The sequence below is a fragment of the Thermovenabulum sp. genome (genome assembly GCF_049723235.1).
Taxonomy (GTDB): Bacteria; Bacillota; Thermosediminibacteria; order Thermosediminibacterales; family Thermosediminibacteraceae; genus Thermovenabulum.
In genome coordinates this window covers 1-57,671 of record NZ_JBNARB010000013.1, presented here as the reverse complement: position 1 = coordinate 57,671, position 57,671 = coordinate 1, and the positions used below count along the sequence as shown (strand labels likewise).

42 protein-coding genes, 1 pseudogene and 3 riboswitches (1 of these 46 running past the window's edge) are annotated in these 57,671 nt (G+C 42.6%); of the genes and pseudogenes, 4 read left to right on the top strand and 39 right to left on the bottom strand.

All coding sequences use genetic code 11. The annotated features are described in order from the left end of the window. Window positions 1-334 carry the 3' portion of an MFS transporter gene (locus ACPLOV_RS07735; protein ID WP_424910967.1) on the top strand. The gene continues 857 nt to the left of window position 1, outside the view, so the window shows 334 of its 1,191 coding nt (coding positions 858-1,191); its start codon lies beyond the left edge, outside the window; it ends in the stop codon at window positions 332-334. Here the strand turns inward: ACPLOV_RS07735 and ACPLOV_RS07730 are convergent. Continuing rightward, window positions 331-1,611 (bottom strand): hypothetical protein, encoded by a 1,281-nt coding sequence (locus ACPLOV_RS07730; RefSeq protein WP_424910966.1) that lies wholly within the window; start codon window positions 1,609-1,611, stop codon window positions 331-333. The genes ACPLOV_RS07735 and ACPLOV_RS07730 overlap by 4 nt on opposite strands. A 43-nt stretch (window positions 1,612-1,654) precedes the next feature. On the opposite strand from ACPLOV_RS07730, the gene ACPLOV_RS07725 reads away from it, so the two are divergent. Next, window positions 1,655-1,942, top strand: coding sequence for a DUF503 domain-containing protein (locus ACPLOV_RS07725; RefSeq protein ID WP_424910965.1), 288 nt, complete (start codon window positions 1,655-1,657; stop codon window positions 1,940-1,942). Here the strand turns inward: ACPLOV_RS07725 and ACPLOV_RS07720 are convergent. Together ACPLOV_RS07720 and ACPLOV_RS07715 are read right to left on the bottom strand one after the other, a co-directional pair. Beyond that, window positions 1,939-2,550, bottom strand: a complete 612-nt coding sequence (locus ACPLOV_RS07720; RefSeq protein ID WP_424910964.1) for an N-acetyltransferase family protein — start codon at window positions 2,548-2,550, stop codon at window positions 1,939-1,941. The genes ACPLOV_RS07725 and ACPLOV_RS07720 overlap by 4 nt on opposite strands. Next, a complete protein-coding gene (locus ACPLOV_RS07715; RefSeq protein ID WP_424910963.1) occupies window positions 2,516-3,775 on the bottom strand; it encodes a glycerol-3-phosphate acyltransferase in 1,260 nt (419 codons plus the stop codon). The genes ACPLOV_RS07720 and ACPLOV_RS07715 overlap by 35 nt, the downstream gene beginning before the upstream one ends. Before the next feature lie 232 nt (window positions 3,776-4,007). Here ACPLOV_RS07715 and ACPLOV_RS07710 point away from each other — a divergent pair, with 232 nt between their 5' ends. Both ACPLOV_RS07710 and hepT read left to right on the top strand, forming a co-directional pair. Continuing rightward, entirely contained in the window at window positions 4,008-4,433 is a 426-nt protein-coding gene (locus ACPLOV_RS07710) for a nucleotidyltransferase domain-containing protein (RefSeq protein ID WP_424910962.1), read from the top strand. After that, window positions 4,430-4,858 carry a type VII toxin-antitoxin system HepT family RNase toxin gene (hepT, locus tag ACPLOV_RS07705; protein WP_424910961.1) on the top strand — a complete coding sequence of 143 codons (429 nt, stop codon included), beginning with the start codon at window positions 4,430-4,432 and terminating at the stop codon, window positions 4,856-4,858. The genes ACPLOV_RS07710 and hepT overlap by 4 nt, the downstream gene beginning before the upstream one ends. A gap of 28 nt (window positions 4,859-4,886) precedes the next feature. Here the strand turns inward: hepT and ACPLOV_RS07700 are convergent, their stop codons facing one another. From ACPLOV_RS07700 to ilvN, 36 genes and pseudogenes are all read right to left on the bottom strand, one after another. Then, the gene (locus ACPLOV_RS07700; protein ID WP_424910973.1) at window positions 4,887-6,224 is read right to left on the bottom strand and encodes an ABC transporter permease; all 1,338 of its coding nucleotides are present in this window, start codon (window positions 6,222-6,224) and stop codon (window positions 4,887-4,889) included. Window positions 6,225-6,234: 10 nt separating this feature from the next. Continuing rightward, window positions 6,235-7,944, bottom strand: a complete 1,710-nt coding sequence (locus tag ACPLOV_RS07695; protein ID WP_424910960.1) for an efflux RND transporter periplasmic adaptor subunit — start codon at window positions 7,942-7,944, stop codon at window positions 6,235-6,237. After that, complete coding sequence (locus tag ACPLOV_RS07690) at window positions 7,941-8,621, bottom strand: ABC transporter ATP-binding protein (RefSeq protein WP_424909943.1); 681 nt, start codon at window positions 8,619-8,621, stop codon at window positions 7,941-7,943. Before ACPLOV_RS07690 ends, ACPLOV_RS07695 begins: the two co-directional genes overlap by 4 nt. A 112-nt stretch (window positions 8,622-8,733) precedes the next feature. Beyond that, window positions 8,734-9,909: an ABC transporter permease gene (locus ACPLOV_RS07685; protein WP_424910959.1), complete on the bottom strand. Its 1,176-nt coding sequence runs from the start codon at window positions 9,907-9,909 to the stop codon at window positions 8,734-8,736. Next, window positions 9,900-10,592 (bottom strand): ABC transporter ATP-binding protein, encoded by a 693-nt coding sequence (locus ACPLOV_RS07680; RefSeq protein WP_424910958.1) that lies wholly within the window; start codon window positions 10,590-10,592, stop codon window positions 9,900-9,902. The genes ACPLOV_RS07685 and ACPLOV_RS07680 overlap by 10 nt, the downstream gene beginning before the upstream one ends. Before the next feature lie 18 nt (window positions 10,593-10,610). Further along, window positions 10,611-12,221: an efflux RND transporter periplasmic adaptor subunit gene (locus ACPLOV_RS07675; protein ID WP_424910957.1), complete on the bottom strand. Its 1,611-nt coding sequence runs from the start codon at window positions 12,219-12,221 to the stop codon at window positions 10,611-10,613. 350 nt (window positions 12,222-12,571) lie between these two features. Further along, window positions 12,572-13,879 (bottom strand): annotated as a pseudogene (gene ltrA, locus ACPLOV_RS07670) (group II intron reverse transcriptase/maturase); the annotation flags it as partial. 556 nt (window positions 13,880-14,435) lie between these two features. Beyond that, window positions 14,436-16,769 carry an S-layer homology domain-containing protein gene (locus ACPLOV_RS07665; protein ID WP_424910956.1) on the bottom strand — a complete coding sequence of 778 codons (2,334 nt, stop codon included), beginning with the start codon at window positions 16,767-16,769 and terminating at the stop codon, window positions 14,436-14,438. 282 nt (window positions 16,770-17,051) lie between these two features. Further along, entirely contained in the window at window positions 17,052-19,427 is a 2,376-nt protein-coding gene (locus ACPLOV_RS07660; protein ID WP_424910955.1) for a Lon protease family protein, read from the bottom strand. A 142-nt stretch (window positions 19,428-19,569) separates the two neighbouring features. Further along, window positions 19,570-21,195 carry a CTP synthase gene (locus ACPLOV_RS07655; protein ID WP_424909517.1) on the bottom strand — a complete coding sequence of 542 codons (1,626 nt, stop codon included), beginning with the start codon at window positions 21,193-21,195 and terminating at the stop codon, window positions 19,570-19,572. 83 nt (window positions 21,196-21,278) lie between these two features. After that, window positions 21,279-21,911 (bottom strand): nucleotidyl transferase AbiEii/AbiGii toxin family protein, encoded by a 633-nt coding sequence (locus ACPLOV_RS07650; protein WP_424909516.1) that lies wholly within the window; start codon window positions 21,909-21,911, stop codon window positions 21,279-21,281. Window positions 21,912-22,089: 178 nt separating this feature from the next. Continuing rightward, window positions 22,090-22,356, bottom strand: coding sequence for a hypothetical protein (locus ACPLOV_RS07645; RefSeq protein WP_424910954.1), 267 nt, complete (start codon window positions 22,354-22,356; stop codon window positions 22,090-22,092). A gap of 297 nt (window positions 22,357-22,653) precedes the next feature. Continuing rightward, entirely contained in the window at window positions 22,654-24,039 is a 1,386-nt protein-coding gene (locus ACPLOV_RS07640) for a hypothetical protein (protein ID WP_424910953.1), read from the bottom strand. Window positions 24,040-24,054: 15 nt separating this feature from the next. Then, window positions 24,055-25,251, bottom strand: coding sequence for an S-layer homology domain-containing protein (locus ACPLOV_RS07635; RefSeq protein WP_424910952.1), 1,197 nt, complete (start codon window positions 25,249-25,251; stop codon window positions 24,055-24,057). 116 nt (window positions 25,252-25,367) lie between these two features. Continuing rightward, window positions 25,368-26,570, bottom strand: a complete 1,203-nt coding sequence (locus tag ACPLOV_RS07630) for a TasA family protein (protein ID WP_424909512.1) — start codon at window positions 26,568-26,570, stop codon at window positions 25,368-25,370. Window positions 26,571-26,646: 76 nt separating this feature from the next. Beyond that, a complete protein-coding gene (locus ACPLOV_RS07625; protein WP_424909511.1) occupies window positions 26,647-27,402 on the bottom strand; it encodes a TasA family protein in 756 nt (251 codons plus the stop codon). Between the two features lie 203 nt (window positions 27,403-27,605). Further along, on the bottom strand, window positions 27,606-28,148 hold the full coding sequence (locus tag ACPLOV_RS07620; RefSeq protein WP_424910951.1) for a signal peptidase I: 543 nt from the start codon (window positions 28,146-28,148) through the stop codon (window positions 27,606-27,608). 115 nt (window positions 28,149-28,263) lie between these two features. Then, window positions 28,264-28,351: riboswitch (cyclic di-GMP riboswitch) on the bottom strand. A 352-nt stretch (window positions 28,352-28,703) separates the two neighbouring features. Then, a complete protein-coding gene (locus ACPLOV_RS07615; RefSeq protein ID WP_424910950.1) occupies window positions 28,704-29,546 on the bottom strand; it encodes a transglutaminase domain-containing protein in 843 nt (280 codons plus the stop codon). Between the two features lie 17 nt (window positions 29,547-29,563). Beyond that, window positions 29,564-29,647, bottom strand: a riboswitch (cyclic di-GMP riboswitch). Between the two features lie 73 nt (window positions 29,648-29,720). Further along, window positions 29,721-29,805, bottom strand: a riboswitch (cyclic di-GMP riboswitch). Window positions 29,806-30,255: 450 nt separating this feature from the next. After that, complete coding sequence (locus ACPLOV_RS07610; RefSeq protein ID WP_424908886.1) at window positions 30,256-30,897, bottom strand: MBL fold metallo-hydrolase; 642 nt, start codon at window positions 30,895-30,897, stop codon at window positions 30,256-30,258. A gap of 134 nt (window positions 30,898-31,031) precedes the next feature. Continuing rightward, the gene (locus ACPLOV_RS07605; RefSeq protein ID WP_424910949.1) at window positions 31,032-32,474 is read right to left on the bottom strand and encodes a sigma-54 interaction domain-containing protein; all 1,443 of its coding nucleotides are present in this window, start codon (window positions 32,472-32,474) and stop codon (window positions 31,032-31,034) included. A 27-nt stretch (window positions 32,475-32,501) separates the two neighbouring features. Continuing rightward, on the bottom strand, window positions 32,502-34,253 hold the full coding sequence (argS, locus tag ACPLOV_RS07600) for an arginine--tRNA ligase (protein WP_424910948.1): 1,752 nt from the start codon (window positions 34,251-34,253) through the stop codon (window positions 32,502-32,504). Window positions 34,254-34,291: 38 nt separating this feature from the next. Then, window positions 34,292-34,684, bottom strand: a complete 393-nt coding sequence (locus tag ACPLOV_RS07595; protein WP_424908889.1) for a hypothetical protein — start codon at window positions 34,682-34,684, stop codon at window positions 34,292-34,294. Window positions 34,685-34,789: 105 nt separating this feature from the next. Then, a complete protein-coding gene (gene murI, locus ACPLOV_RS07590) occupies window positions 34,790-35,593 on the bottom strand; it encodes a glutamate racemase (protein ID WP_424910947.1) in 804 nt (267 codons plus the stop codon). A gap of 12 nt (window positions 35,594-35,605) precedes the next feature. Next, entirely contained in the window at window positions 35,606-36,841 is a 1,236-nt protein-coding gene (locus ACPLOV_RS07585; protein ID WP_424910946.1) for a PQQ-binding-like beta-propeller repeat protein, read from the bottom strand. 131 nt (window positions 36,842-36,972) lie between these two features. After that, window positions 36,973-37,173, bottom strand: coding sequence for a small, acid-soluble spore protein, alpha/beta type (locus ACPLOV_RS07580; RefSeq protein WP_068748442.1), 201 nt, complete (start codon window positions 37,171-37,173; stop codon window positions 36,973-36,975). Between the two features lie 67 nt (window positions 37,174-37,240). Beyond that, the gene (locus tag ACPLOV_RS07575) at window positions 37,241-38,755 is read right to left on the bottom strand and encodes an aminotransferase class I/II-fold pyridoxal phosphate-dependent enzyme (protein ID WP_424908892.1); all 1,515 of its coding nucleotides are present in this window, start codon (window positions 38,753-38,755) and stop codon (window positions 37,241-37,243) included. A gap of 245 nt (window positions 38,756-39,000) precedes the next feature. After that, on the bottom strand, window positions 39,001-39,648 hold the full coding sequence (gene spoIIR / locus ACPLOV_RS07570; protein WP_424910944.1) for a stage II sporulation protein R: 648 nt from the start codon (window positions 39,646-39,648) through the stop codon (window positions 39,001-39,003). A 62-nt stretch (window positions 39,649-39,710) separates the two neighbouring features. Beyond that, window positions 39,711-40,832, bottom strand: coding sequence for a Ger(x)C family spore germination protein (locus ACPLOV_RS07565; RefSeq protein WP_424910943.1), 1,122 nt, complete (start codon window positions 40,830-40,832; stop codon window positions 39,711-39,713). Further along, window positions 40,832-41,920: a GerAB/ArcD/ProY family transporter gene (locus ACPLOV_RS07560; RefSeq protein ID WP_424908895.1), complete on the bottom strand. Its 1,089-nt coding sequence runs from the start codon at window positions 41,918-41,920 to the stop codon at window positions 40,832-40,834. The genes ACPLOV_RS07565 and ACPLOV_RS07560 overlap by 1 nt, the downstream gene beginning before the upstream one ends. Continuing rightward, entirely contained in the window at window positions 41,907-43,517 is a 1,611-nt protein-coding gene (locus ACPLOV_RS07555; protein WP_424910942.1) for a spore germination protein, read from the bottom strand. The genes ACPLOV_RS07560 and ACPLOV_RS07555 overlap by 14 nt, the downstream gene beginning before the upstream one ends. 28 nt (window positions 43,518-43,545) lie before the next feature. Next, window positions 43,546-43,752, bottom strand: a complete 207-nt coding sequence (locus ACPLOV_RS07550) for a CLC_0170 family protein (RefSeq protein ID WP_424908897.1) — start codon at window positions 43,750-43,752, stop codon at window positions 43,546-43,548. A gap of 85 nt (window positions 43,753-43,837) precedes the next feature. Further along, window positions 43,838-45,373: an S-layer homology domain-containing protein gene (locus tag ACPLOV_RS07545; protein ID WP_424910941.1), complete on the bottom strand. Its 1,536-nt coding sequence runs from the start codon at window positions 45,371-45,373 to the stop codon at window positions 43,838-43,840. An 18-nt stretch (window positions 45,374-45,391) separates the two neighbouring features. Continuing rightward, entirely contained in the window at window positions 45,392-47,923 is a 2,532-nt protein-coding gene (locus tag ACPLOV_RS07540; protein WP_424910940.1) for an S-layer homology domain-containing protein, read from the bottom strand. A 41-nt stretch (window positions 47,924-47,964) separates the two neighbouring features. Next, window positions 47,965-54,951 carry an IPT/TIG domain-containing protein gene (locus tag ACPLOV_RS07535; protein WP_424910939.1) on the bottom strand — a complete coding sequence of 2,329 codons (6,987 nt, stop codon included), beginning with the start codon at window positions 54,949-54,951 and terminating at the stop codon, window positions 47,965-47,967. Window positions 54,952-55,338: 387 nt separating this feature from the next. Continuing rightward, a complete protein-coding gene (gene ilvD, locus ACPLOV_RS07530) occupies window positions 55,339-56,997 on the bottom strand; it encodes a dihydroxy-acid dehydratase (RefSeq protein WP_424910938.1) in 1,659 nt (552 codons plus the stop codon). After that, window positions 56,994-57,524 (bottom strand): acetolactate synthase small subunit, encoded by a 531-nt coding sequence (gene ilvN / locus ACPLOV_RS07525; RefSeq protein ID WP_424909706.1) that lies wholly within the window; start codon window positions 57,522-57,524, stop codon window positions 56,994-56,996. The genes ilvD and ilvN overlap by 4 nt, the downstream gene beginning before the upstream one ends. Window positions 57,525-57,671: the final 147 nt, after the last annotated feature.

Sequence of the window (57,671 nt, the reverse complement as noted above, 5' to 3'; positions counted from 1 at the left end):
CGGAAGCGCTATTTTAACTGCACTCCAGGGATTTATCGGAAGTTTCCTTGAGCTTTTTGCCCTCAGGTTTTTCTTCGGATTTTTCAATGCTGCGGTTACCATAGCGGGAAATATTTTAATCGCTCAAGCAGGGACCAGCGAAAATCAGGGCAGTTCCTTCGGAGTATATAACGGCCTTATGTCCATCGGACTTGTTATGGGCTCAATGATAGGCGGATTCCTCGGGGACAGCTTCGGAATAGCCTTTACCTTTTTGGGCGGCGGCCTGATGTTTTTAATTGCTTTCATTATTTCCTTCTTAATAAAAGAAGAAATAAAGGAAGGGAGCTTTTAATACGTCCCTTCCTTTTTTATATAATCTAAGTTAATTTTAGGTGGGTTTTGCTGGGGAAGATACTGGCTCATGGATAAGAAAGCGCCACTGTATTTTATCACCGCGCTCCCGTTGGATTCTACGTTTTTTGCTACAATGCACCCTTCAAAATTTGAAGTCCCCAGGTCCACCGTGCCGTTGGGCGCAAACAAAAGGGCGTTTTTTACGCTCCCGGCATTTTTTACGGTGATGTTTTTCTCCGAAATTACTATTATTCCACTGCTGTTTCCCGTTACTACCTTCAGCTCTACATCCCCTTTTGCGTATATCACGCCGTTTCCCTGAAGATTATCCGCTGAAAAATCCCCTTCATGCACTACCGTAGTTTTATTTCCTTTATTATCCACCACCTCAACCACATCATCATCGACAAATATTACATGACCGCTCATGGCAAGGCTTGTAACCCTGTAAGGGCCTTCGTAAACGGAAGTGGCCCTGTTTTTATAAAAATAAGGGTCGGGGGAAGGCATTTCGTGAGAAAAACTTATATCCCCCTGGTAGTAGGGATATCTTTTACCCCTTACCAGCACCGCCCCGCTTGATGTAATAGACCCCTTTGCGTATATATCGCCGTAGACGTCGGCGCTGCCTTTCAGGCTTACATTACCAAGAGAATATATGCTTTTTGTCACCCTGGCGCTCCCGCTAAGCTTTACATCGCCTTTGGCGTATAAATTTCCGTTTAAATCAAAACTTCCCTTTAAATCCACATCTTCCAGAGTGGCTATATCCCCCTGCAGGCTCGCGGAGCCGTTAAAGGAAAAGCCCGAATAAGAAAAGATCATCTTCTGAAAGGCTTCATAGCTTCTAATTACATTTAAATACGCGTAAGCAGTAAATTTGGACCCGCCCGACGAACCCTCCGATATAATTTTTAACCTGTTTTCCGATTCCAGATAAGCTTTTAAAGTAAAACTCCCCTTTAAATCTCCCTCGTCCACATTCATGCTGTCGAATAAAAAACCGTTGGGCTTTCCCCGGGCTGATGAAATTACATACTGAAGCCTTTCAGGATCATTTTTCAGCTCCGAAAGCGCCTTTTGCAGTCCTCCTTCTGCCAGATACTGGGCCTGAACCCTTCTTTCGTAGTAAAGGGAAGCCTTTAAATCGCTTCTTGAAAACTCCGCAAGGGCAAGGGCAAGAATTATAAGCACCGTCCCGGTGAGGAGCACCGTTACCAGCACCGCCCCTTTATTTTCCTTTGAAATTTTATTAAAATACTTATAAACGCCCATACTTACCGCCCGCTTTTAATTTAATCCTGGAAAGGTGGTTATCATGAACATCGGAATCTTAAAGGTGGAAATTTATTTAGGGGATACCTTTTCTTTAAAGGATAAGCGATCAATTGTAAAAAGCGTCATTGAAAGGCTGAAAGGTAAATTCAACCTTTCCGTGGCCGAAGTGGAAAGGCAGGATGACCTTCGCTTTGCCGTAATAGGTATAAGCTGCGTTTCTTCAAGTAAAAACCATGCGGAAAGCCAGCTGGAAAGCGCCCTGAATTTTCTGGAAGAAGACGGAAGGTTTTTCGTGCAAAACATCGAAAGGGAGGTGTTTTCTTTTTAGCCTTCCCAGACCATTATAAGCCATTCCCCCTGAAGGTCCCTTGTCCTTCCCTTTACCTTAAACCCAAAGCTTTTATAAAGTTTCACTGCTGAAGTATTCTCGGGCCTGACCTCCAGCTTTACCCTTTTAATACCTTTTTTCCGAATATATTCCATCCCTTTTTCCAGGAGCGCTCTTCCTATCCCTTTCCCGTGATGCTCAGGCAAAACGCCTATGGACAAAAGCTGAGCCGAAGGCGATGTGATCACTTCAAACTTTAAAAAGAAAACCTTATTGAAAACTATCTTTAAAGCATCCTTAAAATTTATTCCGTATTCCCCTTTAAAATATTTCCCTATAACCTTGAAAATAAATCCGCTAAGTACCGCTTCCTTCCAGAGTCTTTTTACGTTATCCGCCATTACGATGTACCCGATGATTTTATTTTCCTCCTCTGCCACCATCACACCTTCCCTGAAGGTAAAAATCAAAAGAGAAAAGAAGTCAAAAAACGCCCTTTTTATACCCGAAGTGACGGGGGTGAAAAACCTTATACTCCCCTCAAAAGCCCTTAAAAATACCTCTGCCACCGCCTCAACGTCCTTCAAAGCCGCCGTTCTTATTCTCATTTACCTTTTCCTCCGTTTCCATCAGTTCGGATAGGAATATCATCTGGTCCACCGTAACGAATTCGTAGCCCTGTTTTTTCAGCTCATCTATAACCATAGGAAGGGCTTCCACGGTAGATGTCCTGTTGCCCCCTCTGTAGGTCACTAAGTCCCCCGAATCGTGAAAAAGTATTATGGAACCGGGTTTTACGCTTTTGACCACTCTTTCCACGATTTTATCCGGAGGCAGTTCCGCCCAGTCCATGGCACTCACGTCCCACAAGACGATGGTATACCTTTCGTCTTTTAAAAGTTTTCTGGCAAAAGCTGTATACACGCCCCTCGGGGGCCTGAAAAGCACCGGTCTGACCCCCGTTATTTTTTCTATAGCTGCTTCACACTTTTTTATTTCCTCCTCCTGCCCCTTTGCTGAAAGGGGGATGAGGCTCCTGTGGCTATAGGTGTGATTGCCTATGGAGTGCCCTTCTTTTACGATCCTTTTTGCAATATCCGGGTAGCTTTCCACATTCTTCCCCACGAGGAAAAAGGTCGCCGGTACGCCTTTTTCCTTCAATATATCCAGTATTTCGGGCGTATAAAGCGGATCGGGCCCGTCGTCAAAGGTAATTGCTGCATACTTAAAATGTCCCGGCCCATGCCTAATTAAATCCTTCTGCATTCCAAAGCCTTTGTACACGTATTTATTAAAAAAGAATAAAACAAGAATAAAAAACACCAGGAGCCCCAGCAGGGTGCGGTTAACTAGAACGGATTTTACCTTTTTTTCCAGAAAATCCGGCCAGAACTGAACGGCAAGCTGGGCAAAGATAATCAAAGAAATTATATTATACGAATCGGTCCTGAAAAACCGGAAGGTTACCACCGGGATCAAAAGGGCTGTTAAAAATACCGCATCGTCGTATTCTTCTACAAACTGTTTTATAATTATAAAAAACAATAAAAGCAAAAGCCCCATTTTCCAGGAAAGGTAAAATATGATGCCGAGGGCAAGGGCTTCGGTGGTGTCTCCGCGAAATCCCTTGAAAAAGGGGCGCGTGTGCCCCGTTAAGACGCCCATCGAAGAAAAAATGTAGGTAAGACCCGAGTGAAGGTAGAGCCCTGCAAAAAGCATAGTCAGGTAGCCTTTGAAAAATTCTATTATTTGAGTGAAATATTCCTTCTTTTGAAAAACGAAAAATCCCCCGACGAGATAGGAAAAAAGCCCAGTTACGACAAAATAGCTCATTTTAACCCCTTCTTTTTTAGGCGAATTCAGCATTTAATATATTATATTTTATACTCTCTTTAAATGCTTTTAAATTTTTTAAATACAATGCTTTAATTCTATTTTAATCAAAACTTCCGTCCCTGCCAAAAACTTTTTGCTGGAAATATTTTTACCCGGGTCTACCCTTATCTTTAAATTATATAAAAATTATGGTAATTTATAAATAAGAAATTTAAAGGCGGTGATAAAAATGCCGAGGGATTTGGTAAGAATAGATAAAGAAAAATTAAAAAATTACATCACAGAAAAGGTCGCCTCTTTTGAAGAAATAGCAGGCGTCTACCTTTTCGGCTCAAGCCTCGATTTAATGCGCCCCGACAGCGACATAGACATCGGAATTATTTTTTTTGATTGCGTAGACGAAAAAAAAGCGGAGGATGTTATTGAAACATTATACTTAAAGCTTTTAAATTTTGAGGGTCATCTCTTTGACATCCACTCGGTAAACCACTCAAACACTATAATTGCCTTCAATATTTTGAGAAACGGATTACCCCTATATATCAGGGATGAAAACACCGTAACCGATTTAATAGAAAAGGTAAGTTTAAGATATAAAGAGGTATATCCCCGGTACAAAAAAGCTGTAGAAATGATACTGGAGGGATTAAAATGAGCCCGTTAGATAAAGAGAAAATAACAAAAAAAATACTTTTTATAATTGAACAAAAAAAGGATATAGAAAAACTCCTTTCCGAAAAAGGAAAGGAAGAAATTTTACGCGATCCCTGGCTTATTAAAGGCCTAAAATACTCTCTGCAAACCGCTGTAGAGGCAATGATCGATATAATATATCACATCACTGCTAAGCATTTTAACAAAGCCCCTGTGGACGCAAGAGATGCGTTGAACATCTTATATAATTTCAAAGTAATTGATGAAAAAGAATTGACGCTGTACTCGAAAATGATAGGATTCAGGAATAAAATTGTTCACGGTTATGAAGAAGTTTCTCCGGAAAAAGTTATAGAAGCAGCTGAAAATAATCTTGATGACTTTGACAAATTTGTTAAAAAAATAAAAGAAAATTTCTTACAATAATTTTGTTCTACTCTTAATATATTTTATTTCACCTTCTAAGGGCTTCCACCGGAGGTACCGATGAGGCAAGGTATGCGGGGTATACTCCAAACACGAGCCCGCAGCCAAGGGCCACAAAGGTGGAAACCTTCAAAGCCGAAAGGCTGACTATGGAGTAAAGCCCGTAGGCGGTAAAAGCTTTTACCCCCCAGATACCCGCTATTATCCCTCCCAGCGCACCAAAAAGGCTAAGAATCAAGCTTTCCAGGATAAACTGCAGTAAAAGGTCCGATTTTTTTGCTCCAAGAGCCCGCTTTAATCCTATCTCCGATGTCCTCTCGGAAACCGCCACCAGCATTATGTTCATTATCCCGAGCCCCCCGACAAGAAGGGATACCGAGGCAATCCCCGCCAGTAAAAGGGTCATCACCCGGTTTGCTTTATCGGCTTCCTCAATCAGGGTGTTCATGTTTGTGATTGTAATCAAGTCTTTCCCTGCTATAATACTGTCATTTGATGTTTTGCCGCTTTCCGGGGGTTGAGGAGCGGGCACCGGAGCTGGATTTACCGGTGTCTTACCCTCCACGGGTTTTCCTTCAGCTCCTTCTTTTTCATTTCCCGGATTTATTTTCGGAGCTTTTAAATCCAGCCCCAATTTTCTCCTGTAGATTCTCCCCATCTGGGCGATGGCAAGGTCCGCACTTTTTGCCGTGTCCGCTTTAACCCAGATCTCGTCAACACTTCTTTTTCCGGCTATTTTAAGAGCGGTGGTGTAGGGGATTATAATCATATCGTCCAGCCCTTCCTGGGCATTCCCCTTTTTTGAAAGCACACCCACCACCCTGTAGGTCTCGTTGTTCAAAGTAAAGGTAGCCCCTACCGGCGACCTTCCGTTTAAAAGGCTTTTGCCCAGGTTGTAGCCTAAGACCGCCACCTTTGCCCTTTCCTTTACATGCCATTCGGTAAAAAAGTGCCCGGTGATTACTTTGTAATCCCTCACCTTATAATATTCGCTGCTTACGCCAAGTATCTGTACTTCTCCCCGTGCCCTTCGCCACCTCATCACTGCCTTTGTCCTTACTATAGGCGTTGCGTAAATAAGCCCGTTTACCCTTTCTTTTAGCTCCTGAGCTTCTTCCGGTTTGAAATTTACCGATGGGTCCTGGGCTTTAATAACTATGACATTGGAGCCGAGGCTCTCAAACTGCTTTAGTACCTCAAGCCGTGCCCCCTCGCCGATACCCATTAGGCTTATGACCGATGCTACACCTATGGCAATCCCTAGGACCGTTAAAAACGAGCGGAGGGGTTTTGCCGCAACACCGTGCCATGCCATTTTCAAGGAAAATCCGAGTTTTACTAAAAATCTCCGCAGGTCGTTTTTCATCGTATCCACCTCATTTACCACCGCTATTTTCCTGCGTATTCGAGCCGCTCTGGCCACCGCTGTTTTGTCCGGGGAGGAGCCTATCGGTCTTTATATGCTGGGATGGCAAAACGTCAAAACTCGAACCCGTAACCACCTCATCTCCTTCCTTCAAACCGCTTTTTATCTCGGCGAATCTGTCGTTCATAAGGCCGAGCTCCACGGAAACCACCTTTGTGGTACCGTCGGGATTTAAAACCTCTACTTTCGGCTGTCCATCCTCTTCAAAAACCGCCTCTACCGGTACAAGAAGTACACCTTTAGAGCTTCCGGCTTCTATGTACGCTTTTGCCTGCATCCCGGGTTTCAGCTCCGGCGTCCCTTTGACTTTTATATTAACCTCAAATCTGGATATTCCGCTCTGGTCTTTCCCCATTGGTGATATGAACACCACACTGCCTTCGAGCACCTTGCCGGGAAGGGCGTCAAGGGTCACTTTTACCGGTGAACCCTGTTTTACAAGCAGTATATCAATATCGTCCACCTGACACCACATGGTCATGTCGTCCGGGCTAAAAATGCTCCCCAGCCATTCGCCCATATTTACCGTTTTCCCAACGGTGGCGTTCAGGTCCGCTACCACGCCGCTTATCGGAGCCCTGATTTCCAGCATTTGAAGCTGGCTTTGAAGCTTGTAAAGCTTGCTCTCCAGCTCAGAAATTTTTTTAAGTTCTTCCATTATGTAATCCCGTACATCCGACCCGGCCAGCTGCAGTACCGGGTCACCTTTTTTTACCTTGCTCCTTTCCTTTACAAACACCTTCGTAACCCTTGCGGTAACAGTGGAAAAAATTGACTCCTCTTCGGAAAATCCCTCCACCTTTGAAGGGTATTTCAACCATAATATTTCGGGACTTTCGGGATTTGTCACCCCTTCTTTTGCCAAACCCACATAGGCGGTAAGCCCCGGCTGTATAAGCCCCGGGTTTTTCCCCTCCACGGTCATGTAGTAGACGTACTGATACATCTGCTCACCGGTGTAGTCGGTGCTCCCGGTCGCTTCCGTCACCGGTTCGGGGTTTACATCCACCACCTGCCCTTCCAGTACTCCTTCATAAACCGAAAACCTCATAAAAGCCTTTTTATATTCCTTGGCTATCGCAAATTCTCCCGGGTAAAGCTTTACCTGTAATTTGTATTTACCGTCATTTACTACCTTGGCTACGATTTCCCCTTCTTTTATTTCATTTCCTTCCTTTGCGGTAAGCCCGAATATCCTTCCATCAATAGGAGCGGTAAGGGTAATACCCTTTGAAGGGTCCACTTCATACAGCCTTTCCGGCGTCGTCCCCAGTTTATCCGCTAAAGCCTTTTTCGCGGTATCGATCTGTTTTTGCAGATTTTCCAGCTCGGTCTGCACATTTGGCGCGCGAAGTTTTACCAGAACCTGCCCCGCCTGAACCGTATCACCGCTTTTCACCAGGACCTGATCTATTATGTAGCTCATCATCACCTGCGTTTCGGGGCTGTAGGGAACCATTATTCCCCCGCTGCTGTTGGGATAAAGGGGGCCCGTAGTCTCAACGCCCACATTTATATCCCCTCTTATGACCTTGGCTGTGGAATAAACCGGCCCCTGAGCCTCCTTTTTCGGCGGAGGAAGAAGGCTTTTAAAGGCATAAACTCCCCCCATTACCAAAAGAGCAGCAATCAAAATAAAAGCAGCTACTTTTTTTATCATAAATAAGCCTCCCTTTCAATTTTTCCATCCAGAATATGCACAATCCTTTTCCCGTACTTCGCCATCTTTTCATCATGGGTCACCAGGATTATCGTAAGATTTTTTTCCTCGTTGAGCCTGCAAAAAAGCTCCATTATGGAATTTCCGGTCTTTGAGTCCAAAGCCCCTGTGGGCTCATCAGCAAGAATTAAAAGAGGATCCTGCACCAGAGCCCGGGCTATAGCCACCCTCTGCTGTTCCCCTCCGGAAAGCTCCAAGGGCCTGTGCTTCATTCGATCCTTCAATCCCACCACTTCCAGGGCTTTTTCGGCTCTATTTCTCCTTTCCTTTGCCGGAACCCCCCGGTAAATAAGGGGTATTTCCACGTTAAAAACCGCATCATATTCAGGTAAAAGGTGGAAGGTCTGAAACACAAACCCCACGCTTTCGTTTCTAATACTTGACAGTTCATCGTCGTTCAGCTTCTCCACTTTTTTTCCGTCCAGAAGGTACTCCCCTTCGGTGGGTTTATCCAGACATCCGATGATGTTCAAAAGGGTGGATTTTCCCGACCCCGAAGGCCCCATTATTGAAAGAAACTCTCCCCTTTCCACCGATAAATTTACCCCGTCCAGGGCTTTTACGTTTACCTTCCCCGTTCTGTAATATTTTTTTACATTTTTCAGCTCTATTAACATTTTCATTCTCCTTAAAATAAATAAAAATTTATACATTTACAATTTTATCATACTTTCCCATCTTTTTATTATTACATTTTGACTAAAATAAAAAAAGCAGGGCATTCCCTGCTCATTCGTATCTTAACGCTTCCGCCGGATTCATATTTGCCGCCCGGCTTGCCGGGTAAAGGCCGAAGAATATCCCCACCAGCATTGAAAATCCAATTGATAAGAGTATAATCGACGGTGGAAATTTCACGCTTATATTTAGCGCATTTTTTATAAGGTAAGCCGAAATAACCCCGGTAAAAATACCGATAATCCCTCCGATACCGCTAACTACAACAGATTCTATGAGAAACTGTAAGAGAATATCAGTTTTCGAAGCGCCCAGGGCTTTTCTAATACCTATTTCCCTGGTTCTTTCGGTAACGGAAACGAGCATTATGTTCATTATACCAATGCCGCCCACCAGAAGGGAAATTGCGGCAATACCACCGAGCATTGCCGAAAGGGTATTGGTGGTCTTTTGCACCGTTTCTAAGATTTGCGTCTGGTCAAATATCCTGTAGGCTTCCTCGTCCCCTTTGAACTTTTTATTGAGATAATCGCTCAGGATGCTTTTTGCCGGATTTACCACCTCCGGGCTTTCCGCCTGAAGATAGACCTGATTAATTCGACTGCTGGAAGTTAACATCTTTGCGGTTGTAGCGGGTAACAGCACCACTTCATCTTCCGAGCCGCCCATCGTGCTCCCTTTTGACTCCAGCACCCCTATAACCGTCAGTATTTTATTTTTTATCCTTATTTCCTTTCCTACAGGATTTACATTGCCAAAGAGCTCCTCGGCTATAGTAGAGCCGATTACCGCTACGTTTCTCCTTAAATCCACCTCTTCTTCCGTAAAAACCCTTCCCTGCCTCACCTTTAAATTCCTTATGTCAAAATAATCCCCGTTAGTCCCTATGATATTGACATTGTCGTATTTATTATTTAAATAAACCACCGTCTGCCGGGTATTTACCACCGGAGCTGCTTTTTGTATAAAGGGTATGTTTTTCAGCTTCAAAGCCTCTTCGTAGGTAAAGGTGTTTAAAAATCCCCTGGGAGATATATTTACTGATATTAAGTTAGACCCGAGATTTTTTATATTTTCCGTTATATCACTGGCCGACCCCTGGGCAAGGGATACCAATGTTATAACCGATGCCACCCCTATAATTACCCCGAGCATGGTGAGAAAGGACCTCAACTTTTTCCTTACAAGGCTCCTGTAAGCCATTTTAAAGTGTGCAATTACCGGCATTTTTCTCTCTCCGCCCTTTCATCCCGGACTATCCTGCCGTCCAGTATTTCAATCCTTCTTTTGGTCCTTGCGGCTATCTCCCGATCGTGGGTAATTATAACTACTGTTTTTCCTTCCCGGTTTAGTCCCTCCAAAAGATCGATAATTTCCCTTCCCGATCTGGAATCCAGGTTGCCCGTCGGCTCATCCGCTAAAAGAAGCGGTGGATCCAGTGCTAACGCCCTCGCAATGGCTACCCTTTGCTGCTGTCCCCCCGAAAGCTCTAAAGGCTTATGGTGCATTCTGTCCGACAGCCCTACAAGACTTAAAAGTTCCCTTGCCCGGGCAAGCCTTTTTTTGGGGCTTATATTTGCATAAATCATGGGAAGTTCCACGTTTTCAAGTGCAGTAAGCTCGGCGATCAGGTTAAAACTTTGAAAAACAAAGCCGATTTTTTTGTTTCTTATTCTGGAAAGTTCTAAATCCCCGAGCTTACTCGTTAGCTTTCCTTCAAAGTAATACTCTCCCGAAGAAGGCACGTCGATAAACCCGAGAATGTTCATCAAAGTGGTTTTCCCCGAGCCCGAAGGGCCTATTATAGATGCGTACTCCCCGGCTTCTATTTTTAAATTTACGTCTTCCAGCACCGCAAATTCATTTTTTTCTTTACCGTAAACCTTTCTAACACCTTTCAGCTCTATCAATATTATCTCCTCCCGTCACTATCTTCCCTGCCGGATCATGATGGGCGGCTGGTTCATCCTTCGATTCTGAAAGGTGTTGCTGGTGCCCGATTGAGAAGCGGTTATCAGCACCGTATCGCCTTCCTTCAGCCCTTCCAGTATCTCCACGTACTCTCCGTTGGAAATTCCTACTCTTACTTCTTTCATGGTAGAATTGTTCTGGTTATTTTTCCCATTGTTTCCCTGATTATCGGCAGGAACTCTTACAAAGTATCTGCCGTTTATCGTCCTTAGAGCAATCTGCGGCAATATAAGCGTATTTTCTTTTTGCTCAAAGGTAATCTCAACCGTTGCATTCATTCCGCTTTTTACTCCATCAATTGGCTCAGCTACAACCGTCACCTCATAGGTGGTAACGTCGTTCTGGGTAACCCCTATGTTTGAAACCTTTTCTACTGTCCCTTCTACTGCTCTATTATTTAAAGCATCAAAGGTAATTTTCGCCTTCATTCCGGGTTTTATCTTTACCACATCTACTTCATCTACCGAAAAGGAAATCTTCATTTTTGAAAAATCCGCAACGGTCAACACACCATTGCTGGAATTTACCTGAGACTCGGTAAGGTCTTCCCCTTCTTTAATATTTAAATCAATTACTTTTCCATTAATGGGCGAGCGGTATATGAGGTCTTCCCTCTGCTTTAATTTTTGCTGATAATCCAATTCTGCCTGCTGAAGGGATAAAAGCGATGATTCTATTTGCCTGTCGAGATCTTCCGAGCTTATAGTAAAAAGTTTTTCCCCTTTTTTAACCTTCGAATTTTCCGTTACATAAACACCGCTTATGTACCCGGCTATTTCCGCTTTTACATCATAGGTTTCGGGTGCCGAAACATAACCCTGAGCAATAGAATACTCTGCACCCTTATCGGTATATACCGTCACCGAAACAGGAATTTCCTGTCCTTCTATGTAATAACTTCCATCAACAATAATTTCTACATAATAATATACCGCTCCCGAGCTTTGAAGCTCTCCCTTTTGAGGAATACTTTTGACTTTCCCCTCTACAGTGTACAGGGAATCGGTAAAAAGAACCGAAGCTTTCTGCCCTACCTTCATATTTTTTATCTGGTTAGCATTAAACGGCGCCTTTATTATGGTAGAATCGGGATTTACCACTATTGTTGCAAGGGTTGTGCCTTTGTTTACCTGATCCCCCGTCTTCACCGATATTTGCTTTATGTATCCTTCCACACCGGATACCACATCTTTTTTATTTTTATCCTTCAAGACGCTTTCAGCCGAAAGCCTCTGCTGTCTTAATGCAAGTTCTGCCTTTCTCAAGGATAAATCCACGTCTTCATTTGCAAGTTCAAAAAGGATATCTCCTTTTTTTACCTCATCTCCTTCTTTTACGTATAGCTTCTTTACAGTTCCCGCTGCCTTAGGGTAAATGGTATAGATGCTGTTCGGTTCCACCCTCCCCGAGCCCTTCACGCTTGAAGCTATATTCCCCCTTATTACCTTAATAGGGTAAAACACTTCCCCTGAAGCACTTTTTGCTTTATTTTTGTTAAAAAAATAAAAAATTCCGGCTCCCAAAAGAGCTACAACCAAAAGAGCCGCTATCCACCTTTTATACTTCAAACCCATCCCTCCTGCAAAAATTGTTTTATTATCAAACTATAGATATATTATACGATAAAATTTTAATTTAATTGTGATTATTTTATATATTATTTATTAAATTTTTGTGAGGAAGGAGGTGGGTTTGGGGAATGAGATTTTTAATGAGCTTCCTTATGTTATTAAATTTTTCTATAAAAATTTTTTTCGAAATTAATAAGTGCTGTGATTTGAAGTATGCTATCCAGCTTTTACCTAAAATTTCATTAAAAATTTTGTCCTAATCGAGTAGGAGGTAGGTAATTATTTTACCTATCTCCTCTCACACCACCGTACGTACCGTTCGGTATACGGCGGTTCATCAGAATTTATTATGCCATCGAAAGTCTCTTCGTTAGACTTAAAAAGCCTTCCTTTTCAAGGTATTCGTTAGTTATGGAAGTTGCTAATATCTGGCTGTTGGATATCCTCCAATAGCCTTTTCTTGTATTGGCATACTCCCATGCTTTCACATCGTTTATCCCTAATCTGACTAAATTGTCATGCTTCGTCTTTATCTTCTTCCATTGCTTCCAGTAGCACATCCTTAGTCTCCTTCTTATCCATCCATCCAGTTCCCTTGCTGTGTTCTTCATATCCGCTATTTTAAAGTAATTTACCCATCCTGTTATCAGCTGGTTTAGTTTCTCTTTCCTCCATTCCATGCTTCTCCCGTTGCTCCTTGATGTGATTGCCCTAACTTTATCCTTGAATCTCTCTATGGGCTTTTTATGGATGAAGTTCCTGACTTCCCCTCCTTTTATGTAGAAGGAGAATCCTAAAAACTTCCTCTTACTGGGTCTATCTACGGCACTTTTGTTCTTGTTTACTTTCAACTTTAGCTCCTGCTCTATATACCGGGTTATGCTCTCCATTACCCTTTGTCCCGCTTTCTTGCTTTTTACGTATATGTTGCAGTCGTCTGCATACCTGCAGAATTTGTGCCCCCTTCTCTCAAGCTCTTTGTCCAATTCGTCAAGCATTATGTTGGCTAAGAGCGGGCTTAATGGCCCCCCCTGCGGTGTCCCTTCTTCATTCTTCACTTTTATTCCGTTTAGCATTATCCCAGATTCTAAATATTTCCTTATTAGCTTGAGCACCCTCTTGTCCCTTACTTTCCTCGCTACTAATGACATCAGCTTGTCATGGTTTACTCTGTCGAAGAATTTTTCTAAGTCTATGTCCACTACCCAGTTGTTGCCTTGCTTTATGTGTTCTCTTGCCGCCATTATGGCTTGATGCGCTCCTTTACCATGCCTGAATCCGTAGCTGCTTTTTGAAAAGCTCGGGTCAAATATTCGGTTGAGCACCTGCGCTATCGCTTGTTGTATCATCCTGTCAAGCACCGTAGGTATCCCAAGTAGTCTAACTCCCCCATCTGGTTTGGGTATTTCTACCCTCTTTACGGGTTGGGGCGTGTATCTCCCCTCAAGTATTGACTGCTTGATTTCTTTGCCATGTTTCTTCAGATAAGGTAGAAGTTCATCTACCTTCATTCCATCTACTCCATGGCTCCCTTTATTGGCCTTTACTCTCTTGTATGCAAGGTTCATGTTTTCACTGTCAAGTATTTCCTCAAGCAGCCTCTCCTGGACTTCCTGCATAATGTCCCTTCCTCTCTTTGATGCCGGAGGAATACTCAGCGCTCCCGCATTACCTCAGGGTTCCACCCTTACTTCCTGCGGTCAGCCCCCATTTCCATGGGGTTGTCTGCTTTCTTTGCATCCCTCTCGAATCTCTTAAGTCTCCGGAACTTTCTGATGTTCGGCCCTTCTACAGGTGTTCATGACCACCTATATACTATGGCCTCTGCTGACTTCTGATAGTTCAGCCATACATCGCTGTATGGGTTGCCGTTTCGATTTCTTCTCCACAGCGTCCCTATCAGACCTCCGCGGGTAAGCTCGCGCCCCTTCCTCCCATATATCCGCTGCATTTACACCGTAAGCCTCGGATAGCATTGGACTTCGTTTTGTTATGCAAACTCGTCCGGCTTACATATGCCTTATATGCAGTTCCTGTTCGTCGGACCGGGATTTTGCTTCCGGCTTCCTTCAGATTCCACCTCGCGGTGGACACCCTTGCCTTCAGCTAACGGTTGGTGCTATCAACCCCCGTAATGGACTTTCACCATCAAGGTCGCGGGCATGCCGCGCGCACAAAATAAAGGGGTGGATATTCCACCCCTTGCATTATTTACTGTTCTATAACTATTATTTCAATTTTTACATCAGTATTCTTATAAGCTTTTACTTGGCTACCATCTACATAATCTGTCTTAACTACGATATCATCCATTGTAAGTTTATTACCGTCTTTATCAAATACTGTTACTGTTGAAGCCAAATCATATACTGTTCCACCGATATTAATCCTTGTTGATGTCTTTGCTAATACTTCATCTTTAGGAACATTTATAATATCTTCTATTTTTGTTACTTTACCATCCTTGTCGATTGTTAAGGAATAAACTCCTTTAGCAGTAGTATAGTCTGCATAATTTAAAGTGGAGTCATATGCTACTGATGTTCCATCTAATTTAACTGCATAGAACCTAGCTTTATTGTCTGCAATTTTGGATACCGATTTAATAAATACTTTTGTTCCTGTATCTGTCTTAGAAGTTAAAGTTCCTTCAGTAATTAAATATTTTACATTGTTTAAATTATCATCTGATACAAGAACCTTTAATGTTACTCCTGTATAATCATAATCTGCAAATTTTACTACTTTTACAGTACTACCATCAACATTGTATACAACTGTATCGGAATTAATGTAATATGTTGGTGCATTGGCTTTTGTTAACTTATTATTTGTAGTGTCTACAGTATAACCACTCAATATCGTTAAAGTAACTGGTGTAGGTTGAGCATTGATTTCGTTCTTTTCATTAACTGTATACTTAACAAATCCCGGTGCTATTGCATTAAAATCAATATAACCATCATCTACTTTAGATTTTTCTACTGTTAATACTGCTGTTGTGCCATCGGGCTTAACCATTTTTACCTGATAGGATTCTACACCAAAAGCTCCGTATACTTTTCCAGTAACGGTAATATAACCGTAATTTTCAACTGCTGTTGTTGATACTTCTGCTAATTTAACTATTTTATTATTTTCTCCAAGTAATGCTTTTACGTCCTTACCTAAAAGGCTGTCCGCTGCATTAATTACTTCATATTCTACTCCACCGATAACGTATTTACCATCTTTGATTTCTGTGAATTTGCCACTAACAGTCTTTCTAATTACATACAATTCCATTTTGGCTTTTGTTTCTTTGTCTTTTGCTATATAGAGGACATCATCTTTCTTGATGTTTTCGAGCTTTGCAGGAACTCCATTTATTTTTACATTAACTTTACTTAAATCTACTTTACCCTCATCATCAGTAGTAAGGTTTATTGTGGATCCTTCAGTGTATATCTTTGTTGCATTAGCTACAACATCTTTTGCTACTACAACAGGTGCGTCATAATACTTAACTATTAAGTAATCATATGTTTTGTCAGAATCGGTATCAATCAAAGTAACCTTTGCTCCAGTTTTTATGTCTCCAAAATTAACATCATATAGTGTTCCATTATATACCATTTTAGCATTTGTAGCTACCTTAAGTTCAGCATAAGGAGTTTTATCGTCTTTCTTATAATACACTATTCCTGAAACTGAATCCTTAGATGCCTCTACTGTAACAACATCTCCTTCAACTTTTGTAACAACGATAGGTTTATCATCTTTTTCAAATACAGTTACTTTTCTGCCCAAATAATCATTGAAATTAATTGAACCTGCTGAAATTGTACCTTCCTTAGTTACAACCTTACCAGCTTCTACATTTGAATCTACTTCCGGAGTAGCAATTACGGTATATGTAGCTTCTTTAGCAATTTTTGATAATAGCAAAACATCCTCTACTAATCCTTCATTAGTACGTTTTACAGTTTTTGTTTTTAATGTGTTCATTAACATTGACGCAACATCGCCACGATTCGCTCCGCCAAGAGTTACAGTTACATCTTTTGTAATTCCAAGAGTTGAAGCTTTTACAAGATAATTCGTAGGCCATGTACCAGGAAGATCGCTGTCTTTATAGCCAAGCGCTCTTACCAACATTGTTAATGCTTCTGGATAAGATACAGTTGCTTCAGGTTTGAAGGTGCCATCGGGGTAACCAACAATAATTCCTAAGCTTGAAGCAACATTTATATAGCCAGAAGCCCAATGATCTGATTTTACATCTGTAAACATTGTAATTCCTTTTGAAATTTCTGCTGCATTATTTAATCCAAGAGAAATAACTATTAACTTTGCCATTTGAGCTCTTGTTACAACCACATCCGGTTTGTATGTGCCATCAGGATATCCATCTACAATGCCTAATGCTTTTAATTGCTCTACAGCCTGTTCAAACGGCTTCCCGGCTGTATCAGGAAACGTCGGTGCTGCAAAAGCAACGGGCATTAAGCCGAGCACTAACGTTGCAATAATCGCAAGTGCCAGCAGCTTCTTAATTGATTTCATACCCAAATCCTCCTTATTTTTTATATATTTTATTTTATTTTATAAAAGCTTGTATTTTCTTACTTATCCCCCCTCTCAAAGGATTGAGAAGATTTGATATTCCCCCTGAGCTTAACTTCTAAAGGTATTATAGCATTGGGGTTTCTTTTGCGTCAATAAGTTAGAATCAACTGTAAACGAAATGTAACATAGCGTAACATTTGTGAAAAATTTTTTTGGATAAGTTCCGGTATAAATTATATTCTTCATTTTTCAGGAAATTCCTTCCGAAAAGGTAAAATTTTATTCGCCGTCAAAAAATTCCTTGGCTTTTTCTGCAAGGTTTTTCAGGGCTTCCTTCACTTTTTGATGGAATTCTTCGGCTTTCATTTCCGTCATTATCTCTATTACATCGTCTATGGTCTCGGCGCAAAAGATGTGGAATTTGCCTTCCTTCACTGCCTCGAGGACTTCTTCTTTGAGCATGAGGTTATCAATGTTCTTTGAAGGTATTACTACCCCCTGAGTACCTGTTAGGCCTTTTATTTTGCAGGCGTGATAAAAACCTTCAATTTTATGGGTTACTCCGCCGACAGGCTGGACGTTGCCGTGCTGGTCCAGGGAACCGGTAATGGCTATATCCTGCCTTACGGGTATTCCCGAAATACTCGATAAGAGGGCTATTAGCTCGGCGCAGGTGGCGCTGTCGCCTTCCACTCCTCCGTAGTTTTGCTCGAAGGTAATGCTGGCAGAAAGGGCAAGGGGCATGTCTTTTGCGTATTTTTCTCCCAAAAAGCCCGAAAGTATAAGCACCGCCTTTTCGTGAATCTTGCCCGAGAGCTTTACTTCCCTTTCAATGTTTACTACTCCTGCATCGCCAAGATAGGTAGTAGCGGTGATTCTGGAAGGCTGGCCGAAGGTGTAGTCCCCTACGTCCAGAACGGAAAGTCCGTTCACCTGCCCAACCTTTTGCCCCGAAACTTCTACTATTATTTCGCCTTTTTCTATCATTTTCAGGAGTTTTTCTTCCACCCGGTTGGAGCGGTAAGCTTTTTCCTCAATGGCTTTTATTACATGCTGTTTTTTTACCAGGTCCGATCCTTCTATTTCCGCCCAGGTGCTGGCTTCGTACAAAAGCTCCACGATATCGTTAAATCTTGTGGAAAGTTTGGTCTTATCCTCGGCAAGCCTGGAGCTGTAGTCAATTACCTTTGCCACGGCTTCTTTGTCAAAGTGTAAAAGTCCGTCGTTTTTGCATATGTGGCATATGAAGGCAGCGTAGTTTTTCAGGTTTTCCTTTGTCTTTTCCATTTCCACGTCAAAGTCTACGCGGATTTTGAAAAGTTTTTTGAAGTCTTCATCGTATTCGTTTAAAAGGTAATAGTAAAGGGACGGACCAATTAGTATTACTTTTACATCTACCGGAATGGGCTGGGGTTTTAGTGATACCGTGGGTATTACCCGGTACTGCTCTCCTATGTTTTCTATGCGGGCTTCCCCGTTTTTAAGGGTGCGCTTTAAGGTGTCCCAAGCAAAGGGGTCCTTGAAAAGGTCTTCCGCCTGGATAATGAGGTATCCCCCTCTTGCCCTGTGCACCGCGCCGCTTTTTATCATGGTAAAATCGGTAACCACAGTGCCGAAGGAGGCCTTGCCCTCTATTTTCCCGAAAAGGTTGTAGTAGGTGGGGTTCGTCTCTATAATCACCGGTGCACCTTTTGTGTTTCTGTTGTCTACAAAAAGGTTCACTCTATACCTTGTTAAAAACTCCTCTTTTGGAATTCCCTGGGTAAAGATTGCGGTAAACTCGTTTATTTCTTCGGTTTTGTCCCTGGTCACCTGTTTTAATGCGGCTAAGTTTTTTATCATGTCGTCTTTTACTTCCTTCAGGTAGTTGACAACGCCCTCAAATTCGGCGTATTTGGATATTACTTCCTCAAAGAGGGGATTTACCGCATCGAGAGCAACTTTTCTTTCCAATTTCATCAGTTCTTCCCTGGCTTCTTTGTCCACCATCCTTGCCCTGCGCAGGGCTTCGTCCAATTTGGGCTGTAAACCTCTCCCCTTTTCTTCAATTTCCTTTCTTTCCTCCTCGGAGAGGGAATCAAATTCCTCCTGGCTCATGGGCTTACCTTCTTTTAAGGGCACCGTTATAAAACCCTGGGGGCTCCTTTGAATTATAAAGCCTTCGGCTTTCGCCTGTTCGTCTAACTTCTCAAATATTTCAGCGGATTTTTTCTGGTATTTTTCCACTATTTCCTGTCTCTGTACCTCGAAGGATTCATCGTCAAACACCCTGTGTATTTCCCTTTTTACCTCGTTTACGAGTTTTTCCATATCCTTAGTTAATTCGTATCCCATGCCTGCCCTTAAAAATAATGCTGTTGGTTTTTCGGGTTTTGCAAAGTTAAAAACGTAAACTATATCCTCGGGAACGCTTTTTTCTTTTGCCGCTTTAGAGACTGCAAGCCTGGCATAGGTGGTTTTACCGGTACCGGTAGGCCCGCTTATGAATATGTTATAACCCTTTTTCGTTATTTTAAGGCCGAATTCCATTGCCCTTATTGCCCTTTGCTGCCCTATGATGTCGGAGATTGGCTCTAACTGGTCGGTGGTCTCAAACTCCAGAAGGGAAGGGTCGCAATTTGAGCAAAGGTCTTCAAAGGTAAGTTTTTTCAGCATAAAATACCCCCTTTCGATAACCTTGTAGGTTCCGGAAAATTATCTTCTAATTTTTATGATATTTCTATTCTATTATAATAAGAGCCCGGAGACAATAAAAATTGTAATAATGTATAAAAAAACCGGAGATTTTTCTCCGGTTTTATCCTTCAATGAGTTTTTTTCTGTAATCGAGAGAGGCCTTAATAAACTCTCTAAAGAGGGGATGGGGCCTTTCCGGCCTTGACTTAAATTCGGGGTGGAACTGGGTCCCGATAAACCAGGGATGGTCTTTCAGCTCTATTATCTCTACAAGCTTTCCATCGGGGGATATTCCCGAAACTATTAGCCCGTTATTTTCCAGGATTTCCTTGTAGTCGTTGTTGAATTCATAGCGGTGCCTGTGGCGCTCCTCTATTATTCCTTCTTTATAAGCCTCAAAGGTTTTTGTGCCCTCTTTTACCATGCAGGGGTAGTGGCCCAATCGCATGGTGCCGCCCTTTTTCTCTATGCCCCTCTGCTCGGGCATAAGGTCTATAACGGGATGGGGGGTATCCGGGGAAAATTCGGTGCTGTGGGCATCCTTTAAGCCGCAGACGTTTCTTGCAAACTCTATCACCGAGCACTGCATCCCGAGGCATATCCCAAAAAGGGGAATCTTGTTTTCCCTGGCGTACTGAATTGCCTTTATTTTTCCCTCTATACCCCTGTCTCCAAAGCCTCCGGGAATCAATATGCCGTTTATTCCCTCAAACACTTCCTTCAGGTTTATATTTTCTTCCTCTAAGTCTTCCGAATGCACCCATTTTATAAACACCCGGGCGTCGTTGGCAATGCCCCCGTGGTTTAATGCTTCAACTATGCTGAGGTAGGCATCGTGAAGTTCCACGTATTTTCCCACAAGGGCGATATTCACCCTGTTTTTCGGATTTTTTATCCTGTTTACAATATCCTCCCACTCCGTAAGGTCCGCCTTCATGCCGTCAATGCCGAGCTTTTTTGCCACCACTTCGTCGAGGCCTTCCCTTTGAAGTATGAGAGGAACTTCGTAAATGGTTTCCGCATCATAGTTTTGAACAACGGCTTCGGGTTCCACACTGCAGAAAAGGGCGATCTTTTCTTTCAGCTCCTCGGAGAGGGGCTTTTCCGCCCTGCACACTATTATATCCGGCTGAATTCCAATGCTCCGGAGTTCCTTTACGCTGTGCTGGGTGGGTTTTGTCTTTAATTCTCCGGCTTTGGAAAGATATGGCACCAATGTGACGTGGATGTAAAGGACGTTGTCCCTGCCTATGTCGGCCCTGAGCTGTCTTATTGCTTCCAAAAAGGGAAGGCTTTCAATATCGCCCACCGTTCCCCCTATCTCGGTAATTACCACATCGGGGTTTTCCTTCCGGGCAATGTTTAAAATCCTTTCCTTTATCTCGTTGGTAATGTGGGGTATTACCTGAACAGTTCCTCCCAAATAATCTCCTCTTCTTTCCTTCATCAGCACCGTCCAGTAAATCTGCCCGGTGGTTACGTTGCTGTCCCTTGTCAGGTTTACGTCGATAAACCTTTCGTAGTGCCCGAGGTCCAGATCCGTTTCCGCCCCATCCTCGGTTACAAAAACCTCCCCGTGCTGATAGGGGCTCATGGTACCCGGGTCCACATTTATATACGGATCAAATTTTTGCATGAATACTTTTAGCCCTCTTGCCTTCAAAAGCCTTCCCAAGGAAGCTGCGGTGATGCCTTTTCCGAGCGAAGAGACGACTCCACCGGTTATAAATATAAACTTGGTATGCATTATAAGTCCCCCTTGAAAAATTTCCGTACATAAAAAAATCCATACACTCTATTTTAGAAAAATAAAAAGGGGGTTGTCAATAATTATCGGTTATCCTTACTAATGCTTTTTATGTAGTTACTAAAAAGCTCAAACGCCTCTGCAATTATGGATTTATCAAAGATTATAAGCTTTTCTGCTTCTTCTTTATATAAATTTTTAATTTTCTCCCATCTTCCTTTTATAATTTCAATTTTAGGAAGGATTATATTGCTGTATTCCTGCATTTTATCCCATTCATTCTTTAATACCACCGCTGTATCCACTATATCTCTTACTTTCAAACTCTCGGGTCTGTAAAAAAGCTTTTTAATAACTATCTCCCACGGTGTTTCCATCATAATTAAATGATTTAAAATTTCTCTTTTTATATACCAATCCCGGGTTAAATGAGGTGCTAATATGAAATCTATTTCCCCATCGCTCATTTTTATCTTAACAAAATTGGACATTTCGTTGTAATCCTCTATACCTTCTATGTATGAATTCAGCCGCGGTGTCAAAAGTAAAAGGTGCTGAGCATCCTTCAAAAAAATATCCACATCAAAGCTCTCCCGGTGATGGTAATAAACGGTTAAAGCGCTTCCTCCACCAAACGACCATTCATCCTCAGCTATACCGGCTTTCTCTATAATATCAATGGCTTTTTTTAGTAATATTAACCAGCCTTCATTCATTAAAAACATCTCCCCATCTAATCTCAGGCTTTTTCTATAGAATTATAACTTACCCCCTTTCCCCCCTGTATTTTATTTATTTAAACTAAATTTTTTACATCTTTTATTTTAATTTCAACACACTGCTTAAATTTTTACAGTATATAAATTAATTTTCTAAATCCTTCATAAAACTTTTTTATTCTTCTTCTTTTATTAGCTCCTCAATATATTTATTGGGATAATATTCTTTTATGAAATTTTCATAGTAGGATATTAATTCTTTTTCGGTAATCCCGTACTTTACCATAAATTTTACCATATCCTGAGGGTGGACATCCGTAAAGAAATTGAAAATCTGGACGATGTAATCTTCATCGAATTTCATGTTTTTTATCATATCTGCCAACTGTCGCTCTTTTAAGTAATTTTTTGTCTGGGCGTTGATGGTGGTTTCAACAATCATTGTAATTCCCTCTTTAATAAGTTGATTTTATGTATATTATAAATAATTTTTAGAAATATTTCTATATTTTGCTATTCAAAAAAAATTGACCTACCCCCTGTCAAGTAGACAGTGCTTTTACCACGTCTATCCTGCAAGGCTTCAAAACCGCCGTTTTCATATACCTGATATTTCTGAGCAGTTTCAGCGTAATTATTCTCCCAAAAAAATATGCCCCTCCTTATGTTAAACAGTTTTATTATTTTAACTGTCTACCACAAGGGGGCATATTATTAACAGGGGTTAATATTTATATGTTTAATTTTTATTTTCATTTATTTGAGTGGAACTTTCAACCGCATTGTCGTTTGTAATTCCTGTACCCGAATTATTTTCATTGGTATCCAGTGTGGTATTTTTCGTTTCAGAAGACATTTCAGTAATTATTTGCTGAGGCGTTTTAGTATCAGCATTTATTTCATTATTTTGGTTTATACTGGAATTTTCTTCACTGGCTATTGATTCACTTTCATTTTCTCCATTACCTTCTTCCGGGATTTTTATAGTGCCTTCTTCATTGGACACTTCCTTTGTGTTTCCTCCTTGCTCTGCCTCCTTTATTATTTCTTGCATTTGTTGTTGAAGTTGATTTTTTTCTTCATCTTTTTTTCTATTTTCTTCTGCTAATCTCTCGTTTACACTTTCTAATCCCTCTATTCTTTTTTCAAGTCTTTCTATCTCCTCTTTTAGTTCTGCGTTTTGCTTTTCAAGTTCCTGTTTCTCTTTAAATAGTTCTTCTTTTTCTTTTTGTAATTTTGCGTTTTCCCGCAGCATTTCTTCTATTATCATATTTTGCTTTTCTATTTCGGCATTCTTTTCATTAAGATTAATTACTATTTTTTCTATGTAGTTATACATTCTTTCTATATATTCCCTTAATCCAGGCACAATTATGTCTATTATATTTTTTTGTTCTTCTTCCAATTGTATTTTTTCAAAGGGATTTATTGTATCTTTCGTGAAACGCTCCACCCTGGGGGATTCTGCTATTTCCTGCCACCTGATATTGCCCGCTATCTCCTCGATTATTTTTGCTGTATGCTCCTTCATTTGTTTTTCTAAGTCATATTTTTTGTTTTTATCGTAGCTTTTTTCCTCTGCTCCCGTCAGCATAGCTGCCGCCTTTGCCCACAGGAAACTATTTTCAAATTCTACGGGGTATTCTTTTACTATAAACCCGTTTAAGTACTTTAGAGTAATTATACCTTTAGTAGTTCCGTCGTAGTTGTTCCACAGGTATACTAGGTCCCTGTAATTGAATTTTAGTTTTATAGGTATTTTTATTTGTCCATTATTATCTATTTCTAACGGGTTAATATGGAGAATGTAGTCGGTTATTCTACCGGTTTTGCTTTTTTTGTTTTCATCTTCTAAGGTGAAATATATTATAAAGTTCGGTTTCATGTCTTTTGCTTTTTTTACTATTATAGTATCGGGGTTTAGATTGGTCTTTTTCCCCCCGCTTGTAGTGAAAAGTTCTTCTATTATGTCTTCTTCAGATGCAGCCTGCACTTGAAAACTGTATTCAGCCCTGGATGTGAACCACGCTGCTGTTTTGTCATTAATTAAAAATGTAGTGCTTATCATTAATCCTGAAAATACAATTATTAAAGCTCTCGTCAATGTGTTTTTTATCCTATTCAATAGATCTCACCTCCTCTATCTATCGGTATTTATATGCTGCTGATGGTACCCCAGGAGTTTGCATATTATTGTGAAGGTTTCTGCCCTGGTGATACTGTCTTTCGGTCTTAGTTTGTTATCAGAATATCCCGTTATTATTTGGTTTTGTACCGCCGCTTTTATGGGTTCCAGTGCCCAGGGCCCTATCTGGTCTTTGTCTTTAAAGCTGAGTTCTTCGTCCTTTTGGATATTTTTTTCAAAGGCTCTTACGAGTACAGTTATCATTTCTTCCCTTGTTATGTTGTTTTGGGGTTTGAATACATTCCCGGGATAGCCTTTGAAAATGCCTTTTTTTGTTGCTGAAATTATATAACCTTTTGCCCACGCAGGCAAAGTGTCCTGGTAGGGTATATCTCCTTGTTGTTCATCCAGGTTTAATGCTCTTGCCACGAGCACCGCCGCTTCCGCCCTGGTAATAAAATTATCGGGTTTTATCGTGCCATCAGGGTATCCTCTTATTATTTCATGCTGCAATAGTGCCGTAATGCAGTCCTGAGCCCAGTGCCCGCCTATATCCGGGTATTGTTCTATTGGTTCTTCTACCAGTTCTTCTTCATCTTCTCTTTCTCTTATTACGGGGTTTTCATTTATGTTCACAAGAAATGCTACAGTGGCTTTCAAACCCTGCATATCGTTCCCGGCGTTTTCGTCCATGTGTACACTGTATTCTAAGTCCGTATAGTCGTTTTTAGGAATATTAAATTTTAAGCTGTCCGGAAGGCCGTATCCTCTGTATCTTTCATTTCCTTCTATATAAAGAAGGTCGTAAAAGCTTCCGTTAAACAGGGTTTCTGTAAATACCAAGAACCTTCCTTTTTTAATGGTTAATTTCATATTCTTTGCAAAAATATCATACAGGCTGTTTTCGGGAGAAATTTTTTCGCTTACCAGACCATCTGCTTTTTCCAAGTCTATTTTTATTCCGAAATTTTCTACCCTTACTCTCTCTCCATAATTATTTAGAATTCTCATGGTGCCTGTCTTACTTCCCCCAGGAGCCCAGATTCCACCTCCAAATATTGCTTTTCCCGTAGAGCCCTGACCAAACACATTTAATATAACATCGGGGTTACCGTTAGTTGCAAGCAATATAGTATTACTGTTAAAAACAAAAATTAGTATAGAAATAGTAGCACAAACCGCTACAGCATACCTCATTCGACTATTATTCAATCCACTATCCCCCCTTCCTTTTTATAAAATTTCTTTTGCATTTTAAAACTTATAGTTAACTTTTTTAAAATAGGGAGGCTTATATCTTCAGCCCCCCTCTTCCTATTTTTAAAAAATTAATGTATATACGTCACCTGGCCTGCAATAACCTCAGCAGTTTGGTTAGGATTGCCATCGCTAAATTTGAACTCATAGCTCATTGGTAAAAGTTCTATATCTTGAGTAAAAGGAATCCATGAGCCACCATAAGAAGGATGAAGAGATGTGCACTTACCGCTAAGCGAGTGTACTTTCCCCGTCTTAAAAATAATTACAGGATTTGCAACAATGTTATACGAAATACCTGCCGTGTAAGCTCCTTTATAATACATTTTGAAATAATAATCATAGGGAAGAAGCTCGGCTTTAACTTCACCATTTTCATCCGTTGTCCCCAAAATCCTGTAGCTTCCATCTACCGGTCCAGGATAATCAGGTGCATAACTAACAGTAGCCACTGCTCCAGGAATAGGCTGTCCGTCGCTTCCTACAAGTTTCACCGTTACCGGGGATGTACCGAAAACAAAAAAGGATTGATTCCTAATGTCCTGGGTCACTGTTTTAGTATAGCCTTTATATGTTATTTGAACATGAGTTGTTGAAAGATTTGGTGGAAATATTGACCCAATACTTCCGCTGCTGTCGGTGGTGCCTAAGGAAATCCATTTTTGCCCGTTCCAATAACTAAATTCAGCTCCGGGAAGCGGATTTCCCAGACTGTCCATTATCATGACCGTAGTTTTATTCGTTTGGACTGCATGTATCAATAAATTGCAACTAAGTTCTCTGCCCTGATAAGAGTTATCTGCCGTTTCATCCATTTTGATTTCTACAAAAAAGCTGGTTTCTTCCTCAGGAGATAACCTTTGTTCAAAAGTAAAAAATCCTTTTGAATTGAAAAAAAGATCCGATAATTTGCCATCAAATACAATAGTGTCTCCAAATCTTACTTTTATCCCTATTACCCCTGCCAGTTCTAAGTTACCTACAGCATTTTCGGCGCTTATTCTGTAAATTTTTAAAGGAAGGGTGCCCATATTTTTCAATTCTATAGGCCCTAATTCTCTACTTTCATTTGGTTGCATATTCTTAAATTGCAGGGTTGCAAATCTTTCCTTTTCAAAGGTTCCATCAATTTTACCTCCAAGGTGCAGCGTGCCGGTCACAAAAGTATTTTCAGTGCTTTCTGCCCTGCTGGTAAACCATGCCATGGTTCCCATTCCAATCAGGCAGAAAACAACAACAATGCTGATAATAGCAAGAAAAATTTTAGCTTTCACATCCTACACCTCTTTCAAAGATTAGTGTTTTGGGGTGAGTTGTTGCTCACCCCAAGATTAGATTCTCTTTATTGTTTTATTGTTTATCAATTTGCTGATTCAACCAACTCAAATGATTAGTAAGACTTTGATATTCATCATGCTGGGCATCTAAAGCTGCAAGGGCTCCTGAGTCTAATTGTGTAGCATTTACCTCATAAGAAATATTTATGGGATTAATACCTTCTGCATCCCCCTGGTATTCATTTCCTGCAAGAGGAGCCAAACCCAGAACAAATGTAAACTTATATTTATTGCCGGGTTTCAAAGCCCCCATTTGAACACCAGGGCCAGCTCCCATTGCGTTGTCATTTAAAAAGTTCTTTAAAGTTATAACTCCAAGCGTTGGATCAATAAGGTTGTTGTAATAACTTCCATATAAGCCTGCTCCTACACCGTCTTTAATAAATTCATCAGTAGTTTCCCACGTTGAACCATCAGCTCTTAAAAACTCCATTTTGGCGTATTTTATGTAAATAGCCTCTGCCAATTTTGTCGTACCGTTCTCCACTGCAGGAGAAACATTAAATTTTCCAAACCATGCAAGGTTTAAAGTACCATCATTTTCTATTACTAAACTTACCTCTTTTGTGGTATCTCCTGGCGCCATGTTTCCAATATTCCCAAGATCAGCAAAATCGGATAAACCATTTTCATTTAATTTCAATGTTCCCGAAGTAAAAGTATTATTCTGGCTTACCGCCTGGCTTGTAAACCATGCAAAGGTCCCCGCTCCTATTCCGAATGCCAATAAGGCGATTAGTATCAAACTTATAATTATATTTCTTCTCATTTCGGTTGCCTCCTTAATTTTTTCATTTTTTTGAAAACCCTCTTAACAATTCTACATACTGTGATAAAATTGTATTAGGAGTATAAATATTTTGTCAGGTTATCTCCCTTTAGGGAATAACCTCTTTTTATTTTATTATTTTTATCATCACCCCCTTTTTGTTTCTTATTATTCTATCCCCGATTTGCTGAAAAACTATGTTTTTATTTTTGTGTATTGCTTTGTTTTATAAGTGTATTGTAGACATTTGTTACTTCTCCGGCTAAAAGAAGCAAACCGGGAATTAATATCATAACTAAATATCCAATGGGTGTTTTGGCATATCTTCCTATATACCCTGCATAGGGGATTTTTATTTTCATTACACCAATTATATTGTCTGAAGTTACAAGCTTTGAATCTTCCACATTATTCGCATCACCTTTTGTTTCAAAAAGTCTTTTGCCATCTTTATCTATTATTTCTGTTACTCTATGGGTAATTAAAACATTGTCATTTGTAATAAAAGTAATAATATCTCCTTTTTTTATATCATTGGGATTAACCTTTTTAATTACCACTACATCTCCTGGCATTAATAAAGGAGCCATACTTCCTGATAGCACTGTTAGAGGTTTGTACCCTAATACGAATGCCATTTTGGTATTTTCTGTTCTTGTTTGATAAATCAAAAGAGAAGAAAAAACAATTAATATAACTAACGCTGTTGTGATTAGGATATTTATAACCTTTAATATAATTTTCATTAATATCCTCCTTGTAACTTTCCATTTAAAGCATTCTTTACTATTTATATCCAGTTATTTTGTAAAATATGTAAATAAAATTGAATTTTTACACAAAATAAAAGACCCAATCCGTTTAAGATTGGGTCGGTTGCACCATTGACTCAGTATGTCCCCATAGGTGCCCACATTAGAGGACATACTTCATTGTCCCCCAATTTATATATTGTTATATAGTTATTTATAATAAAATTAATGACAATATCAAAATAACAGTCTTTCCATTATATGTCAATGTGTTAATTTTGTTGCTTTTTGTAATAATTTGTATTTTTAAGTGCTTTTGCATGATTGTAAAAATTAAAGTCTTCTATTAAATTTCAATTGAAGACCTTATATATTGTCCATTTTATTTCCTTATCACTGCCATAATTTACATCATATTAAGCTTAGCAGAGGCTTCGGGTTTTTTTATATTTATTTTTAATTTTTTTATCCTTCTTTAAAATTTTTTATCTTTTTTTATTCCTTCTCGTTTTACTTGACTATATTTTAATTTTTATTTTTATATCTTTCTTAATATTCCTCTATTTTGAAATGGTTTCTGTTGAAATATTCGTTATCAAAATATTCCTCTTCACCTACAGCACCGAATGTAGTATCTATGTTTATCCATTTATTTTCTTCTTCGCTAAAAAATTCATTCCATGTATGTAATCCCTGAAAGTCCCCAAGTTTCCCCTCCCCCTTGACGAGTTTCACCTTCACTCCTGCTGCCCGCCCGAGGGCAGCGGTTAATGCTGCAAAGTCGTAGCAAACCCCTTTTCTCGTTTTCAAAGTATTTAAAGCACCGTAGACGTTATTGTAATTTCCCCTTTGATGTTCTGAGTACTTTTCAAAGTCGTATTCGATATTTTTTACCACCCATTCGTAGATCGCCCTCATCTTCTCTATGTCAGAATTTTTACCTTCCGTCAATTTCTTTGCCAGCGTAATTATTTCCGGCGCATCGCTTTCCACATCCTTTGAAGGCGTCAAATACTTGTCCAACTCGAGAGTATTAATAACCTTGAAAGTTGGCCCATAGCTGTATTTTCTGTCGTATTCATGCACCATCACGCTAATCGTGTATTCTCCTTTTCCTTCCGTTAGCCATAAAGTCTTTTCAAATTTTTTATCATCATTTAAGTCGACATTATACCATATTTGTTTATTTCCCTTTCTGACAAGGATTTTTATTTTCTCTTTTGATGTATTCCCCGCAATACATACTTTTCCTTCCACTTTTAATGGAGGTTTAATTATAATTACACCATTTTTTTCTATTTTTTCTAATTCGTCAGCAAAAATGATAGACATAGGTATAAATATAAATACTAACAAAAACAGGCTTATTAACAGAGCCTCTATTTTTTTCATTATAATTGACCCCCTTTTTCGGCAGCCCGGCCGTCATAGCAATTTGCCTTAGACCCGTGGCTTTGCGCCTCCGCCTTTCGACGGATTTGCCTTTATCGAAAGGATGAGCACAAAAAACTTAAAAACCCTTTCCGGTATTGCCGAAAAGGGTTATATTCTTTCTATTCTTAAAGATTCGGCAACCCGGCTGCCATAGTCTTTTGACCTTAGGCCCGCAGCTTTGCGCCCCCGCCTTTCGACGGGTTTGCCTTTATCGTCTTTATATTCTATTTAATTTTAAATCTTTGTAATTTAATTTTATATTTTTTTGTATTTTCCGTCAATAACATCTTATTTAGACATAATTTCTGCCATTCTTTTTTATTTTATATTTCCACAATAAGTATTCCATAAATATCTACAAAAATAACGACCGCATTTAATCATGAATTTTAAAATATCCTCATCCGTGAAAAAATCGAATATATGAAATTCTTTAATGTTATTATAATTAATTTTTCGAAAAACTTCTATTTTGCTCAGTAAAATTTTTATTATCGTTTTTTAATTTTATGCCCAAACAGGTATGCACTTATTTAAAATCATATGTTTTGGAGCATATGTCATAAAAAAATCCCTGGGTTTAACAGGGATTGAAGTATACTTTACATCAGTTTCAAGGGAAGTTTATTAAATTTAATAACAAAAAAAGCAGCGAATTTGCTGCTTTTTATTCGTATTTTAAAACCACCACACGATTTACCTCGCCCTTGAGGTCATCCGCTGTGACCTCCAAGGTGTTGGAATCCAAAAATTCTCCTCCTCCTACCTTATCCAGGAATTTGTCTACGGGGTCAATTGGCATGCTTACTGCCGGAGTCTTAAAGTGCATGGGCACAGTAATCTTAGGTGAAAGCTGGTCCTTTACCGCAAGAGCCCCTTCCGCATCAAGAGTGAAAGTTCCGCCTACCGGGATTAAAAGCACATCCACCCTGCCGATTTCTTCAATCTGGGATTTGGAAAGAAGATGTCCTAAATCTCCCACATGGCATATCCTTACTCCATCTATTTCATACACAAAGATTATGTTCTGGCCCCTTTTGGCACCCTTTGCTTCGTCGTGAAAGGCAGAAATCCCTTTAATGCTGACTCCGCAGGTGATGTACTCCCCCGGAGCTTTTATAATGGTGGGGTCTCCGTGAACCGCTTCCACATAGTTGTGGTCATAGTGGTCATGGCTTACGGTGACCACATCGGCTTCAACCTTGGGTACTTTATATCCCACGCTGCCGTCAAATGGGTCGGTGACAATCTTGGTGCCCGCCACGGACTCCAGCATAAAGCACGCATGACCGAACCATCTTATTTTCACAGTTAAAAACCTCCCTTTCTTTCCTCTTTACCGGTAAAACCGCACAGGGGAATTTTCGCAAAAATAATTTTAAAAAATAATATATTTTAATATATTCTTGGTAAAAATTAAAATTCCTCCTTGATTTTATCATTTTAGCTGGAGTTTTCTATCTCCTTTTCTTCCTTCAGGTAATTTTCGCCTTTAATTTCACTAATTTTCCTGAGTTTATACTGAAGGGTCTGCCGGGGAATTCCCAGGAGCCTTGCTGCCCTGGAAATGTTGCCCCGGGTGTTTTCAATAGCCTTTTTTATTAAATCCCTTTCTACCTTCTCTAAGGTTTCCTGCAGGTTCATACTCTCCTGATATATTATATTCCCCCTGACGGGTGAAAAATAACTTTTTATTTGCAGGGGAAGATGGGCCGGAAGTATCGTGTCGCCTTCCATTATAACCAGAGCGCCTTCGATGGCGTGCTCGAGCTCTCTTACGTTGCCGGGCCACGGGTATTCATAAAAAATGTCCATAACCGCCTGGGACACCTTTATTGAACCCTCGTTTTCGGGACTGTATTTTTTTATAAAGTAATCTACCAGAATCGGGATGTCTTCCTTTCTTTCCCTTAAAGGAGGAATCCTCAGGGAAACCACGTTTATCCGGTAAAACAGGTCTTCCCTGAGCCTCTTTTTTCCCACCGCTTCTACGGGGTCTTCGCTGCAGGCGGTAATCACCCGGGTGTCCACACATCTTACCCTTGTATCCCCTATTCTCCTGACGGTGCCTTCCTGAAGAACCCTTAAAAGCTTTGCCTGAAGCTCCATGGGCATGGAGTTTATCTCATCGAGAAACAAAGTCCCACCGTCGGCCAGTTCAAAAAGCCCGGGTCTATCTTCCGCTCCCGTGAACCCTCCCTTTATCGTTCCGAAAAGTATCCCTTCCAGGAGGGTGGCCGGAAGAGCGGCGCAGTTTTGAGGAATAAAAGGCTTATTCTTCCTTGCACTTTCATTGTGGATGGCCTGAACAAAAAGCTCTTTGCCCGTTCCCGTTTCTCCCCATATGAGGACGGGAATGGCGCTTTTGGCGGCTTTTTTTGCCAGGGCTTTCAGCTCTTTTATCCCCCTGCTTTCTCCTATTATATCCTCAAAGGTGAAAACCGCACCCGTCTTTTTTTCATCTGGCCTTTTCTTGCCGTAGATTATTGCCTGCAGGTCGTTTATCCTCTCGGAAAGGTCCTTTACCGAAGTGATATCTCTGGAAATTTCCATCGCCCCGATTATTTTGCCGCCCACTTTAATAGGCAGGGTGGTGTTTATGCTCGTTATCCTCTTTCCCTTGTAGTTGGTAAAGGTCTGTTCCTTTTCGTAAATGGGTTCTCCGGTTTTCAAAACCTTTAAGAGGGTACTTTTCTCTTCATCTAAGGAGGGGAATATTTCTAAAATATGCCTTCCGATTACCTCTTCCTTGGTAAGTCCCTCTATTTTTGCCACCGCATCGTTGTAGTAAACCGTTACTCCCGCATCGTCCACAATATGTATTCCCTCTTCGATATGAGAGAGCAGGAGCTCTAACTGAGCCTTTATAATTTCGATTTCTTTCAATTTACCAACCCCTTAGCTCAGGGTATTTTACATGCGCTCGGGTGCCGATATGCCCAGTATCCTGAAAGCGTTTTTCAAAACCCTCCTGGTGGCGAAAATTAGAATTAACCTGGCCCGGGTTAAATCCTCATCCTCCGTCAGCACCCGGCAGCTGTTGTAAAAGGAGTGAAAAAGCGACGCTAAATCCAAAGCGTAATTGGCTATTCGATAGGGAGAAAGGTTTTCTGCGGCAATGCGTATTTCTTCCGGGAATTCCGCAAGTTTTTTGACAAGCTCCACTTCCGCGTCTTCCTTTAAAAGTCCCGCCAACTTCCTTATCTCTTCCTCGGAGAGATTTTCAAATTCAATATCCGCACCCTGTTCTTTAGCAACCCTTAGTATGCTTGAAATTCTCGCATGAGCGTACTGCACGTAAAAAACGGGGTTTTCTTCCGACTGCTTTACGGCCAAATCTAAGTCAAAATCTAAATGCGTGTCCGCACCCCTCAAATTAAAGAAAAATCTGGCCGCATCCCTGCCGACCTCTTCGATGAGGTCCGAAAGGGTAACAGCTTTACCCGTCCTCTTTGACATGCGGGCTATTTCGCCGTTTCTGAAAAGCCTGACAAGCTGCATTATGATAATCGTCAGCCTTTCCGGGTCATAGCCGAGAGCCGCAAGCCCCGCCTTTACCCTGGGCACATGGCCGTGGTGATCCGCTCCCCAGATATCGATCACCCACTCAAATCCCCTGTCAAACTTGTCCTTATGATAGGCAATATCTGCGGCAAAGTAAGTGGGGATACCGTTCTGGCGTACTAGAACCTCGTCTTTTGGCACGCCGAATTTGGTAGCGGCAAACCACAGCGCCCCGTCCTTCTCGTAGGCATACCCCCGTTCTTTGAGCTCCTCAATGGTCTTTAAAACCTTTCCGCTCTCGTGCAGGGACCTCTCGGAAAACCAGATGTCAAAATTCACACCGAAATTTTCTAAGTCCTGCCTCATGCGGCGGATATTTTTTTCTAAAGCGTATTCGACAAAAACCTTTCTCCTCTCTTCGGGGTCCACATGCAGGTATTTATCGCCTTCTATTTGTGCAAACTCCCTCATATGTTCTATTACGTCCTCACCGTGGTAGCCTCCCTCGGGGATTTCGGCCGGTATGCCGTAAAGCTGTAAATACCTGGCCTCCAGGGATAAAGCAAAGTTTTCAATCTGATTTCCCGCGTCATTTATGTAAAACTCCCTTGTCACATCGTATCCGGCGGTCTTTAAAAGCTCGGCTAAGGCATCGCCAAGGGCCGCACCCCGGGCATTGCCCATATGCATCGGCCCTGTAGGATTCGCACTCACAAATTCCACCTGAACCTTTTTCCCGTTCCCTATATTCTGCCTGCCGTAGTTTTCACCTTCTTTTAATATGCAGCAAAGGGCTTCATGAGCCCAGTCCCTTTTCAAATAAAAATTCAGAAAACCCGGCCCCGCCACCTCTATCCTTTCCACGGGGATGCCTTTAAAAATGGACAGGTGCTTTTCCGCATAATCCTTGATGATCCCCGCCAGTTTCACTGGATTTTGCCTTGCTTTTTTCGCCATGACCATGGCCGCATTGGCGGCAAAATCCCCGTGAGCCTTTTCCCGGGGAACCTCCACTGCAAAGGGAGCAATTTCATCAAAGTCCAGGACCTTTTCTTTTTTTGCCTCATTCAGAGCCGAAATTACCAGGTTTTTTATGTCCTCCCTTATTTTCTGCTTGATGTCCACCCTTATTTTCCTCCATTCAAAAAACCTAAAATACATTAATATTATATATTTTTGCCCAATTTTATGCAACAAAACTATTTTTTTATCACACTTTTTTTAATTATATTGTAATTATCGTAATTGTAATAATTCATGGAGGCAAGTCTTGCCCGAAAAACAAGAGCTTCTGCCCGAATTTTTGCAGTTTCCAGTTCTTCCCGGGTCGGCTTTCTCCCGAAATGCTTTTTAAACTCTCTTGCAAAGATTTCCAGGAATTTTTCCATCTTTTGATTTCCCTTTATCCCCCACTCTTTGTAGTGCTCCTCTATATAATCCACCACATCGGCGGTTATTTCCATTATCATCCTGAACCTTCTGTTTTTGTTGTAGACGTTAATTCCGTATCCCAGTAAAGCCGCAATTACGGGTTCCATAACTGCTTCGCTGGTGAGTACCTCACCTATGACCTTCAGCCACGAGGTGTTCAATGGTGGCTCCCTCCTTTTATTTTTTCTTTTTCATATTCTATACTATGTTTAAACCGCTTCTTTTGTTAAAAAAAACGGGCCTTTCATTAGAAAAGCCCGAATAAATTATAATCTTACCATTTCTATATGCTCGATTTTCCTTTTTAAAAACATCTCCCCGATTTCTCGAAATTTTTCCGGGTTGTCGGTGACGTAATATTTATGAGAAATTCCCTCTGCCGGAATTTTTTTGTTTAAAAGAGAGGATTCCTCTAAGGTGCTTTTCACTACCGCCGCCGTTTCCCTGGCGCAGTCCACCAATTTTATACCTTCCCCCAGCACCCGGGAAATGGCGGGCTTTAAAAGGGGATAATGGGTGCATCCCAGCACTAAGGTATCTATGCCCTGCTTTTTTAAGGGCATCAGGTATTCGGCGATGGTAAGATAGGTGGCCTCCTTATCTAACCATCCTTCTTCTACCAGAGGCACAAAAAGGGGGCAGGCCTTCGAAAGTATTATGATACTTTGGTCCATATTTTTTATGGCAATTTCGTAGGCACCGCTTTTTACCGTCCTTTCCGTGCCTATGACCCCCACCTTTTTCCCCCTGGTCGCCCTCACCGCCGCTTTTGCTCCCGGGTCTATCACTCCGATTACCGGCACATTTGAACTTTCCTGCAGTTTTTCAAGGCATGTGGCGCTTACCGTATTGCAGGCAATCACCACCAGCTTCACATCCTTTGATAAAAGAAAATTCAGCCCTTCAAAGGCATAGCGGGTTATGGTTTCCGGGGATTTAGACCCGTAAGGCACCCGGGCGGTATCCCCGAGATACACTATGGATTCCCCGGGGAGAAGCTCCATAATCTCTTTTGCCACCGTAAGTCCGCCTATGCCGGAATCAAATACTCCGATGGGTTTGCCGCTCAAAAATATCCCTCCTCAGCTTAAAACAAATAGTCCTTCTTTTGTTGCCACAAAAAGGCACCTGCCCGTAAAGGCTACGGCCCTTATTTCATGGCCTTCCAGATATTTTTCTTTTAAAGTTACCCCGTTTTCCGATATTTTATATACAAAAAGACCGCCCTTACTTCCTATTAGAAGTTTTTCATCATTTCCAAAAAGTAAGCCCGCAGGTTCTATCGGCAAAGTCATTACCCCGGAAAAATCCCCATCGTCCTTATTTAATATGTAAAGATTCCCCTTTTTACTTAATATATACACCTTTCCCCTGCCAAGGCAGCAAGAGGAAAAATCCTTTTCTGGAAGCACTTTAAACCATAAATTTTCGCCCGAAAATCTGTCAAAAGCAAATAATCTTCCATCCCCCAGGGCAAAGACACGGGTGTCCTGTAAAAATAATGGTTCATTGATATAGTCGGAAATTTTGGCCTCCCACAGAACCCCGCCCATCATGTCAAGGCAGTAGACATTCCTGTCATAAGAAGCAAAAAATAGATTATCTTCGTAAGCCGCAGGCGGTGTAGTAAAAATACCTCCCGGATTAAATTCCCAGACAATGCCCCTTTTCTGGATAACAGCGGAAATTTTCCCCTTTTCATCGGCGAAAATAATTTTTCCTTTAAAATATACGGGGCTTCCAAAAGCCGGGTGTTCGAGCTTGATTTTTTCTAACACTTTTCCCCTGTAAGGTTCAATTACGGTTATCCCCTCATCGGGAACAATAAGGCAGTCGGAAGTGGCGGTTACCGGGTACCGGGGATTTATTTCGTTATTATACCATAAAACCCTGCCCGTCTTCGCATCCATACATATAAGAATATTTTCACAAGTTACGAATATACGATTTTTATATGCGGTAATTGCTTTTATGTCTTTTATATTTTTGTAAAAAAGAGAGTTCAATTTATCGGGAATGATAAAAGGTATATGCCCGGCATTGGAAAAATCTCCCCGAACGGTTTTCCAGCTTCCTATGCCGTAATCCTGATAAATTTTCAGGATTTCAAATACCCTTTCGTCCCTTTCTTCTCCCAGATATTTTTTAAACCTTTTAAAGGCTTTATCGGTAATTTTACCGTAAATCCCGTCCACCCTTTCATCGTAAAACCCTAATTCCTTCAGCGCCTGCTGGAGGCGTCTTACGTCGGTGCCCGCAAGATAGGGCTTCGTGATTTTTAAAGGCCTTTCCCCGAAGGCAACTGCGGGAAGCTTCATAAGCCTTCCCCCTGTATAGAATTTTTGAGTACATTTATATTATTCATTTTCCTTTAAAAAGGTTAAAACCTGGAAAGTATAAAACAAAAACCAGGGTGTGAAAACCCTGGTTTTGTGCGCTCAAGGAAGCTTTAGCCCTCGGGGTGGAGCTTTCTATAGTCTTCGAGCATTGCGCGTTCCGCTTTTTCAATAGCAAGCCTTACCAGATTGCCGCAGTCCCTGGAAGGAACAGAACCCCAACCCTCTTTCGCGACTATGTCGTATACCCCAAGTTCCTTTGCCAGCTCGTACTTGAGGGCTTCAGACATGACGCCGCGCCTTCTTCGGGACATAAAGCCCCCTCCTTTTTAAATTTTTTGCGCACGTTTATATTATCCCTCATTTTATTTAATATTATTATCAGCCTACCCTTTCCGCCTGCTGAAAGCGCAGATACTGCATTTCCAGCGCCTCTTTGTCGGCAATTACCTTTATTACGAGGCCTTCCGGATCTTCGGTGCCCTGCAGGTGACAGCCCTCCGCCTGAAGGGCCTTGGCGTAATCAATTATTTCCTTGGTTATCCTTTCCCCCGGGCAGATTATCGGAATTCCCGGCGGGTATGCCATGAGCATTTCCGTGGAAACTTCACCTTCCGCTTCCTCCAGCCTTACAGCCTTTTTCCTGGCGTAGAAGGCAAAACGGGGAGACACCACCTGTTCGCCGCTTTCGGGCAGTGATGCGGTAATCTTTATTACGTTTTTTCTTGCGTATTTTTCAGCTATTTCCGTCATCGCCCTTACAAAGGCCTCCATGCTCTCCTTTGTATCGCCGATGGCACTCACCGCCAGCACGTTGTAAAGGTCGGACAGCTCTACCTGAATGTGGTACTGGTATTTTAATATCTTCTCCACTTCAAATCCCGAAAGCCCGAGCTCCCTTACATTCACCGCAAGCTTGGTCGGGTCGTACCTGAAGCACCCTTCGGTGCCTTCCCTGTCTCTGCCCATAACGTAAAGGCCTTCCACCTTATTGAGCCTGTTTCTTGCATCCTCCGAAAGTTTTATGACCTTTGAAAGCATTTCCCTTCCGTGCAGGGCAATCTGCTTTCTCGCCACATCCAGGGAAGCCATCAGAGGATAGGAAGGGCTGGTGGTCTGGGTGAGGTTCATGGCAGCCTTTACCCGCCTGTCGTCTATAAATTTACTTTTTACGAGGAGTATCGAGCTCTGGGTCATAGAACCCGCTAATTTGTGCACGCTGGCCGCACTCATGTCCGCTCCGGCTTCCATCGCCGAAAGGGGAAGCTCGGGATGAAACCCGAAATGCGCCCCGTGGGCTTCATCTACCAGGACGGGCTTTCCGAAAGAATGGGCGATTTCCACGATTTCTTTCAAATTGGAAGCCACCCCGTAATAGGTGGGGTTAATCACAAAAACCGCCTTTGCGTTGGGATGCTCCACCAGGGCTTTGCGCACGCTTTCCGGCGTTATCCCCATGGCTATGCCCATGTAATCATCTATCACTGGCTGTATATAAACCGGCCTTGCACCGCTTAAAATAAGTCCCCCGGCTACCGACCTGTGGGCATTTCTCGGTATAATTATTTCATCTCCCGGATCGGCTACCGAAAGTATCATTGCCTGTATACCGGATGTGGTGCCGTTTACCAGAAAATGAGCATAATCGGCTCCAAAGGCATCGGCAGCAAGCTCTTCCGCTTCCTTTATAACTCCCCGGGGGTTGCAGATGTTGTCCAGGTCCAAAAGACCCGCGGTCACATCAATGGCCAGGATGTTATCCCCTACAAAACTTCTAAACTCCGGTATTCCCCTGCCGCCTTTGTGCCCCGGCACGTGAAAGGATATGGTCCTGTCCTCCACGTACTTCTTCAGGGCAGAAAACAGAGGGGTCTCCTGCTGTCTTTCAATATTCATCTCATGCTTCACACTCCCTCTGGTTTTTTAAACTAATAAATAAACAAACATATTAAAACACATATTCTCTAAAATTTCAATAAACAAATTCCGAACATATTGTTAATTTTTTGTGAAATATGGGAGCAAAAAAGAAAAAAACGCTTTAATTTAAAGAAAATAAAGCGCATTGCTCTTTAATCATTTATAGAGGAGGTTAAAAGCTTATAACAATAAATAACGGGATTTTTTGATATGCAAAATGTTTATTTGCCTATATAATTTATGTTCAACTTTGCGATCCTGGCACCTTCTCTTAGGCGGTTCAGGGCCATTTTCAGCATTTCTTCGGATTTTAATTTAAAGGTAATCTTTATTTTTTCACCGTTTAACAAAATTTCTTCCTCTTTTGTCAGGTCTTTTTTGGCTATATCCACAAAGCACAGGGGAGGAAAGAGCACGCACCACCAGTTTTGCCCTTCGCCCTTTCCCAGGACTATCCTTAAGGCTTCGTAGTTTCCCGCCGGCATGTACAAAAGCCCGTATTTTTTAGGCGGGAAGGGGAAAACCCCGTAATAGGCCTTTACCTGGTAGCCCTTTTTGTATTTTTGAACCTCTTTTTGTGCCACCTCTTCGATTTCTTTGAGGTGGGAAATTATATAATCTTTGCCCTCTTCATGACTTTTAACCCTTTCCAGGACCGGCATCAGATTTTTCAGCACCGCATCCCTGACCATCAGCTTTAGCTCCTGGTCCTCCTTTGCATCGCTGTCTGCCACCACATGGAGGCGTATTATCCCTTCGTGCACGTAGTTTTCATCGCTTTTTACCGCATAGCCGGAAAAAACGGCAGCGAAAAAACCGGCAATAAGTATTACGGCAAGGCAGAAAAGCACCCTTTTTACCCTCTTCATTTTTTGCCTCTCCCCTATGGTTTTCCTTTAGTAAAATTATTCCCAGAAAATAGCGGTGATAATCATATTACGGGACCCAGGTTTATAAATTTTACTTTTGGGTTTATTATGATTTCCGCATCGGGGAAGATATTCTCCCAGTCCTTTTCGTATTTTCCCCAGACTTTGGGTTTATATTTATATAGGTACTCTCCCACGCCCAGGACATCCACCCTGTAATCCTTCTGTATTTTTTCTATCCCTCTTCCCACCTGCTTTTTTATCTCTGAGGCAAAGGTTTCTTCCAGCTCTTTCAATACCTTCGAATCTATTTTCATAATGGGAATTTCCTTTAACGAAGCGGCTATTTCTATGTCGTACCTTAGAACCGGCGCTTCGTCGGATTTTACAAGAACCGGTTTGGAGTCGACTCTATTTATCTCGCAGACCACTATTTTCTTTTCCCCCAGCTGAAAGGCGGTAATGGTTTGATTGGCTTCTCCCCTCAGGATGTTTATACCCCTTGCCTCCTCCGGGCTCAAAAAGCCTACCAGCCTGTAATTTTTTATCACCGCACCGCCATGTACATCCAATTCCTTTCCAGTTCTTACGATAGAGGGCATCAAGGCATTACCCTTTAAAGAATGAATCTGCTCCATAACCTGGGAAAAGTCTTTAATAATTAAATCTCCTTTATTCTGGGCATCCTTGAAAAGGCTTTCTATATAATAGGCAAGCACTACTTCCTGATCGCTTTCCTGTCCCAGGATTTCCTCTGCTTTGCCCTTTGCTATGATGAGAAAACTTCTTCTGTTGGTCTGGGTATTACTTTCAAAGGATTCCAAGAGTTCTTTCAGGCCGGATCTTGCCGCATCCTCTCCTATGATGATGTTTCTACTGTGGTCGAAATATATCCGCCTGCTGGTCCGGTGGGCTATAAGGGATACCGCTTCGGTGAAAGACCGGGCTTCGGTTTTTATCGTATATATGTTTTTCCCTCCTCCACCACCGCCCCCGCCTCCTTCTCCCCCTGCCAGCTTTCTCACTATCGGGTAGGTGAAGATAAAAAGGTACTTATCCTCGGCTTTATCAACCCCTACATTACCTATGAATATTCTCTTGTCTATATCCACCATATCCCAGCACCCGGTAAGTAAGACCAAAAGGATTAGTGCGATGGAAGAAATTTTTAAAAAGCCCTTCACTATTCACCACCCGCCTTTTTTAAGAAGCTAAATAGAAGCAAGAGAGCGGGAATAATGAATGCGGCAGGATATATCAGGTAGTTCACATACCCCGCTAAATCTTTATTTTCGGCGAAATTACCGGGCAGGTTTGCCGCAAAATAAAGAAGGGGTAAAAATACTGCGCTCAGGTAATTTTCTTCCTTTAAATTAAAAAGAGATTTTACGATAATAACAATGCTGAAATAATATCCTATCACAGTTGTAAATATTTGAACTACCCATATAGTTATGGCAAAGGCGTCCAGCCTTTCAAACACTTCCCCGGGTGCGGTTATCCCCTTTATCATCATAAAAACGGGCCATACAAAGAGTCTGGTTTCGTTTTTACCCATCACCATGAAGGTTACCACCGTTATGAAAAGATAAAAAAGGGTGGTAACCGCAGTATATAGTGTAACTATAATTTTAGCCTTCTCGGGCTTCCTCAAATAGGGTGCAATGAATAACAGCACCTCAAACCCTTCCAGAGCAAAAAGGGTTTGTAAGGAAGCAAAAAAAATATTTTTAAAAGGGGTAGTCATTACAGGCAGTATCTCATCTAATTTAGCTTTAGAAAGACTAGTAAAAATGATTAAAGTAAAGGCAAATATGGCAGAGGGAGAAAGCACCATTACTGCCCTTACCGTTGGCTCAATGCCTACCCTCACCGCATAAAATCCAAGGAGCAGAATGCTGAATATTGTAAACCCCTTGGGTGTATGTTCCAGCAAAAATTGATTTATTACCTCCGCCGAGGTCTGGTTTACCACAGCGGAGATCATTAAAAAATAGATAATATAAAAAACACCGATAATCCCGGTAAAAAGCTTCCCCATAAGTTTTTTTGAAATCTTCACCGCATCCTCTTTGTGCCTTGCTACCAGAGCAGCGACAACAAGGCCTCCTATCAAGTTAATAATCCCGCCCAGGATTATGGATACCCATCCGTCCTGACCCGCCATTTCATCCACCTGTCGCGGCAGGCTCAAAATCCCCGCTCCTATAGCTATGCTGATTAAAAATACTATTGCCTGCCTGGTGGAAATTTTGTCGTTATCCATCAGCATTTTCATCACCGCTTTGAATTTTGGATAAAAGTTCCTTGTTTATGGTGATTTCATCCAGCGGATGGGTAAAATCGGGCCTTTTGGACATAAAGCGAAGGGGGTATCTCACCATCAAATCTTCCAGCTTTTCCGGGTCCAAATTCACAAAAGGGTCTAAGTAATTGGCACCAAAGCTCTTTAACGTGCAAAGGTAAAGAACAAACCAGATATAACCTATTGCTACGCCGTATAGTCCCGCTAAGGAAGACAGGGCTAAAAATATAAAGGTAAGGAGCCTGAAACCTATGGCTACGCTGTAGCTTGGGATAGCAAAGGAGGAAATGGCGTTTATTGCAATGACTATAACCATTATCGGGCTTACGATACCCGCCCTAACCGCCGCTTCCCCCACCACGAGGCCGCCCACTATGCCTATGGTCTGGCCTATAGGCCCCGGAAGCCTTATTCCCGCTTCTCTCAAAAGCTCAAGAGCTGTCATCATTATGAGAGCTTCAATGGTTGAAGAAAAGGGAACACCCTCGCGGGTAGCACCGATGGATAAGGCCAGGTCGGTAGGCAAAAGCCCCGGATGAAAGGAAACAAAGGCTACGTAGAGGGCAGGGGCGGAGGTTGCGGTAAAAATAGCTAAGAACCTGAGATACCTGACCAGGGTTGCGATGTGCCACCTTTCATAAAAGTCCTCGGCGGAATGAAACAGGCTCCAGAAGGTGACGGGGGCAATAAGGGCATAGGGGGTATTGTCGCAGACAAGCGCAACGCATCCTTCCAATAGGGCGGCGCTTACCACATCGGGCCTTTCCGTCCTTCTAAACAGCGGGAAGGGCGATACCCAGGAATCTTCGATGTACTGCTCCAAATAGCCGGCATCCATGATGCTTTCCACATCCACTTTGTCGAGCCTTTTTAAAAATTCTTCCACCACTTTCGGGTTTGCAATCCCTTTTATGTACATTACCGCCACATCGGTGCGGGTATGCCTCCCCAAACGTATGGTCTTTATCTTCAGGTTGGGGTCTTTAATCCTTCTTCTCACCTGGGCCACATTGATCCTGAAGGTCTCGGTGAAGCCGTCCTTGGGACCGTGGATCACCGCTTCGGTGGAGGGCTCCTGAATGCTCCTTTTTTCCCATCCCCGGGAGCTAATTATCAAGGTTTTCCCCGCACCGTCCAAAAGCAAAAGGGTATCCCCGCTTAAGACCGCCAGCACCGCCTCCCCGAAATTGTCCGATTCCTTTAAATCCGCTGCCGTTAAAAAGCTCTCCTTTACCAGCTCCAGAAAACGATCCGCCCCGGTAGCAGGCGGTATCTCCCTTCCAAAGATTAAAAGGGCTTTTATAACGTGCTCCTGAATCAGCTGTTTATCCACAAGACCGTCTATCCACACCACCGCCATCCTGTGTCTTTTCCCGGATGCGTCCATTACATCGAATTCCCTGAGGATGACGTCATCGCAGTCGATAAAATACTCCTCGCTTAATATTTTTAAATTTTCCTTTATATCCTTTTTCAGCTTTCGCGAAGTGTCCGGATAAATATCCTTTTTATGGTATATTTCGGTTTTTTCCGTTTTAAAAAGGCTTTTAAAGAGCTTTTTCAACGGCTTTCATCCTTTCGATTATGTGGAGTTATTTCAGGAAAAGGGAGATAAGTAAATAAAGAGCGGGAATCCCAAAAACGTAGAAAAACCCTACGGCAGTGCAGAACTTCTCATCCCGTGTATAACCCTTTTTTTTCAAATACGGCCTGTCTACAAGAAGAAGAAAAAGACCGGAAGCTATAAAAATTATCACCTGAGTTATATTGAAGGAATTAATAAAATCCTCCAGGGTCATATTCCTTCACTTCCTGTTTTTTTATAGTTTTTTGCCCGGTACGGTTTTTTATGCAGGCAAAATAAAAAAAGGCTTTAAAAAGCCTTTAAAAACTCAAGCTCCTTTTTATGAAATCCTTTTTAATATCATCCTTTAAATAACTTAAAAATCTGGAAAGCAGTACCGCCGATTCCGCTTTTGTCAGCGGGTCAAAAGGTCTAAAAAAGCCTGCCCTGTCCCCCTTTACAAGCCCCAGCTCCTTTGCCGCAAAAACCGCTCTTTTTGCCCAGGAGGGAATGGAGTCATCATCGAGAAACCCCGTGCTCCCCGGATATTCTCCTGCCGCATTCATCAGGCCCAGGGCTCTTACAAGGGAAGTTACCGCTTCCGCCCTGGTAAGGGTTTTATCGGGGGAAAAGAGCCGGTAAGCAGTCCCCTCCATTACACCGAACCGGTAGAGGCTCTCGATGTATTCGTAGCCGTTCTCTTTTTCACTCACATCATCGTATAAGGATTTGCCGTCATTTGTACCGGGGTTTTTTAAAAGGCCCGCTCCGCTTCCTTCCAGGATCTTAGAAACCCTTGAAGGCGAATCCATAAGCCTTCCAAGGGCCTTCGCAAAATTGCCCCTTTTTTCGTAACCTTCCGGGTAAAAATAGTTTCCCGTTTGTACCAGTATTCCAAGGGACAGGAGCTTTTCCACATCTTCTTTTGCCCAGTGGTTTTTCAAATCTGCCGCCTTCACGATTTGCATCCGCTTGCTAACCGGCGACGTTTCCAGGGTCTTTTCCATTGCCCCCGAATTCCTGCCTGACGAAAGCGGGACACCATCCTTCATCCTGGGGAGGTCGTAATCGTATTTCATCCGCGAAAACTCTCTGGTTTCCTCCAGAAATCCTCCCTCGAAGCTTATGAGCTTTGGATCGTTTTTGATATAGGATAAATCCCTCGTTATTTCCCGGTATATTTCCGAACCTATTTTAGCATCCCAGGAATGGGCGGGAATATTCTGTTTTGAGTTTTCCTTCCTGCTGCAGGTAATAAGATATGTACCCTTTCGGATTTCCACGCCGCCGAAAGGGCTTTTGTATTCTACCCCTTTTGAAGAAAATTCCACTACCACTTCCCCTTCATCCCGGTTTATCGAGTAGACCTTCCTTCCGCCGAAATTCAGGGAGGTATAATCCACCGAAGGTGTAATATCGGTAACCTGAGAGGAGGAAAAGGAATAAGAAACCAGGCTGTACCTATCCTGCGTTTTTCCTCGCTTTACAGTGATGTTTTCGCTGAACCGGGAAAGAACGGCATCTTCTATTACCTGCCTCTCTTCCTTTATTTCTCTCACCGTTACATCGAAAGTAAGGCTCCTTGAAAGCTGTACATTTTTTTGCTCATCGGAAAGGCTGTAGCTTATCCTGTCCTGCCTTTTGCCGTTTTTTACCCTGCCTTCGGTTATTGTCACCTTTCCCTTTAAAAGCACCGGTTCTCCCGTCAGGAAAAGGGGCTCAGCGTACTCCACCTCATTTTTTATTCCTCCTTCATAGCCCGGAAGGGCAAAGGCTCGAATCGGAAATAGGAATAAGGCGAGGGCTAATATCAGGTTCATACCCAAAAATATCTTAATTTTTTGCAGTTTTTTCATGGCTTATCCCTCTATAATTTAGAATTTAAAAATTACTAAAGCCCGGTTGTTATCCCTTATAAAATATATCCTGTCGCCTACATTCAGCCCGTAAGGGTCAAGGATTTTTCCTTCTTTTATCACCAGCGCCCCGCTGAGGTTTATATCCAGGGAAGCGGAATCGTAATTCCATTTGCCGTTAAAGGGGCTGAAATCCTGCATCCTTTCAACGGTCGCCACCTCTGGTGGCACTGCAATTGACGAAATCCTGCCGAGGCTTATTATATCTTCCTTTTCCTCATCCACCAGTACAATTCCCAGGACCGAGTCCTTTTTCTTCACCAGATAAGCCTCTTTGTAGTAGTAATTTTTGTAGAACCTGTCCTTAATAAAATCCTCTTTGGTCAGAACCTTTGCCTTTGAGGATATAAAGTCCACAAAGCAAAGCGAATCCTTTAGGTTGTGGTAATTTATAGCGGAATCCTTACTGCTCCAATCGTTTTTGTAAAGATCCCTCTGGTATTTGATACCCACGCTGTCTTCCCGGATTTCATAAATTTTGCCCTTAATAATGCTGATATCCGAAGGATAATAGACGGGCTGGTAAAGAACCGGAATTCTTATAGAATTACCTTCCTTATTAAATACCGCAAAGGCTTCTTTTTGTTCTTCCAGCACCTCCGGTAAAATTATTGTATCGTTGCAGGATGCAATGGTGGAATCATCGAAGGTGCCCTGAGAGCCGGTAAAGTTAATGATGTTTAAAGACCACACGGGTTTAAAAAATCCGTTTTCTAAATATTCGTCCCCGTTTTTTACTACCACTTTCAGGGCTTTATAGTTTTTTTCATCCCCCGAACAGGCCACATAGGCTTCTTTCCCCTGCAGTTTGAAAATGTCTACTATGGGAATACTTTCTCCCGAGAGGTAGGCTCTGGTATCCCCATCTATATTTATTTTGAAAAGCCTTCCTTTATCGTAGAACCTCCCCATAAAAAATTCCTTTACATTAGAAAGCAAAAGGGCCCCGTTAAAATCAGATTTTTCTATTTTGCCTTTTAAAATTGCGTTTACTCCCTCACCGGGGAGAAGGCTTACCTGCAGGGCTTTTTTTGTCTGCCCTGAAGAAATCACCTTAGCTTCCAATTCGTCTCCAGGGCTTATATTTTCATAATCCACCTTTTCCCCGGCTTTCAGCACTTCGGTATCGGGGTATGCGTAAAATTCCTCGTAAACCCGATCCTCTCCGTCAAAATTTACCAGAGTAACCTTTACGGCATCATTTTCAGCGCTTACCGTTAGCACCATCCCTTTTAGTGTCATTTCCCGGGGAGCCTGATAATCTTCCCCTTTCAGGTATACCGCAAAAACCCTGTCCCCAAATACCCGGATCGTAGCCTCAACCCCGGATTGTATTTCCTTTTCGCTCACCCTTTCCTGGCCCATGTAGACCTCGGCTCCGCTGACCAAGTAATAATTCTTATTATTTCCGTCATCTGCCTTTAACACCATCAGCCTTTTTGATGGATCGTATTTTTCTATGCTCCCGGAAAGAGCCTTTTCCCCCGTACCGAGAACCTGAGCGAGTAAAACGGAATTATTTTTTATAAACAATTTAACCTGATCGCCCGCATTAAGGGAATCCGAAAGATAAAGATTTTTCCCTTTCAATACCGGAAAATCAAGGCTTCCCGCTACCCTATCTATTTTAATATTTTCGCCGGTATACAGCCTTATTTGAATAAATCCGGAATCCCTGCCCGTTACCTTCCCCTCATTAACCGTGTAAGGTGATGAATCTTTTTCCAAAAACCTGTCCAAAAAGGCGGCAAATTCCGCTCTCGAAATGGACTTTTTAGGGTAAAGCTTCCCTGCCGAACCGTAAATATAGCCCTTTTCAAAGAGAGCGGCTATATAACCCGCCTTTTTATAATCTATTTCGCCGGCATCCTGAAATACCGAAAGGTTTCGGTCGTAGTTCTCCTCTGCCGGTAAGTTCAGGGCTTTCGCCGTAAAATAAAATACCTCTTCCCGGGAAGCGGGCAGGGTAAAATCCGTTGTATTTAATTCCTCATCGGAAATTATTCCCGCATTTTTTGCCTTCAGGATATCCTCTTTTGCCCATTCGGAGGCTTTAATCTGAGCTGCAGCTGTCGAGCCGGGCAGGTTTTTTGCCCCATTATTTTTCGCTTTTTCAGAAAAAAGTCTCATCAGCACCGAAAGGGCTTCTTCCCTCTTTAAAATCCTCCCGGGATAAAACCTTTTCCCATCACCCGTCATAAGTAAAAGGGCGTAAACTCTTTTTATTGAAGATTCCGCCCAGTGATTTTTTGTATCCTGAAAATCAAAAGTTTTTTGAAAAACTCCTGCATAAGGCACCCCTTTGTAGCCGCCTTCCCCGGCAGATGCCGCAGGAAATGGAAGAAGAGGACTTATGACCATGCTTAAAGCCAGAATTAATATCAAAAGAGCGTTACATATATTTAATCTCCCGGAAAAAAAGACTTTCTTTTTAAAAAAACGCATATTACAACAATTTTTATTCCTACTATTTTCGTAATAATGCATCATACCCTCTCCTTCCCTCTTAAGACGCCTCCTGCACGCTTTTTTTACCTTCCCATGACCCCGTAGTAGCCCGGGGCGGTTATTATTCCCCCCGAAGTGAAGTAGTATCCGGCCGCTTCATAAACCTTCGTCCAGGAACGGTTTTTATCATCGTATTTTTTCAAATCCGCGCTCTTCAGCCCTTTTTGATAAAAGGTGCTGTAATCGTAATCCATGTAAAGGTTTGCTTTCACATAATCGGGCTTCACGTAGAACTTAAGGGCTTTATACTCGAAGTCCACGTAAACCGGCCCGGAAAGGATGATATCCCCTTTAGAAAGGCCCTTTAAAAGCTCATCCCTTTCTTTGCCTTCTGCCCTTTTAACTTTGATTATCAGGCTCGTGTCTTCTTTTTCTTTTTCGCTCAAAGAAGCAATTTTATACGAGTAAAGGGATCCGGAATTTAAATTTATAACCACTTCATCGAAGACAAGGGTTACAGAGCTTACCTTAGAGAGGATTCCAAGGGGCAGATAAGCGGTGTAATTTTTGTAGTTTAAAGCCTTACCGGATTTCACCGTAACTTTGTAACCCCGATCCTTCAAAATCCCTTCGCTTTTTATATAAACGGTCACCTGGGATTTGCTCTTGTCCTCGGAATAATCGTAAGGGAGCTCTAAAAGGTTTTCCAGTTCTCCTTTTTTTGTATAGGCGTAGTCAGCATAGGAAAAATCCGAAACTCCCAGTTCATTAACTGCCCTCACTTTGAAGTAGTACTTTGTATCGGGCGACAGCCCGGTGGCGAAAAATACCGTATCCGCCGTTTTGCCGATGTATTTGTAATTGGAACTGCTACCTTGTGCTCCGTAAATTTCATAATAGTTGGCATTCAGTGAAGGATCCCAGGAAAGTTTAATTGTAGTCTTGTCAAAACCTGCGGCCCAGAGGTTTGCGGGGGCTTCAGGCTTTGTCCTGGGGGGTTTATAGTAAAATCCGTCTTTTAAGGTAGCCTCCGCACCGTCCGGATTTATAACTTTAACGTCCTTATAACCGGCAGTATGGGGTGGAGTCTTTGCAGTAATTTTTGTTTCTCCTGCCACATTTACGTTCTGCGCGGTTTTTCCTCCTATGAGCACCACAAGTCCCGGCTTAAAGTTTTTTCCGGTAATTGTAATTTCGGTTCCGCCTTCCACAGGGCCCTCGGAGGGCTCGACTTTTTCAATTTTTGGGAAATCTACATAAGTAAAGCCCTCTTCCAGAACGTCAATTCCCGTATCGGGGTTTATAACTATTACATCCTTTGCCCCCAGCTCTCCCGGCGGAAGAATTATCTTTATGTGATTTGGCTCTACAAGGGTTACCTGAGCTTCGTTTTCGCCGATAAACACCTTTGCGCTGCTCAAAAAGTTTTCACCGTAGATGTTAACCTCAATACCGCCGTATGCAGGGCCTTTTGCCGGGTCAATCCCGGTAATTCTCGGGTATTTCTCTGGTACCTTATATTCAAAGCCGTCCTTTAAAGCCCCGGAAAGGCCGTTGCCGTTTAGCACCACCACATCCTTTTTACCCGGCGTATTGGGTGGGGTGTAGCCTTTTATGGTGCTGTTGTCCACCGCAGTGGCGTTTTTGGCCAGCTCTCCTCCGAAATATACGCTCACGGGGTTTACAAAACCGCTGCCCTTGATGACAAAGGGAGTCCCCCCCGAAACCGCTCCTTCCCTGGGGTTAATAAATTCCAGTTTCACCTCGCCGGCAATGTTTAAATATTCATATCCCCTGGAAAGGACGGCAAGGCCTCCATCGGGGTTTAAGACCCTTACATCCACTTTGCCTGTATCACCCGTCGGCACCTCTACAGTTATCTTAACCCCAGATACAAAGCCTTCATCGGTGGAAAGCCTGCCCTGGTCGTCTTCAATTTTTTCCACCTTAGCTTCCTTAGTACCTATAAACACCTTGGCATCCTTCCTAAAATCCACGCCTTCTATGGTAATAAGGTTTCCTCCCGTTTTGGGACCTTTGCTTGGATTTATCTCCAGTATTTTGGGCCTTGATTCGGGAACAACGAAGTAGAAATTTTCCTGGTATAAAGCAAGGCCTCCATCGGGATTTACCAAAATAACCTCTACCGGATATTTGCCGTTTATTAAAACATCGGCACTTCCCGTCTTATATGCAGGGGTTACGCATGTGGCAAGCTCTCCCGTTTCGTCCACCGCAACCTCCTGCGCTTCTACACCGCCAAAGTATATCTTTGCCCCCGGGACAAAGTTTTTGCCAAATACCCTGACAAGGGCACCGCCGAATACTGTACTCTGAGTGGGGGTAACATTTGTAATAACCGGCAGTGTAGCAGGAGGAACGTATTCAAAGCCATCCTTTAATGTGAACATCCCACCGTCCTGGTTTACAACGGTTACCGCCTTTTTGCCGTATGTATCGGCTACAGGTGTCTTTATCCTGAGCTCAGTGGGACTTATCAGGTTTACTTTGTCATTTGGAATTTCCTTGCCGTCTATCAGGACTATTATACCTTCCCTGAAGTCACTTCCGTAAATTGTAACCGGAGTGCCTCCTTCAGAGCTTCCCTTGTTGGGGACTACCGAAATTATCCTGGGAGAACTGCGGGGCACAGTGTAAGTAAATCCTCCTTCTTTTTTTGCAAAACCGCCGTCGCTTAGATTTATCACCTGCACATCAACGGTACCTTCCTTACCCGGCGGTGTTTTTGCTATCAAGGTCGTAGAGTTTCTATATACTACACTTGGCGAAAAGCTATCTTTAAAAACCACAGCGGCATCCTTTGCAAAATCCTTGCCGGTTATGGTTACATCGGTACCGCCGTCGACGGGTCCTTTATTGGGTGTAATATAGTAAATTTCGGGCTTTGTATAGGTGTCCTTATAAAGGTATGCCCCTTCCTTTTTGGCCCTTCCAAAAGTCCCTTCTGCATCAGGGTTTATAATTTCAAGGTCCACAAAGCCCTTATATCCTCCCGGTGAAGGCGGGGTAAAGGCTTTTATGAGGTTTTCGCTTATCACCTGTATGTTTTGAAGGTCTATATAATTTTGCCCCTCATAGACAAAACCGCCCACAAACCTTGCACTAAGCCCCGGCATAAAGTTTTTGCCCTTGATTTCTAAGTACATTCCCCCTTCAACAGGCCCTTTTGACGGAGTTAAAGATTCGATGATAGGGGTGCTTATATACTTAAAGCAGTTGGATAGAGTATATGTGCCCCCATCGCTGTTTATAATCGTTATGCTCCTCCATCCCGGCGTTCCGGGAGGAGTGATTACCTCTATTTCGGTAGTGCTCTTCACATTTACCTGCTGGGCTTGATTTTCACCTATGAAAACCTTTGTGTTGGGGCCTGCCATAAAGTCCTGACCGGTAATGGTTATTTTGTCACCTCCGGTAGATTTACCAAAATCCGGAGTTATTCCAGTTATTACAGGTTTTGTCTGTTCTACAAAATAGAGGAAAGCCTTTGGAAGTGTTGCACTTCCGAAGCTGTTTTGTACAACCACATCCTTTAGACCCGGCGTATTTGGCGGTACTGTCAGCGAAATCTTCGTCGGGCTTTCAACAACTACATTAAGCGCTGCTTCTCCGCCTATGGTCACCTGAGTGCCCTCTATGAAATTTGCGCCGAAGACTATTGCATTAACCCCTCCGAGGACGCTTGCGCTGTTCGGGGTAATACCCGTCACTATTATGTTGTTGCCTTTATATATGAATCCTCCGTAAGCTACCGCTTCCCCGCCGTCGGGATTTACCACCTTTACATCAACCGCTCCTACCTGCGTGCTCGAAGGGGTTATCGCCTGAATGAGCCCTGAACTTACGACCTCAACAATATTGGCTTTGTTCTTGCCGAAATATACCTCCAACCTCTTTCCGCCCGATTCGGCAATAAACTCTTCGCCGTATATCCTTACAATGGTTCCTCCGCCTACCGGGCCCACCGCAGGCTCTTCCTGCCCCGTTCTCGAGTTGTAGGCTACTACTTTTGTAATCTCAGGCTGGCTTTTCGGGAGTTCATAGGTAAAGCCTCCCTTTAAAACCGCGGAGCTTTCTATTTCCAATTCCTCTTCGGGATTTTTGGATTCATCCACCTTTACCACCTTTACTATAACATCCTGGGCCCCCAAGGAGCCGCCCGGGGTTTGCGCGGTAATGGTTATGAGGTCATCCTTCACATCTACGTTGTATGCTTCATTGCCGCCTATGGTGAGTTTAGTCTTTCGGTAAATTGTGCCTTCTACCAATTCTCTTTTTACAAAATTTGCACCTTTTACGGTTACCGAGGTGCCGCCGAGCACCGAGCCTTTATTGGGCGTTATGCTGGTAATGGATAATGCCTTTTCGGGTATTTTGTAAGTAAAGGGTTTTGGCGAAAGAGCATATTTCCCATCGGAGTTTATCACTTTGACCTCTTTTTCCCCTGCGGTACCTGGCGGTGTGATTGCTTTCAAGGTGGTTTTATAAACAACGCCGCCTTCTAACATTTCCTCTTTTACTTCTATTGAAGTAACCGTAGCTTCCTTCCCGTCGATGTAAAGCTTTGCACCGCTTCTTATGTCATAGCCCACAACGGTTATTTCGGTGCCTCCGGTCGTCGGTCCGCTTAAAGGGCTTATGCTTTCTATTTGCGGATTGCTCGGAGGCAAAACATAGGTGAAACCTTCCTTTTTTATGTCAATGCCGTAGTCGGTAAGGTTTATCACCGTGACATTTTTTGCGCCTTCCTGATTCCTTGGGGTTTTCACCACTATCTTAGTTGATGAAGCACTTTGAATCTGTGCTTCAGCCCCTCCGAAGAATACCTTAATATCCTCAGCCTTACCTGCAAAGTTAGTGCCGGAAATCTCTACTATGTCTCCCCCTTCCGTGGTGCCCGTTGAAGGGGTGATGCCGGTTATTGTAGGAGATATAACGTATTTAAAGGGCACAGTAACCTTTGAGCCGTCAGGATTTTGCACAACAACGTCTTTTACCCCTACATCTCCAAGAGGTGTTACAAAGGTTATTATGTGCCTTTCAGGCGATTCTTTGGTTACCTTTACATTTATAGCCGCTTTTCCTCCTACAGTAACTGCAGCATTGCTTGAAAAGTCCTTGCCTTCTATCCTGACGTTGTTGCCGCCTTTCGTGGTCCCAACATTAACCTTTATATTCATAAGGGACTCAATATCCGCGTTAACAGGTGCGTATACGTACTGCCCCACATCCTTTTCGTAGACAACAGAGGTCACCTCAGGATTGCTCTTTACATACTCAAACTTCTTCGGGGAAACCGCCGTGCCCTGATCGGGGTTTACCACTTTTACATCCACAAGCCCCGGTGACGGACTTTCGGGAATAGTTGCTTTAATGATCTTTAACCCTTCAACAGTAGACACAACAACGTTTTTTGCCTCATAGCTTCCGAAGTAAACCTTTGCCCCATCCATGAAGTCGTAACCGGTAATAGTTACATCTTCCTGCTTTGTGGTTGTAGAGGATGTGGGGAAAATATCCGTTATCACAGGCTTACTCCTCGTATAGGTAAAAGAGGCAGCAGCAGTACCTCCATCCTTATTTACCACCTTCAATGTTACGGTGCCTTCAACGCTGCTAGGAGGTGTTAAGGCAGCTATGTAATCCCCTTGTGCCGTTTTTGTTAATCGAACTTCTAAAGCAGACTTTGTTCCAAAATACACCTTAACTTCATCGGGATAACCGTCATCCCCAAATTTTGCCCCTTTTATATATATCCACTCGTTTCCGAGCACACTGCCTTCTGCAGGCCCGGTAAAATCCATGGTATTTGATACTTTTTCTATAACAGGAGTAGTCCTCGTGTATTCAAAAGCATTATCCTTTGTATAGCTTCCGCCATCCGTATTTGTTACCGTAACGGCTACAAGACCCGAAACAGTGCTTTCAGGCAGTGTAGCTGTAATTAAAGTGGAACTTTGAACAACCACATTTTTTGCCGTATTTGCTCCGAATTTTACCGTTGCTCCGTTCATAAATCCTGAACCCGTAATGCTTACCGAAGTGCCCCCGAGTACGCTTCCATTATTTGGACTAACTGCATCTATTTTAGGGTTTGATATATAAGTAAAACCGTTCTCTTTTATAGCACTTACCCCGTCAACGGTTACGATCACATGCTGTGGCCCGAGGGTTGAAAGGGGTGGGGTTTTAGCCACAATTGTGGTCTCGCTTATCACCTGCACGTCGGTTGCAGAAACACCACCTACGGTAACGGTTGTTATAGGGGTTTGAGTGCCCGGATAATAGCCCGCAACAAAGTTTGTACCCTTTATGGTTATCTCTGTTGCGGTATTAATGGGGCCTTTTGCTGGGGTTATGCTGGTTACGGTCGGAGTGCTTTTCTGGTAGTAAAACTTTTTGCTGTCTTCCGCCGGGTAATAAATAGCAGTTCCGCCATCAGGATTTTCCACCCGGATATCCTTGTAACCGATAAACATGGCAGGAACAACAGCCTTTATTACCGTTGAGCTGACATAGGTTATCTTTGATGCCACATAGCCACCTATTTGAACAATTAGCTTTCTCTGGGAATCTATATCCTTCATGAATTCCTTTCCGGTAATGGTGATCTCCGTCCCTGCGGTGCCGGTCAAAGGGGAAACGGAGTCTATCTGGGGTTTACTCTGCAAATATGTAAATCCACCTCCACCGGACGGGTCGGATATGGCCACCTCGGTGTCGGAATTTTTGACCGTGACGCTGACGCTCCCCAGCTGGGGATAGGAGGGGGTTTCAACGGTAATCAGTGTCCCCGTCGAATCCACCGAAATAACCTTAGCCTCTATGCTTCCAAAGAGCACCTTTATTTTATTGGCAGGAGCAAAATTCTGCCCATTAATAGTGACTGTTTCCCCTCCCGCAGCGCTTCCACTGAAGGGAGTGATTCCCGAAATTACCGGCACATCCGCAAAAGCTGGCTTATATGGGAATAAGGTTACAATAAGGGATATAAGTATTATTATAGATAAAAATTTATGCAGTGTCCTCATTCTATTTACATTCGACACCGACTCCACCCCCGGTAATTTTTTCTATATAAACGTAAAATAAATTGTCATTTATTGCGAAAATTTTATTATTTAATTCGACAAAAAACCATTAAAATCCTTTTAAAAGAAAATTATCCAGATTATCCACAAAGTTATCCACAGGTGTTGATAATTTGCTCCCCTTGTCCTTTAGATTTAACGCAGGTTAAGATGGTTTTTCCCCATTGTGTATAATTTATCCACATGCTTTCCACAGTTGTTAATAAATCCTTTTTAATTTTTTTATCGACATTTTTTTCTCGAAGTTAATCCCGGAAAAAGACGATTTTCTTAAAACTTAAAAATAAAAGCTGCGATTTTTAAAATTTTCGCAGCTTTTAAAAGCAATTTTTATATAGTTTTTTATTATACTAAAACCGCACCCGTTGAGGCGGAGGTTACCATCCGGCTGTAGCGGGCTAAATACCCTTCCTTCACCTTGGGGGGTGGGCATACCCAGGATTTTTTCCTCTCCTTAAGTTCTTCCTGAGTCAGCAAAACATCCAGCCTCCTACCCTTAATATCGATCCTGATTTTGTCCCCGTCTTTGATAAGGGCAATTGGCCCTCCTTCCATGGCTTCGGGAGATACATGCCCTATGGAAGCTCCCCGGGTGGCGCCGGAAAATCTGCCGTCGGTAATCAGGGCTACTTCTTTATCAAGTCCCATCCCCGCTATGGCCGAGGTGGGTGAAAGCATTTCCCTCATTCCGGGACCGCCTTTGGGCCCTTCGTACCTTATTACAACCACATCCCCCTTATTTATTTTGCCGTTTAAAATAGCATCAACGGCTTCTTCCTCCGAATCGAATACCCTGGCCGGGCCCTCGTGGTAGAGCATCTCCGGAGCCACGGCGGCTTCCTTCACCACAGCCCCATCGGGCGCCAGGTTCCCAAAAAGCACCGCAAGGCCGCCCGTCTCCCTGTATGGATTTTCCACCGTCCTTATGACATCCCCATCCGGAATCCGTACATTTTCTATATTTTCACCTACCGCTTTTCCGGTTACCGTCAATTGATCTAAGTGAATTAAACCTATTTTTGAGAGCTCCTTCATAATGGCCGGTATTCCCCCCGCCCCGTGCAGGTCCTCCATTCTGTGTTCACCGCTCGGGCTTATTTTACAGAGATTCGGGGTTTTTGCGCTGATTTCGTCAAAGAGCTTAAGGTCCACATCCGCCTTCGCTTCATGGGCAATGGCCAGGAGATGAAGCACCGTATTGGAAGATCCGGCCATGGCCATATCCACGGCAATGGCATTTTCAAAGGCTTTTTTCGTCATTATATCCCTGGGCTTCACGTCCTTTTTTACGAGTTCCATTACCGCCATTCCCGCTTTTTTGGCAAGGGCTATTCTTGCCCCTTCATAGGCGGGAATTGTGCCGTTGCCCGGAAGCCCCATCCCGAGAGCTTCCACCATACAGTTCATGGAGTTTGCCGTAAAAAGCCCGGCACAGGAACCGCAGCCGGGGCACGCGCTTTTTTCTATTTCCTCCAATTCCTCATCGGTTATATTCCCCTGGCTGTATTTCCCCACACTTTCGAAGCAGGTAGAGAGGTCTATCTTTTTACCCTTTAGCCTTCCCGCATACATTGGCCCTCCGCTTACCACTACTGCGGGTATATTGAGCCGGGCCGCGGCCATAAGCATTCCCGGGACAATTTTGTCGCAGTTGGGGATAAGGACGAGCCCATCGAAGGCATGGGCTATCGCTAAGGCTTCAATGGAATCGGCAATAAGTTCCCTGCTGGCGAGGGGATATTTCATGCCCACATGGTTCATGGCAATACCGTCGCAGATGCCTATTGCGGGCACCTCCACGGGAGTGCCCCCCGCCATCAAAATTCCCGTTTTTACCGCAGAAGCTATCCTGTCTAAATGTACATGGCCGGGAATTATTTCACTTTTGGAGTTTACAACACCTATGATAGGCCTTTCCAGTTCTTCCCCGGTAAATCCCATCGCGTAAAAAAGGGACCTGTGGGGTGCCCTCTGAAATCCTTTTTTAACCCTGTCGCTTATCATATTTTAGCCTCCTTTGACTCATTTGTGTCATCTTCATCCAAAATTCCTTTTTTTCCTCTCTGCAGGGCTATTATCCCCGTCCTCACGCTTTCGATAATGGTGTAATGCTTCATCATGTTTAAAAAAGCCTTTATTTTTTCCAGGTCACCGGTTATTTCAATAATTACCGATTCGGGCTCGATATCCACGATTTTCCCCCTGAAGGATTCAGCAATTTGAAAGATTTCCGTCCTGTTTTTGTCATCGGTTTTGACCTTGATAAGGGCAAGTTCCCTTTGAACCGAAGCTTTTACGTCCAATTCCACTACCTTTATCACATCCACCAGCTTTTCCACCTGGCTCTTAATCTGGTCCAGCTCCCTTTCATCTCCCTCGGCTACAATGGTGATCCTTGATATTTTCGGGTTTTCCGTCTCTTCCCCGGTGAAGCTGGTTATATTAAACCCCCTCCTGGTAAAAAGCCCTGATATCCTGGTTACAACCCCGTACTCATTATGTACAAGCACCGAAAATACGGCTCTGCGCAAAATTTTCACCCCTTTTCTCAGGAAAATCTTAAACCGGTTTTTATAATTTAAAATATTATACCATAAAAATGCTTAAAATTATCAATATTGAATTATTTATTTTGACAAATTCCTTTCATAAATTTTGATTTATTAATATAAAAAAAT

Bases quoted from the DNA above. Each gene is read 5' to 3' on its own strand.
- ACPLOV_RS07730 (WP_424910966.1), bottom strand. From the start codon at position 1,611: ATGGGCGTTTATAAGTATTTTAATAAAATTTCAAAGGAAAATAAAGGG.
- ACPLOV_RS07725 (WP_424910965.1), top strand. From the start codon at position 1,655: ATGAACATCGGAATCTTAAAGGTGGAAATTTATTTAGGGGATACCTTT.
- ACPLOV_RS07720 (WP_424910964.1), bottom strand. From the start codon at position 2,550: ATGAGAATAAGAACGGCGGCTTTGAAGGACGTTGAGGCGGTGGCAGAG.
- ACPLOV_RS07715 (WP_424910963.1), bottom strand. From the start codon at position 3,775: ATGAGCTATTTTGTCGTAACTGGGCTTTTTTCCTATCTCGTCGGGGGA.
- ACPLOV_RS07710 (WP_424910962.1), top strand. From the start codon at position 4,008: ATGCCGAGGGATTTGGTAAGAATAGATAAAGAAAAATTAAAAAATTAC.
- hepT (WP_424910961.1), top strand. From the start codon at position 4,430: ATGAGCCCGTTAGATAAAGAGAAAATAACAAAAAAAATACTTTTTATA.
- ACPLOV_RS07700 (WP_424910973.1), bottom strand. From the start codon at position 6,224: ATGAAAAACGACCTGCGGAGATTTTTAGTAAAACTCGGATTTTCCTTG.
- ACPLOV_RS07695 (WP_424910960.1), bottom strand. From the start codon at position 7,944: ATGATAAAAAAAGTAGCTGCTTTTATTTTGATTGCTGCTCTTTTGGTA.
- ACPLOV_RS07690 (WP_424909943.1), bottom strand. From the start codon at position 8,621: ATGTTAATAGAGCTGAAAAATGTAAAAAAATATTACAGAACGGGGAAG.
- ACPLOV_RS07685 (WP_424910959.1), bottom strand. From the start codon at position 9,909: ATGCCGGTAATTGCACACTTTAAAATGGCTTACAGGAGCCTTGTAAGG.
- ACPLOV_RS07665 (WP_424910956.1), bottom strand. From the start codon at position 16,769: ATGAAATCAATTAAGAAGCTGCTGGCACTTGCGATTATTGCAACGTTA.
- ACPLOV_RS07660 (WP_424910955.1), bottom strand. From the start codon at position 19,427: ATGCTGAAAAAACTTACCTTTGAAGACCTTTGCTCAAATTGCGACCCT.
- ACPLOV_RS07655 (WP_424909517.1), bottom strand. From the start codon at position 21,195: ATGCATACCAAGTTTATATTTATAACCGGTGGAGTCGTCTCTTCGCTC.
- ACPLOV_RS07650 (WP_424909516.1), bottom strand. From the start codon at position 21,911: ATGAATGAAGGCTGGTTAATATTACTAAAAAAAGCCATTGATATTATA.
- ACPLOV_RS07645 (WP_424910954.1), bottom strand. From the start codon at position 22,356: ATGATTGTTGAAACCACCATCAACGCCCAGACAAAAAATTACTTAAAA.
- ACPLOV_RS07625 (WP_424909511.1), bottom strand. From the start codon at position 27,402: ATGAGAAGAAATATAATTATAAGTTTGATACTAATCGCCTTATTGGCA.
- ACPLOV_RS07620 (WP_424910951.1), bottom strand. From the start codon at position 28,148: ATGAAAATTATATTAAAGGTTATAAATATCCTAATCACAACAGCGTTA.
- ACPLOV_RS07615 (WP_424910950.1), bottom strand. From the start codon at position 29,546: ATGAAAAAAATAGAGGCTCTGTTAATAAGCCTGTTTTTGTTAGTATTT.
- argS (WP_424910948.1), bottom strand. From the start codon at position 34,253: ATGTATTTTAGGTTTTTTGAATGGAGGAAAATAAGGGTGGACATCAAG.
- ACPLOV_RS07585 (WP_424910946.1), bottom strand. From the start codon at position 36,841: ATGAAGCTTCCCGCAGTTGCCTTCGGGGAAAGGCCTTTAAAAATCACG.
- ACPLOV_RS07580 (WP_068748442.1), bottom strand. From the start codon at position 37,173: ATGTCCCGAAGAAGGCGCGGCGTCATGTCTGAAGCCCTCAAGTACGAG.
- ACPLOV_RS07575 (WP_424908892.1), bottom strand. From the start codon at position 38,755: ATGAATATTGAAAGACAGCAGGAGACCCCTCTGTTTTCTGCCCTGAAG.
- spoIIR (WP_424910944.1), bottom strand. From the start codon at position 39,648: ATGAAGAGGGTAAAAAGGGTGCTTTTCTGCCTTGCCGTAATACTTATT.
- ACPLOV_RS07560 (WP_424908895.1), bottom strand. From the start codon at position 41,920: ATGCTGATGGATAACGACAAAATTTCCACCAGGCAGGCAATAGTATTT.
- ACPLOV_RS07550 (WP_424908897.1), bottom strand. From the start codon at position 43,752: ATGACCCTGGAGGATTTTATTAATTCCTTCAATATAACTCAGGTGATA.
- ACPLOV_RS07545 (WP_424910941.1), bottom strand. From the start codon at position 45,373: ATGAAAAAACTGCAAAAAATTAAGATATTTTTGGGTATGAACCTGATA.
- ACPLOV_RS07540 (WP_424910940.1), bottom strand. From the start codon at position 47,923: ATGATGCATTATTACGAAAATAGTAGGAATAAAAATTGTTGTAATATG.
- ilvD (WP_424910938.1), bottom strand. From the start codon at position 56,997: ATGATAAGCGACAGGGTTAAAAAAGGATTTCAGAGGGCACCCCACAGG.